Source organism: Pseudoalteromonas sp. SG41-2, from assembly GCF_014164535.1.
Classification (GTDB): Bacteria; Pseudomonadota; Gammaproteobacteria; order Enterobacterales; family Alteromonadaceae; genus Pseudoalteromonas; species Pseudoalteromonas rhizosphaerae.
Genome location: NZ_JACJFK010000004.1, coordinates 101,415 through 159,085, shown reverse-complemented (window position 1 = coordinate 159,085; position 57,671 = coordinate 101,415). Strand labels below are relative to the sequence as shown.

The following is a 57,671-nucleotide window of genomic DNA, read 5'->3' as shown; positions in this document are numbered from 1 at the left end:
ATCACTGTGACCATGGAGTGACGTTTTCCAGCTATCGTGAATATAGTTATATGAAATGGTAATGTTTTCAGCACCCGATTTAGAATCGATTAAACCATCATAATAATCTTGATCAACATTTAACGATGAATAGAGTTCGTTATGATCAATCCAGATATTCGCGGTAGGTTTATTTTCATCACCTTCAATCGAAATACCATCTTTACCGCCGGTAAGTACTTCATGGATTTTTAAGTTTTGGATAATGATGTTATTAGCACGACGAATAGCAATGCCGATACCACTTAGCTCACCACGATCTGCCACACCAATGATTGAGATATTATCCATATCTTTAATTTCGATAGAAGAATTATCGCCGCCACTGTTTGCATCAGTAATGACACCGTCGACATAAATAGTCACTGGAACACCTGATGATTTTGCTTGTGCTAAAGCCGATTTAAGCGCTGTGCCATTATCTACGGTCACGACTGTTCCACCTTCGCCACCGGTTAGGTTAAAATTATAACCAGCAAAACCCAGACTATTATTCACCGGTGTTATTGCAATTGGCTCATCTGGCAAGATTGGGATTGCTAGTGGTTCTGGTGTCCAACCTTGGCCATCATTAAAGCTTGCAAAAATAGCATTACGCTCAAGTAAGTTAACCACGTCGCTGTCTTGCATAATGTAACCGCCAACACGGGCACTTAAATCAAGGGCATTACCTGCTAAATCCATGCTGCCATACTCGCGCCAGCCACTGGTAGCCGTTGCAATTTCTGGATTTGGTGCAGGTTGACTGTTAACACCTTGCACAGCCCAACCTGAGGTTGCAATGTGGGTATCAAACTTATTATTGATAAGCGTTATGTTATCGAAATATGTGTCACTGCCACCACTGCGTGCAATATAGGTTGAATTATCTAACACATCATTGCCAATTGGTCCTGGGCCATGAGTAAAACTACTGTTTAAAAAGATAAAGCCAGGATCTGTTTGCACAGGTACGCGTGCTTGTAATACATAGCCTCCAGAGGTGTCTTTCGTTGGGTCATTGTCTTTAGAGTCACCTATAGTGCGTATTTCACTGCTTTCAAATAATGCGGTAACTGGGTAGCCCCAAATAAAGTCAACATTACCAGCAACTAAGCTGTTGTAGAACCAGCTATAACCTTTCAGTAATAGGGTATCTTGTTCGCTAATAAAGCTGGCATTATTAGCCACTAAACGACCATTACTATTAAAGTAAATTGTTTCAGCTTGGTTTGAATCAACCTTGTTACGCAAATGCGTGTTTTTCAATGTTAGGTTGTTGATCACTAACATATCCGCACCTTCAACTAAGAATACACCACGACCGCCACCCGGTGTGCCAGAACCTACAGGCGCACTGCCACCTGAGCCACCATTGAGTGTTTCGAAGTTTTCGTACTGAATAATAGTATTGTCTTGGCTTTGCCCTTGTATAGTTACGTTATTTTTATTACGTAAGAATAGCAGTTCATTATATACACCATCTTTGACTGAAATGGTGGTTTGCTCATCTTTAGCAAGATTTGCCATTGCAAAGTTAAGTGCACCTTGCACGGTTCTAAAGTCAGCTACACCGTCATCATCAACCAATAGTTGATTGCTTGCCGGCGTTGTCACTTTAGTGGTGAACGTCCATTGGCTATTATCACCGAGGCCAATAAAATCAGTACCGTTGAGTTGTGCGCCTAATACCACATCATCACCAATGACAACACGATAAGTATGGCCATATTCAAGCACATTATTATGCGGTTTAATGGTTAAGGTATTGCCTTCAATTGTGAGCGGGTAGTAGTACACAGAGCGGACTTTATCCTGGCCGGTGTAGCCTATCACATCGACATTTTTACCCACTTTGAGGGTATCAACTAGGGTGTTGTCGTTTTGCTTATAAATACGAACTTCACCTAAACTACCAAAGGTAGGGGCGTTATCAAAAGTAAGCGATAATTGGGTATCAACAAATTGGTTATCGCTAGCAATCGCTGGCATTACTTTAGCTGTTAAATCACCATAGTCAGCAGTTGGCATAACAAAGCCTTCTGCAACAGAGACTTTAATAGTACGGGTAATACTTGGGTCTGAATCCGATACAAATGTGATCGTTGCATCGCCTGCAGCAATCGGTGTAAGGGTGATCGTATTTGCATCGATTGTAACGCTCACCACTGCTTCATTGCTTGAAGTGACCGTGTAGGTGTCGGCTGTGATACCGTCGTTTTTAATCGCTGTAACGTTGATCAACAATGGATCCATACTGGTACTTGTGTCCCAATTAGGCTCTTTGTAATCAAGGGTTAACTGAATTGGCTTGATACTAGGGTCGCCCACTTTTACATCATCAATTTCAAACGAACGATTATTCGTAAACACACCAATTAAGCCACGCGCTGTATAGCTGGTATCAGTCGCAGAGCCCATTTTCTCACCATCTAAGTATACGGTAAGTTGATCATCAATCATCTCAAATCGAGTGGTGTACCAAACGCCGTCTTCTGTAGCGCCTTTTTCACCGAGTAAGATTGGTGATTTTGTTTGCACTGGACGCGCAATCGACCCTTCGCTACTAACGGCAACCTCCACTTGCGTACTGCTTGATGAGTTTTGCACATTTAAGCCACCGGCGTACCAATTACCGGAATTTAAATAGCGTGCCATCAAAAAGATCTGCTTATTGGCCGTGGTAGAGTTCTGGCGCGGGCGAATTTTCGCTTCAACAAAGTAGTTACCTGTCGAAGGCACGTTTGCCATAGCTTCTTCAGTGGCTAAAATTAGCTCGCCCCCAGCACCGCCTGCGGTGTATCGCATCATGTTATTACCCATGATATCAAGTACATCAAACTCACCCATTGGGGCTTCAGTGTTATCTGGCTTGGCTAAAATTTGCCAATTATTTAAATCACCATTGGCAAAGTCATCACAAAAATACAGTTCAGGTGCATCCGTGCAGCTAAATACAGATGGATCTTTAACATACTCAACTCTGAGGTTATTGATAACCACAGTGCCGCCTGTTTCGGTACGTAACTGTAAAAATGAGTTTTTAGTCGCAAGCTTTCCGGGTACTGTTAAAGTTTGACCAGCAGTAAGCGAGTTGATCAATTCATTATAAAAACGTGAGTCATTACCATGGATTGATTTAGAACTGCTTGATGAGTTGTTATCCACATAAATTTGGAATTTATTATCACCTTCAGGGTCACTTATACTGACAATATCCATCACCACTTGATAAGGACGAGACAAATCCAGCGCTCCACTGGTGGTGGTATCCGTTGCTGCTGTTTCAATACCTGGGGTGGTGTTACCTAATGTGAAACGACCTCCATTGAGTTCTAATCCAGTATCAATCACAGTGACTGAGCCGCCTGTTTTGCTAAACATGGGGATTTCATCGCCGTTTGCATCAATAATTTTTTGATGATCAACAGAGAAAATATCCGCAGTAAGTGCGGTAAAGTCAGTGGTAATTGGTAATTCTACTGTTGGGATCTCACCTTCCACAGGAGGATCAATCGGTGGTTCAACCGGTGGTTCAACATCTGGTACGTCGGTTGCCACTGTTTCAATGGTTAAGTTATCAATGACAATCATTGCCGCTGAATCAGTGCGTATTTGGAAATATGAATTTTTAATCTCAGGATTTAAAATACCGCGGGCATCGACATGAGTCAGATCAGGGCCAGTATTTACATCTTCGCCTGGAATGTAGGTATATGAAAACCGTTGACCTGCAGGGGTGTTGGTTTCGTTTATGTCTTTACCATAAAACTTTGAAGCACCACCATGCACTGAATTACTTTGACTGGCAGTATTATTATCAACATAAAGCGATAATCCACCAGCACTATTATGAGAAACAACATCAAAGCTAATGGTAAACCCTTCGCTTAAATTATAAATCCCCACACCTGAGCTATCAGTCGCTGTTGACTCTTTGCCGGGCAGGGTATTACCGATGGTAATACGGTCGCCTTCAAGAATTAGTTGGCCTGCTACATCGTCAATTTTTGCACTACCGCCACTTTTAAAATATAACGGGCCGCTGCCTTGCTCATCCGATAAGCTTTTATAGCTCGATGAGAAAAATGTTTCAGTGTCAGTATCAAACTCTTCAATTAAGGCTAAACCAGCTTGCTGAGCTAAATCGTTGAGTTTGATTAACTCTTCTTGAGCTTGTTGTTCGGAGAACACTAAAATATTGTTTTTAGCATCATCATTACTATCACAAGTAAGCACCAGTGTTGCCAATGCACTTGGATCGCTGGTGGCACAAACACTATAGGTATTATTAACCGTATTATGGGAACGAGAAATTATATACTCTGTGGTAGCTGATTCGCCTTCACCTGAGGTCAGTGCAAGTACGCGATTACCAAATAAAAACGAATAATTTCCTGTTACTGTTTCGCTACCATCCACTACTTGGCTGAATGTGCCACTAAGGTTTGCTTCATCAACGGGTGTTAATATCAACTGTGCAATACTTGCCTCACTGCCTTGTACTAATGGGTTATACAATGTTCCGCTAAAATCGGCAGTATTAAATGCTAAAGGTTGGGTGCTGTTGTATTGCTTAAAAATAAAATCAACAAAGTGCACAATCGCTTGATCAGCTGGAATTAAGGTATTATTAGCTGAGCCTGCATCAGCGAGCCACGCATTAACGTTTGCCTCAAACTCATCGCTACTAAAATAGTCCGTAATCGTTTGTCCTTCGGCTAAAGTCATAACGGCTGCTTGTGCTGCTTGCTCGCTGATGGTGATGCCATTGCTAGGATCACCATCAACATCTAGTGACTGTAATAAACGCAAACTATTAATAACAGCAGGATGAAACACGGTATCTGTCGAAAATAAAGCAAGTGGAGTTAATACATTGGCGGCAGAGACCGTAGGGAAGGTAAGTGCACCAATTGAGAAATCGATAGCTTCACCTCTAAAGTAATCGAATTGTCCATTTGCGTTTGTTACACCATTGCTTATTGATGGGCTGTTGTAGGTTAAACCAGCAACAGGGCTGTCAACAAATACCCCTTGCATTGGTGGTAACGGGGCTTCTTTGACATTGATAGAACTATCTTCACCGCAGCCTGCTAAGATCGCGGTGATCAGCAAACACGATGGTATTTTTATTGTATTATTCATGCATCCCTCCAAGGATGAAAGCGCGTCATTAACGCGTTAATTGTGTGTGAAATTAACGTTTTTCATTATTAGTAGCTGTTAATAAAATTTATAATTCATACCTAACTGGAACGTACGACCATAATCTTCACGTTGATAGAGGATTTCACCACCGGATAAATCATTACCTTTGAAATAACGTAAATCTGCTTCATCGGTTAAGTTAATCGCGTCAAAATACACGCTGAGGCTTTTCGTAAAATCATATTTCACTTTCATATCAAAGGTTAAGATATCGTCTTGGTATATATCAGCCCATGACTTACAGGTATGTGGGTCTGATACAGAAGCTGATACTGGACAAGAGCCAACCTCTTCAAGGATATCTGAGCGGTAATTACTAATTAGGCGTAACGAGAAAGTCTCATCTTCCCAACCAACAGCAATGTTACCGGTGATATCTGCTTGGCCTGGTAGCTGCATTTTGTCTTGACGAATAGTGGCGTCGAGTTCGGCTTCACTTTTTACAAAGGTCATATTACTTTGCCAAAATAAGCCATTTTCGAAGAACTGATTGTAACTAAGCTCAATCCCGTAGACTGTGGCTTTATCACCATTGAGGGTGATATCAACCTGATTTAGAGCAAGATCTTGAGGAATTGCAAAATCAGATACTTGGTTTACAGGTAAAGTAAGCGGGAGCTCATCTATGCTCATTTGAATACCGGTGACATCGACGATGAAGTTATCAATATTTTTGTAAAATACTGCAGCTTCCATAAATAACTCTTTTGATGGATACCAGCCAAACGAAGCGTCAAAGTTATCCGAAGTCATTGCCACCAAATTTGGGTTACCTACTTGTAACGCATTGTCTGGCCCTAAAATATAGCCTTGTAAATCAATTGCGCTTTGTCCATCTGGTGAGTTGTAGCATTCATTAGTCGTTGGATCACATAAACTAATATCACTATCAAAACGCGCATAACCACGGGCTTGCTTAAACGAAGGGCGGGTATAACTAGTCCACAGTGATGTACGAACCAACATTTCAGGATTTGGTTCGTAGCGTATATGCATACTTGGGAAAAATTCACTGTAGGTAATGGATGCCTCAGGTAAAGGTACCGAAATATCTAAGGTGTGATCACCGCCAAAATTCCAATCATCATTTGATAATGACATATAACCGGTTGATGAAAATTCGGTATGTGCATAGCGTACACCGGTAATAACACTGACCTGCTCTGATAGCTGCAGCTCAGTCATAATATAAGCTGCGTAGGTATCTTCGTATAAGGTATAGTCTTCTTTGGTGCTGTCAATTGACACCTCGCCACCGGTGGCACTGTCGCGCGTAATTTTAGTTGAGTCAACTATGTACTCAAGGTCTTCGTTGCTAACAAAAGGATAGGTAAATAAGCCACCCTCAGGAACCGCAAAGTTATAATCAGTAACATTTGAGTTGCCGACTGTAATACAGGTTTCATCCGTTCCACAATCGAGAGGATTTATTGCATAGCTCCAGCGATCTTTATCACGGAAGTGTTCGCGTTCGTTATAAGTGCCACCAATTTTAATGAAATTCAGGTACTCAAAATCAAAGTCTTTTTGTAAGTTTAGCTTGATACTGGTGACTTCGTCTGTTCGGACACTGTCTTCCATAAATAAGTTGTCGTATTCCATATTTGATAAATCGCTGATATCACCATCGGCTTCACCGGCAAAAACATCATTATCTGGATCTAACGCAAAACCACCTAGGGCAGCAGCTTCTTCAGGAGTTAGCACTTTCGCAACAATATTATTTTTACTACCTTGACCGTAGACAATATTTTCGCGCTCACGAAATTGCACGCGGCGATCACCCACTGATTTATCATCTGTTTTAGAATACGCGTATTCATAATCTACACGTAAAGTATCGGTAATATAGTTTTCACCACCGATGCTGTAATTGGTTGTAGTCGTTTCACCTTCTTGAATGAAAAATTGGTTGTAAATATCGATATCAGACAGCGCAAACTCTTTTGTATCAGTATTTACATAGATAATTTCATCTGCTTGGTCGCCGTTATAAAAGTTATAAAACTCTCTTTGTGCGACGTCATTATCGGTGTAATTTGAGTAGTTACCTCGTATGTAATAAAAACTGTCTGCGGTTGGCTTAAACTCAACATTTAAAGTTGCGGTGGTACGTGTTCGATCAGCAATTTCACGGCGGTTTTCGAGTTGCGCGGGGATCAAAATTTCTGGGGCGACACTGAGTTCTTCTTCGCTTAGACCAATTCCCCCTTGTAAAAAGTTTAATTCGCGGGTGCTATGATGGCGTACTTCATCTACTTGGGTTTTTCTGTCTTCATAGGATAGAGCAAAACCAACCCCTATTTTCTCATCTAAAAATAGTTGTGTACCATCAATGCTAAATTTAGGCGATTGCTCTTCGCGTAATTCACTGTATGAATTTTGTAGCTTCATTTTTAATGTGTTTTTACCACGATCATAGGCAGAGATGGCTTTTACGTTGACTGCACCACCAATTGAATTGAGGTTCATATCTGGGGTAAGGGTTTTAAATACTTCAATGGCTCCTAATGAATCACTGGTGATGCCATCAAGGCCAATTTTACGGTCATCACCTGCGCCAGACAGTTCTGCACCATTCATGCTCACTGATACGAATTTAGGGCCTAAACCACGCACGGCAATGTATTTTCCTTCACCTTCACTGCGTTCAAGTGTCACACCTGGAATTCGACGAAGTGATTCTGCAACATTTTGGTCAACAAAGTTTCCCATGTCATCCGTGGCAATCACTGAGCTAAATGCTTTTGCATCGCGCTCCATAGCACGTGCTTTTAAATCTGCTTGATAAACGCCTGTTACAGCAATGATTTCAATATCATCTTCAGCTTCTACGTTTTTTTTATCTGCTGTTATTTCGGCGTTTGTTGTTGGTTTGTCACTTTCTACCTTTGGCTGTACAGGATCAGCTGTTTGCGCATAAAGTGGCATAGCTACCATTAATGCTGCTGCGATCGTGCTTAATCTCATGCTCTTCATCTTTGTTCCTTTTCCAGGCTTTTAATTGTGTGTGCAAGATATGGGATTCCCGTTGATTCAAATTCCAACTTGCCACCGGTGGCAGAATGGAATAACATGAAGTTAACACTGTATTAATGAAACTGTCAATTTACATATTGACAATTTTTTATTTTAACCAGCATTAAAAACGAAATAGCCAAGGAACATTATGCAAGTTCTGAAGAATAATAATTTAAACTATCTCAATATCGTATTACTAAGCATCATTATTGTGTTAACGGTTTTTGTTTCGACTAATTTATACGCTTCACAAGTTAACACACCATTGGCTTTTCCAACGGCAAAAGGGTTTGGTAAGTACGCAACTGGGGGCATTAATGGCACGCTTTATAGAGTCACTACATTAGAAGATAATTTAGATAAACCGCAACCAGGCAGCCTTCGCTATGCAATTGTGCAAAAGCATCCTCGCACTGTCGTATTTGCGGTATCGGGTGTGATCAAATTGGCAGGGGAACTTAAAATCTCACATGGAAATATAACCATCGCAGGGCAAAGTTCGCCAGGTGGGATTGCCATTGTTGGTGCACCTGTGACGGTTTCATCCGCAGATAATGTGATTATTCGCTACTTACGCTTTCGCTTAGGTACATTTGGTTATGCTGATGATTCATTAACGGTGCGTAACAGTGAGAATGTCATTATTGATCATTGTTCATTGAGTTGGTCAGTGGATGAAACCGCGAGCTTTTATAATAACCGTAACTTTACGTTACAAGATTCAATTATTTCACATAGTTTAAGCCATTCAATTCACCCTAAAGGCGATCATGGCTATGGTGGCATTTGGGGCGGGGCAAATGCGAGCTTTATTAATAATATAATTGCCAATCATGCCAGTAGAACGCCTAGGCTCAATGGTCATAGACTTAAATCACCGTATGCACAAGATGAAGAGTTTGTTGAGCTTATCAATAATATTATTTTTAACTGGGGACATAATAATGTTTATGGATCAGAAAATGGTCGTTTTAACTTGATCAACAATTATTATAAACCAGGTAAAGCAAGTAAGATCATGCAGTTTGCTGATATTTGGTATTCCCCAGAGATCAAAGAAAATCAGGCATATATTATGGGAAATGTACTTGAGAATAACCCACAACTGACTGAGCATAATTATTTAGGTGTAAATTATCGCAAAGCAGTCAAAGCAAAACGCACTATCAGTGATGAAAATAGCCAGTGGTTAAGTGATAAACCAATCATTACATCACCCATGCAAACAACCATGGTTTATGTTAGTGCAAAGCAAGCATTTAGTGATGCCATTAAAGGGCAACATATAGGAGCAAGTCGTAATGCACATGGCTATTTCCATGACAGTATTGATACGCTTGTTTATCAACAGCTCGCTGATAGTGTCGCGATAAAGAAAAATGGTTTGATTGATCATGAGTTTGAGCTAATTGGTAATTGGGATGCATATAAACAGGAATTTACAGGGGTTCCTGCAATCGTTGATGCTAATGAAGATGGTGTTGCGGATGATTGGTTCAAACAGCATCAGCTGCAATTAAAAAATGCAACTACAGCGCAGGTTTTGCAGCAGTACTTAAATTCGCTTAGCGACTAACAAAGAAAGCCTTGATGACTTAAAATAACCATTAACTCATCAAGGCTTTAATTTTAACAACAATAATGATCAACGAGTTTTAGCAAATTGTGCTGTTAAAAAGTCATCAATAACACTGGTTGTAGGCGTTAACCACGGCTGGAATAACCAAAATGAATGCGGCGCATCATCAAACTGGTAAACTTCACTGGGTATATGCAACTGTTGCAACTTTTGTATTGCGCTGTCTCTACCTGCACGAAAGCGTGGCACTGAGCTATTAATGAAAAGTGTTGCAGGCGCTTTTTTATCAATATAGAAAATAGGCGATGCGTCGTGCCAACGCTGTGGGATAGTTTCATACCTACCCCCCAACCACTTGCTGGCTGATGTGACGGCCTTGGCTGGGTTGTTTTCAAAAGGCAGTGCTTCAGGGGACGTGAAGTCACTTAAGCCATCTATATTGATCAGCGCTTGGACCTTAAATCGCTTGGAGTTAGTGTCGCTGCTATCAACAATTCCGCCTCTGTAGGCTAACAGCGCGGCTAATTGGCCACCTGCAGAGCCGCCCGATAAAGCAATCTTAGTGCTGTCTATATTATACTGAGCAGCATTATTTTTAAGCCAATGAAACGCATCAACTAAATCCTCAACTGCTGCAGGATAAGGCGCTTCCTTGCTGAGACGGTAACTGGGCGCGGCAACAACATAACCACGTTCTACCAGCGCAATTGCAAGTGCTGTCATTAATGCGGGGGTACCTGATTGCCAGCCACCACCGTGGATCAACATAATCAAAGGCGCCGTTTGTGTTTGCTGTGTTTGCTGATAAATATCTAAAGTCTGTGCACTGGTTTTAGTTTGTTTGTAAACCAGTGCTTTATGAGCGATTACAGAGTCAGGAAGTGTCGTTGCGGGCACCTGCATGTGTGGATAGTGTTTGATTAGTTTTTTATAAGTATTTTCAACGGTGTAATCAGCTGCTATGCATGGCTGAACACAGAGCAATAATACGGCAAAAAAGTTCAACGTTTGATGTTTTAGCATATTCATTTAATCCAAAGTGTCGTAACGGGCATAGTCAAAATCGGCATAGCTGCTAGCGCCGGGAGTTTGCGACAGGCTAAATAAGCCTAACTTAGCACCTACCCAGCGGCCTTTTTTAGCTTGGAAGTGTTCACCAATAATTTGAAACTCAGCACTTGCAGCGGTTCTATAACTAAAAATGGCTGTGGCGCCTGGTTGTAGAACGACTTTTAGTTCAAGATAGGGTTGTGTCAGTGGTTGTTGCTCTACGATACTTTCTGTACAGCCTTTTCTCGCATTAAAACAGTGCACATAGACTAGCTGTTGTTCGCCAGTAGAAGATGTTTTGATACCAATCCATGCATAGTCTTCACCAAATAAAATTAGTCCTGAGGAACTAGCAGAGGTTGTTTGGTTGACCTGCAATGTGGTTGTAAAAGCAAACTGTTCTGCAGGGATCTTTTGCAGTAACAATGAAGGCGTTGACCATAAATTAGTATTGTTTTGTGCTGTAATTTGCTGCGAGTGTAAGCGTAAAAAGCCGGGGTTGTCTGTCAGTGAATACCAGCTGTTACTTGGATTTGCATTCCATTGCCATAATAAGCTTAGCTCAGCGCTGTTGAATTCATCATTGTTCACTATGCTGGTGGGTTGTGGGTTAATTTTGCTTCTAGGTTTAGTGTGCTGTAAAACCGGTTGCCCAGTTCCATTACCATTTTTATCTATGCCTATGATTGGCCAATCATTGTCCCAGCGCAGAGGTTGTAAATGGGTGATTCGACCATACGCTTGTTTGCTTTGAAAGTGAATAAACCAGTCCTCATCAAATTGGGTGTGAACCCACGCACCTTGATGAGGACCGTTGATCACTGAATTACCTTGCGCCATTACTACTTTGGCTTCATAGGGACCGGTAATTTTTTTTGCTCTAAATACCGATTGCCAACCTAAATCTACCCCACCTGCAGGCGCAAAAATATAGTAGTAACCGTTACGTTTATAAAATTTAGGACCTTCAATGGTGCGATATCCAGGGTGATTTTTACCATCGACAATGTGTGTAAATTTATCACTGACCCAACTTGCGTCATCTTTCATTTCACGCAGCGTTAGTACATTATTAAAGCCAGCACGACTTTTTGCCCATGCATGTATTAAGTAGGTTTTACCATTGTCGTCCCATAAAGGTGCCGGGTCGATTAATCCTTTACCCGCTAAAATAAGCTGTGGGGTTGACCAAGTTCCAGCAGGATCATCTGTTGTGGTTACATAAATACCAAAATCAGGATCAGGGTAAAAAATCCAAAATTTATTATCATGAAAACGGATTGTTGGTGCCCATACGCCGTTGCCATGTTGTACTTTTGCAAAGTGGGCTTGTGGCAGCTGTATTGGCAGCGCATAATTTATTAACTGCCAATTGACTAAATCGGTAGAGTGTAAAATAGGCAAGCCAGGTGCAGAGTTGAAGCTAGATGCTGTCATGTAATAATCGCCATTAACAGCTACTACATCCGGGTCGGAATAATCGGCATGCAAGATTGGGTTTTTATATTCGCCATTACCTAGATCTGCTTGCCACGGGCTTTGAGTGTGTGTTGACGATAGTAATTGCGACTCTTTTGCATAACCTAGGCTGCTACTTAAGCAAACGAGAAAAAGTGCTAAATAGAAATAGTATTTGTTGCTTAGCATCGGTTATTTCTCCATTTCTAAACTAGCAAGAATAAAAGGGCCGACTGCTTTAGGATCGTTCGCGCGTACATTTTCACTGATGTAATAAGCAAAGCTGCCATCTCGATATGGTTTACCGCCAAGTCCTGCTACTTCACATACTTGTTGGATTGATAAGGTGTTATCTGCTTCACGTTTGATAAAGTTGCTAACTACAGCATTAAAGGTATTTTTTGCAATCACTTGGTAGCTATCAGACAAGTAACCTTGATTAACAGCTCTTGCAATCGCATAGCTGAGCATAGCACTGCCAGAGGATTCTAAATAATTACCGTCTAATTCACCTTTATCTGTAACTTGATACCATACAGCGGAGTCAGAACGCAGCTTTAACATGTTATCTATCAATGTATTAAAGCGCTGTGATAGCCACGCTTTTTTAGGGTGATCATTCGGTAGTTGATCTAATACATCAACCATTGCCATGGCGTACCAACCGATAGAGCGCGACCAATGATTAGGTGATTGTCCGGTTTTTTTATCAGCCCAACGCTGTTGTTTAGATTCATCCCAGCCATGTACAGGTAGAGAGGTGTCACTGCGATAAGTATGTTGTTCAATTAATTCAAACTGTTTTATAACATCATCATACTGATCGACTGTCCCAAAGCGGCGGATATATTCGGCATAAAAGGGCGCTGCCATATATAAACCATCAAGCCACATTTGCGAGGTATAGCGTTTTTTATGCCAAAAGCCACCATCAATTGTGCGAGGTTGTAATTTGAACTGTGCATATAAAGTATCGAGGGCAAGACGATATTTACGATCTTTTGTTTCATCAAACATAAAAAACAGTAACTTGCCGGCATTGAGCATATCGAGATTATATTTGCTCATTACGTAGGTTTTAATACTGCCATCTTCCATTACTAACGCGTCTACATATTCTTTAATGTAATTGAAATAGCGTTGTTCTGGTTGATGCTGATAGAGCTTGGCAAATGACAGTAACACTAAGCCATGGGTGTAATCCCAGCGCGGTTCAGTGCGCCAATCAATGGTGTAGGCCTGTGGATTACGGATCATCTCAGAGTTAGCCATTTGCACGGCATAGCTCAGTGAGTTGTTATTATTTTGCGCAGACACATTCATTATTGAGCAGAATAAGCAGCAGAGCAAAAATGAAAAAATATTTTTATTTACGCTGTTTTTATTGATTTTGATTATACGCATCATAAATCCTTATGAGCTTAGTGTGCTGATGTTGTTGAAGGGAAGTGAGTTTTGGCCGGTAAGCAAAATGCGATGGACTTTGCTTTCCGGCTGAATAATCTATGGCTGTTTAGTTGTTACCAGCTAGAAGCTTAGCTACTTCAAGGCTTGCTAGAATGAAGGGACCATTTCCTTTAGGATCATTTTTGCTGACCGGCTCGCTCATATAATAGTGATAACTACCATCACGACCAAAGCCAAGGCCTGCAACATAGCATTGGTTTGTCATACTTACCGTGCCATCGCTATGTACTAATGTAAATTGGTTAAGTAAACCTTGATACGCTGCAAGGGCAGTGTCTTGATAATCAGCATCGATATAGCCATTATTAAGTGCTTTGGCATAAAAGTAAGCAAACATGGCTGTTGAAGTTGATTCTTGGTAGTTACCTAAAGCCGTTGGTTTGTCTAAAACTTGCCACCATGTGCCGGTATCAGTATCTTGAACTTTGGCAATATCCGTGGCCAACTCTTTTACCATGGCGAGTAAGGTATCGCGTTGCTCTGTGTTTTTTGCTGGGATGTAATCGAGTACATCAACCACTGACATAGCGAGCCACCCCATACCACGGCCCCAAAATTCTGCAGAAACACCCGTTTGTTTATTTGCCCATGCTTGCTGTTTAGATTCATCCCAACCGTGATAGTACAACCCTGTTTTTGGATCGCGTAGTGCTTCACGAGTGAGCTTAAATTCGTTTACAACCTCGGCGAAGGTTTCTTGTTGCTGATGGCCCGTTTCAAATAAGCTACCGTACTGGGCTAAAAACGGCATACCCATATAAACGCCATCTAGCCACACTTGATGTTGATATTTGTTTTTGTGCCAAAATGCGCCTTGTGATGTACGTGGCTGTAACTGTAATTGTGCACGTAAAGCTTTTGCGGCAGATAAATATTGTTGCTGCTGGGTATCTTGGTATAGCTGGATAAGATTACGCCCAGGCGGAATGTTATCAATGTTAAAATTGCTTTGTTTATAGGCGGTGATTTTGCCTTGTTGATCAATAAAGCTACCAGTAACTTGGGCAATCACATTCTTATAAGTTTGATCATCAGTTGCCATCCCTAATTGGTAGTAAGCATATGGCTGTAAGCCGATAATGTCGTATTCAAACTTTGGGCTGCGCTTACGGTTCACATCCCAGCCATTGGCATGATAGCCTAGTGCTTTTCTTTTCAGCTCTGAATCGGCAAGGGCGCGGGCCCATTCAAGGGCTATTTTATCATTAAGCGGTTGCGTCGTTTTTTTTGCTGTAACTGTGGTATGCAAAGTAATGCGTGGTTTAATTGTCAATCTTTCAGCTTGTTGATCAAGGTACTCAATAAAGCTTTCTTTATCGTTGATACCACTTTCAGGTTGCCAAACAGAGGCAAAATAGTAATCAGTATGCTGTGTACTTTGTCCTTTAGGTTTGAGTACTGCAAGGTAGTTATTTTTGTCTTGGCGCACGTCAATGACATCACCTTTTTTAAAGAAAACCGCCATACCTAAAGCTGATTTATCTAAGCTTTGATTCCCCCAACTGGCAATATAGCTATAGCCATAATTACTCATTGCATCCAGATCACCTTGAATAAACTCAGTATCTGGGTGTTTGACCACACCGGCTACTAAATTAGGCAAATCTTTATCAGTGTTCAGTTCTACATGTGCCAAACGTGAGCCGCCGTGCATACTAATATTGGCTATTAAATCTTGCTGTTGATAGCTGTTTTGCCAGCCTTGATACTCAATTTGTATACTGGCGCGTAAATCGCCATTTTCAATAATCCGCGCTGTACGTTTGCTAACATCAGATACATGTTCCAGCTCATCATTATTACCCATCAAACCAAATCCGCCAGCACCTAAAGACTTACCCACTTTAAGGATATCCATGCCCCAGTCTTGTTTGTCATGATACGAAGAATAACCATCAAGGCCGACAGTATGTAGCACAGGTTGTGTTGTTAATTTGCCGAAAATATCAAAACCATTACGCCAATCTAGATAAAAGCGGTAACCGACTTTATCCGACTCAATACCTGGGCCTTCATAACGGATCCAATTTGAATGATCGGTGTAATAATCTGGTGGTGTTAACTCATCAACATTTTTAAATTCACCGCCTACATACTCTTTTTTACCTGTGCCAACTTGGTGTTTTGGCGGACGAGAATGAGGCTGCCATTGACCACCTTGTTTATGGGCAAGATCAGCTTGAACACGTTTTGTTTGTGCTGTGATTGATGGGCTACTTTGCTGTGTAATGGTGACTTCAATCGGTTTATCATTTAAATCGACAATAAAATACACACCATCAAGTTCACCGTCTGAATCAATATCTACTGCTTGGCTTGGTAATACTTGCTGCGCTGTTTTTACAGTTAAAGCAGCAGTTTGGCTAAGACCTAAATCGTAATAGCTAAGATAGATAGGCTCGTCAGGGCGTTTAAACGAAGATGGATTAACAATGTCCACTTTAGCAACTAATGCGCTTCCAAGGGAGTTAGTTTCGCTCGCTTGCAGTGGTGTTTTAAGATCTGCATGTTCTTGGCATGCAATCAATAATAGGCTAGAGCTTAGAGCTGTTCCCATCAAAATGCGCTTTGATAACAGTGATGTTTTTAAAGTCATTGTGTGTCCTCAATGGTTGAGCCACTTAAATTAAGTGGCTCTATTATTGTTATTTATCGAGATTGTATGCTTTTTTCACTAGCCCATAGGTTAGTTGATAAGCCAGAGTCTGGGCAGTACTTTCGCTAATTTGATGATTTGCTACAAGCTCTGCTAAATAGCGACAATCAACGCGGCGTGCAACATCATGACGAGCTGGAATTGATAAAAATGCGCGGGTGTCATCATTAAAGCCAACCGTGTTATAAAAACCAGCTGTTTCAGTTGTTTGCTGTCTAAAACGAAGCATACCGGCGGGGCTGTCATGGAACCACCAAGCAGGACCTAACTTGAGGCTAGGGTAGTGACCCGCTAGTGGCGCAAGCTCTCGACTATAGGTCGTTTCATCTAATGTAAATAGGATGATTTTAAGATCCGGGTGATTTCCGTATTTACTCAATAGTGGTTTGAGTGCATTAACGTATTCAGTTTGGCTTGGAATATCACAGCCTTTATCACGGCCAAATTGATCAAATAACGCTTGGTTATGATTACGATGCGCGCCAGGGTGAATTTGCATCACTAAACCATCTTTAATGCTCATACCGGCAAGCTCAGTGAGCATTTGGCCACGGAATAATTCTTGCTCTTGCTCTGTTGAATGGCCTGTTCGACATTTTTCAAATAATGCTTCACATTCTGCGGTAGGTAAGTCAGCAGTTAATGCAGTAGGGTGGCCATGATCGGTTGCTGTTGCACGTCCTTCAATACGAAAGTAATCACGACGTATTTGAATTGCCGCTAAATAACCTTGCCAAGTCGTTGTATCTTGGTCGGTTATCTCACCAAGTTTAATTACGTTGTCGATAAAATCTTCACGGCTAGCATCAACCACATCATCAGGTCTAAAGGTGGTGATCACACGTTTTTCCATTGCAGAGCCTGCAATTGCGCGGTGGTGCGGGAGCTGATCAAGTGCACCTTCTGTTGTGGCAATTAGTTCAATATTAAAGCGGTCCATCAGTGCATGAGGCTTGAACTCGGGTGTTGCTAACGCAGCTGTAATTTTTTGATAATAGTGCTGACCATTTTCCGAGCAAAGTTTTTCAGTAAACCCAAACACATCACTAAATACCGCATCTAACCAATAGCCACTTGGCGTTCCGGCATACAGGTGATAGTTATCAGCAAAGATTTGCCATACTTTTTCAGGATCAGCTGCTTTTGAACGAGCCATATCGCCTTGCAGCCCATGCTCAGGTACTCCTAAATCAGTCATTGGGATACCTTGACTGTAGAGCATTCTAAACACGTAGTGATCGGGTTTTATAAATAGCTCAGTAGCATTGCCAAAGTTTTCATTTTCATTAAACCAACGTGGATCAGTGTGACCGTGCGGACTAACTATCGGTAAGTCTTTAATTGATTCATATAACTTTCTAGCGATAGCAACGACGCTAGGATCGCTTGAAAATAAACGATCTGGGTGCAATTCTAAAGGTTCGATATTGCTCGGCATTGAAGATTCCTTAACTGTTCTGCTTGTTTATTGCCACCGGTGGCATGTAAAGGTAAATTACACTGACAACGTATGGCAGTCAATATGTTAATTAGTTGTTGTTTAGTACCTGAAGGCAGGCTTGCGTGATTTTGTCATAGTCTTTACTTTGTACCCATTGTGGTTGTGCAACCCAGGTTCCACCCACAGCCATCACATTATTAAGTGCTAAATAGTCTTTAAAGTTTTGTTCATTAATGCCACCTGTTGGGCAAAAGCGAATATCAGCAAATACGCTGCTGACTGCTTTTAAAAACTGCTCGCCACCACACAAAGAGGCAGGAAATAATTTTTGCTCAGTAAAGCCATATTCTTTAGCAAGTAAAATATCGGCGGTGTTTGAAACACCCGGCACAACGGGCACAGAAGATTGACTAAGGGCATCGAGTAATCGTGGTGATACCGCAGGAGTAACAATAAAATCACTGCCGGCGGCAAGACTTTTTGCAAGTAATGCTTGATCAGTAATCGTGCCGGCACCAACGCATAAATCGGGTAGTGCTTTTTTAATCGCGATTAATGCGTCAAGGGAAGCTGGCGTTCGCAGCACAACTTCCACTAAATGAATGCCAGCCTTGTGCATTGCAGTGGCAATAGCCACACCTTCTTCACTACTGTTTGCTTGGATGATAGGCAATATAGGTTGGTTGCCTAATAATGTTGAAAACACGGTCATACAATTTTCCTATTAATACTTATTATTTTTGTAATTGAGCCATAGTTAACGGCTGTTTGTTTAAAGTGACATTGGTTAAGCTCATGTTATTCACATTAGCAACAATAGAATCATCACCCACTTGGTCAAAATGACAGTCGATAAAATGGATATCGTTCATTGGTGCGCGTGCAAAGCCATTGAGGTAAAAAGCCTTACTCAACACATTTTTACAATGTAGGTTTTCAATTTGAATATCACGAACTGTTGGGTCGAACTGTCCCGCATCGCCTTCTTCATAAAAAAAGTTGATCACAACAGCATTTTTAACCGTGCCAACTTCGATGTTACGTATGCGAATATGCTCGATCAAACCGCCACGTACTGAGTTAGTTTTGATACGAATAGCGCGCTCTAGGTGGGGGCTGTCCATGGTGCAGTTTTGCACAAAGACATTATTTACACCGCCAGATATCTCACTGCCGATCACAACACCACCATGGCCTTCTTTCATATGGCAGTTTTCAATAACAATGTTTTGCGATGCTACCCCAACACGGCGACCATCAGCATTTCGGCCCGATTTGATCGCGATACAATCATCACCGGTATCAAAGACACAGTTTTTAATGTGCACGTGGTCACAACTTTCTGGATCACAGCCGTCTGAATTAGGACCATGGCTTGAAAAATTGACGTTATCAACCGTAACACTTTGGCATAAAACCGGGTTCACTAACCAAAAAGGTGAGTTTTTAATTGTTACGCCTTCGATTAAAATATTTTTACATTTATACGGTTGAATAAAAGGAGGGCGTAAATAGGCACCAGTACTGTATATACGTTGGCTGACAGGCACACCAGCTTCGGCATCAACCATTAACTGATCACGTGCTTCACGCTGGTGCAATACTTTACCTTGGCTATCTTTAATTAAATCCCAATGACCTTCCTTGTGTGGTCCCTTCCAAGGCCACCATGTTTGGTTATCACCATTTCCTTGCAGTGTTCCTTTACCTGTGATGGCAATGTTTTCTTGTTCATAAGCATAAATCAGTGGTGAGTAGCCCATCATTTCTAAGCCTTCCCAGCGAGTAAATACCTCTGGTAAGTAATGATTAGGATCAGTGCTGAAACTTAATATTGCCTTATCAGCCAAGTGTAAATTTACGTTAGAAAGTAAATGAATGGCACCGGTCAAGTAGGTACCATCCGGAATATAGACCTGACCACCTCCTTGTGCGTGGCAGGCTTCAATGGCGCTTTTAATTGCTTGCGTACAATCATATTGTCCATTTTCTTTTGCACCAAAGTCTTTAATATTAAATTGTTTAGCAGGGAAGGTCGGTACTACAATCGCTGATTTGATTAGTGCAGCCATTTGCCAATCGTCTGCGCTAATAGGCGCTTCAAAAACATTGAGCAAAGGCGCTGACTGACAGCCCATTAAAGTTGCTGTTACCAAAGTGCTAGAAGCTAATGCTTTGAGAAAATAGCGTCGTTGATTATTCATCTTGTATCCTGCTGCTGTAATTGGAATTATTATAATAAGCTAACATTAGCAGTTATTGCCACCGGTGGCAATGGTGTTTTATTACTAAGTTTAAGTTTTAAAAGACTTATTTTTTGAAAAAGTTATTTAAAATTAGTAACTAATAAAATAATCGACAGTAAAAACCATCGATTATGCACGGGGAGAGTATTTTATTGCAGACATAGCCCAGTAGACGAGGCTATGTGTTGATTAAGTTTAGAAAGTGCCCCTTACACCCACTAAGAATTGGCGACCCGATGACAGGTTTTCGTAAGGGCGTGGCGTGTAAATATCATTCCACATATCTTGTTTTTCATCTGTTAAATTAACGGCTTCAAATGAAACACTCATTTTCTCTGTTAACTTGTAGCGGGCAGAGAAATTAAGCTTCGCCTTTGCATCATAACCACGCACAAAGGTTGATTCATCTTTATATTCGTCTAAATATTGTTTGTTATAGCCGCTTCGGTAGTTATAAGAAAAACGAGCCGACCAATCGTCTACTTGATAGTACAAGGTTATGTTGTATGTGTTCTTTGATGTTTCTTCTTCTACTAAGTTAAGTTGCGTGCCGTAAAATGGGTCTTCTATATCACGTGTATAATCAATATAGGTGTAGTTAGTTTGTAAACCTAAGGCATTAAATGGTTCAGGTAAGAAGGTAAAAGGCTGTTGATAAATAAATTCTGCGCCCCACATGCCTTCAGCATCGGTATTGACAAGTTGCGATACTTGCCAAGTCACAGTGCTAGGATCTGTGTCGCCAAGGTCGATACCAAGTCTATCAAGTTCGGCTTGTGATAAAACCTGCTCAGAGCTTGCTTTTGTTAAACCCGAAATATTTTTATAAAACAGTGATGTTGCAAGCAGTGACTCTTCAGCAAAATACCATTCCAAACCTAGATCGTATTGTTTCGCTTTATAAGGCTTGAGTGACGGGCCTGCACCCATCTTAATTGTCGCTGATGGATCATCAATACTCGGCGTATTAATACTGATTGAAGAACGCAAATCAGATAGTTTTGGGCGAGTAATTGCGTGTGAATAACTAAAGCGACCGACTAAGTCCTCAGTGATATCGTAAGCAAGGTTTAATGATGGCAGCCATTCATCTCCTTCACTCACAGACTCACGCCAACCATAACCTGCAGCATAGTTTGCACCGTCGCCACGTCCCGCAGTGAAACCATCTTTGTAAATATGATCTAAATTTACGATACGACTGGTGTTTTTGTTATCAACATAACGCACACCAACATTACCACGTAGCTCTTTATCAAATATGTAGTTTCTGAAATCTAACTGGACAAATGCTGTAGCAACTTCTTCTTTAATATAATAAGTGCGTCTAAAATCTTCTTTGGCTTGAAAAAAGTCTGCCCCAGCAAAGGCGTTGTACATGGCATTATAATCAGGTGCTAACCAAGTACTACTGTTAAGCGTTGATGAACCAGGAATTGAAGCGTTGTTACCAAAACTTACACCTTGTTTATCTAAAGTGGTATTGAACAAGCTGCCATCAATTTGGGCTGCATCTAGCGATATAACACGCTCTTCTGCTATTGCGCCTGATGTTTTGTTTGTTTCTTTATTGATGTCTTTCCAGTTATTTAAATTATAGTGTTGTTCTGTTTCAAAACTACGCTGACCCACACCAAACTTAACCGTATATTCATCGTTAATCTCGTATGTAAAATCAACTCTAATAGTTTTGTTTTCACTTTCAATTGTTTGCGAGCGATTACGTACTAAACCAGCGGTGTAATTACTTGGATCTGTCATCACCGACGCTATTTCATCTTTACTATAATTCCCGCCAGGTGGCTGACCTGCTGCAAATGCAAATGATGGCATATTAGTGTTTAATTCACCGCTACCAATCGCTTGTCCGCCTGGGTTATTAATTAATGATAATGGGTCTATATTACTATCAAAACTATAGGCCACGGTAGATTGATTACTATCTAGGGCAAAGGTGGTCATATTCGGAATGTCTAAATCTGATTTACCCTGGCCTATCAGGAAGTTCATTTTAAAACGATCGTTAATAAACCAATTTCCAGTAAAGCTAACTTGGTCAAATGCTGATTCAGATGTATCTTTGCGTGTTTCTGAACGGATAATGGCGTTTGAATATGCACCTGCGACTATGGTGTTGTTGGCATCGACATAAATGTTTTCAGGGACGATATCTTTTTGATCTCGTAATAATACTTCGTAGTGATATTCTTCAGAATCATTATCCAAGCTTGCATGCAACACATCTAAGTTGAATGAGAGATCATCAGTAGGCGCATATTGAAAAGCAATTGTTGCACCAAGACGTTTTTGTTGTTTTGAATACAATGAATAGCGAGGAATACGCGGTAAATATAATCCATCTAAATTTTCATTGGTGTAATTCCCGTTTGGCATTAGTAATGTTTTCGGTGCTACGGTAAGATAATTTGAGCCGCCTTGACCAACAGGTAAACCATCTTCGACAAAACTGGGATTGTTTACAGTCCAACGTCCAGTTGAAGAACCTTCACTTTGTACTGTGCCATCAGAGTATGCAATAGAGGCAAGTACACCAAACTTATTATCCCAGTTATTACTGAGCATAAAAGAAGCACGAGGCGATACATCCTCATCAACATCACTATAACGAGCATTGACATTGTAAGCGCCTTTAAAGCCATCATATTGAAATGGACGCGCCGTTTGTAAGTTTACATTCCCTGAAATGCCGCCGTCTTCAAGTTCAGCAGAAACGGTTTTATTAATATCTATTTGGGTAAACAGTTCAGATGCGAATACGTTAAAATCAAAAGCACGAGAGGTATTAGAACCACCAGCCGCATCAGTAGCAGCACCAGCAGATGCTGATTCCATGCCATTAATTGTGGTTTTAACGTAACGAGAACCTAAACCGCGAATGGTAATTTGACGACCTTCACCCGCATCCTCCTCAATAGAGATACCAGGTACGCGTGAAAGAGAATCTGCCACATTTAAGTCAGGAAATTTACCAATATCTTCTGCAATGATGGTTTCACGGGTGCCTACGGCTTCACGCTTAGACATTAAAGCGGCATTGATACTACCGCGAAAACCTTTTACTTCGATCACTTCAAGTTGATCATCAGCAACAGCTTCATCTTGAGGGGCTGCATATGCTAAGCCACTGGTCAATGCGCCACTGAGTATTAAATTGGTCATTAACTTACTAAGTTTAAAATTGTGTGTGCTGGTTGTCATAGTGGTTCCACGTTCTACTTATTGTTATTAAGTTAACATGACTTAAAAGAGAGTGTTTGTCATGTCCTTGTTCTGATTTTTATTGCACCTAACCTCATAATCCATAATGGGAAAAACAACGAGAAAGCAAGTAGCAAAGTGTTTTAAGAAATGGCTTGCTACCGGTGGCACAAAATGAAAAATATAGCGTTATTGATGCGAAGTCAAATGAAAAACATAACATTATTCATCATTAATTTACATTTAGAACAGCATACGAATACCATTCAAGTGCAACATTATCTATAAGTACTATGATTTAACTGATTATTTGCCACCGGTGGCATTGTATTTTAATTATAAATAATGGATGCGCTACTTTAGTCGTATAAAAACAATATAAGAATATTTTTGTTAGTATGTGAGTAATTTTTGATTATCAATTAACAAAGGCAATTAACATTGAGTTGTTGGTATTGTGCGTAAAAAAACAGCTTAATTAAAATGTTAATTAAGCTGTTTTCCTTAGGGGAGTTTAAAATTTAAATACTGTTTTACAAGTTGTAGCGTATTCCTAAAAAGAACTGTCGGCCGGTATGATTATATTCACGCGGTAAATCTAAACTGCCATCACCTGTTGTATATAGGCGTTCATACTCATCGGTAAGGTTAATAGCTTCAAATGTTACAGTGACATTTTCATTAATATTATAAAAAGCAGATAGGTCAAAATGTGTTGGACCAGATGTCGCTTCTTCGGCATTACCATTGTTACCCGTGTAATCTGTGATGTAATTGTCGCGTTTATTTACTGAGGCACGAGCGCCATAGTTTTCTTCTTCATAATACAGGGTAAAGTTATAAGAATTTTTAGAAAGGCCGGTAATTTCACCTGCAGAGACATACGTATAGTTAGACACTAACCCCATATTTTTTAACAACCCAGGTAGGAATGAAAAAGGTTGCTGATAAATAAGTTCAAGGCCTTTGATCACAGTACCTTGTCCATTTACAGGGACGAAATGTGTGTAAGGGGTAGTTCTAGGATCGAGCGCACTTGATGGATCATATTGCGGATCATTATCAATAAAGGGTAAATAAGCAGGATCGACGAGTTTTTCTTCACTATCACTTTTTATAAAAGAGCCAATGTCTTTGTAAAACGCTGTTGCTGCTAATAGCGACTCTTCTGCAAAGTACCATTCAACACCAACGTCTGTATTGGTAGAGGTGAAAGGGTCTAAGAATGGGTTACCCGCACTAACAGTGCCGTTTAAATAAGAAAACGATGGATTACCAGGATTGAGTGAACTCAAACTCGGGCGGGTCATGGTTTGAGATAAACCCAGCCTTACAATCACATCATCGGTTGCATCAAGGGCTAAATTTAGCACCGGTAAAACATTGTCATAGCTATTGTCGATTGATACCGCATCAGTTTGAATAAAACCTGTTGATGTGGTTTCAGTTTTTACATAGCGAACACCTGCATTGGTGCGTAGTAGCATATCGGAAATTTCATATTCAAAATTAGTTTCCACATAGGCAGCCATTGTTTCTTCTTCAACTTTCCAGCTTTGTGCACTGCGTGGCACCCACTCTTTAACTAAAAGCTGTGAATTTATTGCATCAAAATCAGCCACTATAAAGGGTGATAACGTGCCGTCATAACCGGTGCCAAAATCATCGTAGGGCATTAACTGAGAAAATCCAGCTGCAGAATCTTGATCAGGAAAACCGTTTATTTGTGATTCATCGTAACTAACCGTTCTGTCGTTATAGGCTATACCGCCTTTGATATTCATCATATCCATCTCGTATGATAAATCAATTTTAGCGGTGTCATTTTCGCGCAGTACATCGGTTGCACGTAAGCGCCCATCGGCTAAATCAAAAGAGTTGGCATCTAGAGTATCGTAATCGTAATTCATCACAGCGGTATTATTGCTGGTGCCAAAATCCATCGATACTCTATGAGGTGTGTTATTAGTCATGTTATAACGATACTGCTCAGAGCGAGCATCCGATTCAGCAGTGCCCACCATAGCGTCTAATCGAAGGTAATCAGATAAATGATATTTAGCTGAGAATACGTATTGTTGAAATTTTGTTTTTGAAATCTGCTGACGGCTTTCTACTCGAGATTTAACGCCGTTAAATGTCGCTGCTTGGATCTGTTTGCCATTGTCAGCCACGGTAATCGATTCAGGGGTAATTTCGCTGAATGTGTTTCTAAACATCTCGAAAAAGTTGTACATAGTACGATCATTATCGAGGGTTGAATGTAATGTATCTAGCGTAAGGACCAGATCATCGTTAGGAGCATATTGTAATGAACCGGTAAAGCCTAAACGGTCTTGTTCATTACCAAAAAAATCAGGGCGAGGCAGACGTGGCGTATATAAGCAGTTCACAGCATCGACTGTTTGACCTTCGAACTCACACTCCCCAGTATTGGGTGTGCCAATAACTTCTGTACTAGAGGTGTCAGCATAAATACCGCCACCATCGAGTACGGGGGTGGCCCAGCGCACAGTCCCAAAGCCTTCTTGGCGCACGGTGCGTTCAGATTTTGCGACAGAGAATAAAGCCCCGATTGTATCATCAGCAAATGTGTTGCTGATCATAAATACCATCCGTGGGTCGACTTCTTCAGTGAGGTCGTTATAACCGGCTTGCGCAGACGCTGCAACATGAAAGCCTGTTGTGTCAAACGGACGTGCAGAATACATATCAACAGTCCCGGCTATACCACCTTCTTCAGTTGCGGCCGTGGGCGTTTTTTGGATATCAACACGATTAAATAGTTCGGATGCAAATATATTAAAGTCAAATGCACGGCCACCATTTACGCCGCCACCAGAGTCGGTGCCATCGGTACTAGCAGGTACTTCCATACCGTTTAAGGTAGTACGTGTAAATGCAGGACCTAAACCACGTAAGGTAATTTGCCGTCCTTCACCACCTTCACGAGAAATAGCTACCCCAGGAATACGTTGTAATGATTCGGCGATATTCAGATCAGGGAATTTACCAATATCTTCAGCCGCGATAGATTCAGTGGTATTTACTTCAAAACGTTTAGTTGCTAACGATTTATTTAATGATGATCTAAATCCAGTTACTTGAATTAACTCAATGTCATTTTGGGCTTTAGTATCTGTTTGTGGCTGTTCATCGGCTGCGATTGCATACGATGTTGTGCCCAGTAGTAAGGCACTAACAATGCAGTTAAGTGGCTTGAGAACGAACTTATTTGCAGTCTTCATTGTGTGTTCCTTTTTTATGCTGTTGATTTGAGCTTTTATTTTTATTACTTTATTTAGCCAGTCAAATATAAGTCTATGATTAAATGTCATAAAACTATGATTTGAATCGATAGCAATATCAGCTAAATACAAATGCTACCGGTGGCATAGGAGTCAAGCTATATCTAAAAAAGCATATTGTCAAACCTAATAAATTACATTTTTTATGTTTTATTTACATTTATTTGGCAGTAAATGCACATTAAGTCTTGGTTTAATTTTATTCAGCACCATGATTTAACTTGTTATTTGCCACCGGTGGCAGTTGATGGTATGTTTATAACGACAACCACAATTAAGTAAAATTATTTTTTCACTCAATTACAAAAGATAATTTTATAAAGAGCTAAACTGATTTTTTAAAAACAATAAAGAGCGAGTAGAATGGGAAAATTAATAGCAGCAATATTTATCATGGTGAGTTTTTCAAGTATGTCAGCAACTACTAAAGTTCAGCTTTTTATGGCAGGGGATTCAACCATGTCAATTAAAGAAGTGAAGGATTACCCTGAAACAGGTTGGGGAATGCCCTTTAGTATCTTTTTTAATGACAGCATCGACGTTAAAAATCGTGCTAAAAATGGTCGTAGTACACGCACCTTTATCAGTGAAGGCTTGTGGGCGGGCATTATAAATGAACTTAATAAAGATGATTTTGTGATCATTCAATTTGGTCATAACGATCAGTCAAAACAGAAAGTAGACCGCTACACTACACCAGAGCAATATAAGCAAAACCTAGTTAATTTTATTGCTGAAGTAAGAGCAAAGCAGGCACAGCCATTACTGATGACCCCGGTAACGCGTCGTTATTTTGATGAAAAAGGTCAGATCAAGGACACCCATCCTATTTACGCTGATATAGTAAGAGATGTAGCTAAACAGACAGGGGTCGATTTTATTGACATGGAACGGGTGACCCAACAGTATTTTCAAAAGCTTGGTGGGATCAACTCACGCCTACGTTTTATGCATATAGCACCTAACTTACATCCAAATTACCCTATGGGCGTAGAAGACAATACCCATTTCAATGAACTTGGTGCTCGAGAAGTTGCTCAATTAGTATTAATAGAAATGAAAAAAATAAATCACCCACTCGTTAAACAATTACGCATACCTGATCCAAAACATTTAAAATAAAAATAATATTTATAAATCATATTGTTATGTTTGATACAGCTAATAACGTGTGTAGTTTATTTAGTGTATTGTAATTGCATTGAATGAGTTTAAGTGCATTTAATGCAATAATCACTCTGCACTTAGCTTAATCGACAGGATCAATTGAGTAGTTAAAATCAATGATTGAATTAACCACCCAGCAGACCCATTAATGTAATGATGGTTAAATTATTTTGACTATCTTTATCACTTATTAAAGGCAATGAGGAGTACGCATGTCTGGGTTATCTGCAATACCGTTTTCTTTACTTGAGCTTAGCCCAATGAAAGAAGATGCCACCGTCTCAAGTACTCTTGCAAATAGTGTCGCTTATGCACAAAAAGCTGATGAACTCGGTTTTAACCGATTTTGGATGGCTGAACATCATAATATGCCGGGAATTGTCTGCGCGGCAACCTCTGTATTAATTGGCCACATAGCAGGGCAAACTAAAACTATACGAGTAGGTGCTGGTGGCGTTATGTTACCAAATCACCCGCCACTGATTGTTGCAGAGCAATACGGCACGTTAGAGAGTTTATACCCTGGGCGTATTGATTTAGGTTTAGGTCGCGCACCAGGTAGCGATCATATAACCAGTCGTGCTCTGCGCCGAGATGAACGACGCGCTGAAAACTTTGCCGATGAAGTCACTGAACTGCAAACTTTATTGGGCCCTTACGATGGTAGTCACCCTGTTCGCGCTATTCCTGGCGAGAATACCAATGTACCTATTTGGTTACTTGGTTCCAGTTTATATAGTGCGCAACTAGCAGCTAAAAAAGGCCTCCCTTATGTGTTTGCTGGCCACTTTGCACCGCGTTTTGTTTATGATGCAATCGCTTTATACCGCCGTGAATTTCAACCTTCTGATGTGTTAGACAAACCTTATGTAATGCTTGGCTTACCGATTGTTGCAGCAGATAGCGATGAACATGCACAGTTTTTAGCAACCACGTCAAAACAGCGTATCTTAGCACTGTTACGTGGTGATCCTTTATGGCTAAAAGCTCCCGTTAAAAGCATGGCTGGATTATGGAATGAGCAAGAGCAGGCTCAAGTTGAAAACTTTTTAGGATTATCTGTGGTAGGGAGTCCTGTGACCATTGCTCATAAGCTAAATATGATAGTCAAAGAGCTTGGTGTCGATGAATTCATTTTTACCAATGATCTTTACCAAAGTAGCGACCGTCATCACGCGTTGGAGATTTTACGGTCAATAAAAGCATAACCACTGAAAATTAAGCTAAGGTACACTTAACTCCCGTTACAATACAGAAACTAGCTAATACACAAAGTTTACTAGTTTCTGAACTCTACTTAAAAGTGCAAAACACAGCACTAATCTTATTTAAGCTTGCGTTCTGTTTTTATAATCAATTCGATTTATATAATCAATTTTAACGTTTGATTTAAACACATTAAAATGAAGGTATAAACCAGTAAATTAATTACAAAGGAAGGCATATTTTGAAACCTCAAGACCCCAAAATCACAAATACTTTCGATAAAACAGCATTGATCGCGGAAGGTGGTGGGCAACGAGGGATCTTCACCGCAGGTGTACTCGATGCATGGCTTGAACATGAATATGACCCATTCGATTTATTTATTGGTACTTCAGCAGGTTCACAAAACCTTACTAGCTATTTAGCTCGCCAAAAAGGGTATGCCAAACGCTTAATAAGAGGGCTTTCGCGTCACAAACGATTTTTTCAATTAGGCCGTGGTTTAGTAGGTAAACATATAGTCGATTTAGACTGGTACTTTGATAAAACTACCGAAGTTAACAGAGCACTTGATTTTAAAACTGCAAAAGCCAGTTTGGGTGAACGGGAGTTACTTATTACCGCCACTAATGCCCGTGATCGAAAACCTTATTTTTTATCACCAACCGGTGAAGGCCAGCAATGGCGAGATCTTTTAAAAGCGTCAAGTGCACTGCCATTTTTATATAAACAAGGTGTAAAACTCACGCCATGGTTAAATGCATTAGCTGCTAATGAAATAGATAAAACCGACGTACACGCTGAGTCAGACTTTTACCTAGATGGTGGCCTTGCTGCGCCACTACCAGTGCGCGAGGCCTACAATCGTGGTGCACGTAAAATTGTGGTGATCCGCACAGTTGATCAAGACTTTCAAGCGCAGTCGGCATGGGTAAACAAGTTAAAAGCGTTTGTTTGTGCATCAGGATATTGCCCAAAAACCTTAGATTACTTATTACAACACGAACAAGCGTATGAGGATGAGTTAGCATTTATTGCCAATCCTCCTAAAGATGTAGAAATAATACAAATTTTTGCAAACCAAAAGCTTTCGAGCAAATTACTTGGTAGTTCAACCAATGATCTACGTCGTGATTATAAATTAGGTTTATTGGCAGGTAATAACTATTTTACTGAGCAATACCCAGCAAACAATACCCATCCTGTTGCTGTAGCTAACTAATTAGTATTGATAAATTTATTCCGATCAGTTGTATGTGAGTTGGATAAGTATCCGGTGTTGTTAGTTTGTAATTAATAAGCGAGTCATAAATGGCTCGCATTAACGATCCGAGGCCTGCATTTATAATTACTGATCGCTGCGCCAATTAAAACAAATGCCAATGCAATTAAAACTGACCATGAAAAATGTATTTGTTGAGCCATAACCAGTAACACGGTAGAAAGTAACGGTGTTAAAAAACTCAAAGAGGCAAGTAACGTTTTATTACCTCTTTTTAAAGCGATGTCCCATAAGTAAAATGCGCCACCGACAGGTCCTAACCCTAACAAAAAAATACCTACAGTCTGCGTTAATGAAAAACGTGTGACTGTTTGTTCAAAATATATATGTGCCAATAAGGCCAAAATAGCTACATAAAGAGAAAGCCAACCAATATCATCAACGTGATTATCAAAGCGAGTCATGAACAATGAATAACTCGACCATAATAGCGCACAACTCGCAGCAAATAGGTAGCCTAAAAAGTACTGGCTATTGATAGTAAAACCACTGCCATCACTAATTAAAAACACGATCCCTATAAAACCAACCAGCCCGCCTATAATCGCATTTATTTTGTTTTCAGACCGCGCGACAAAAACACCCAATAACAATGGCCATAAATATACAATCAGGCTAATTTCGATCAATGGTGCATATTTAAGTGCCATAAAATAACAAAAATGAAAACCAAATAAACCAACTATGCCAATAATTGTTTGCGCCTTACCAAGTGTAGGCAGAGTTAACAAAGGCTGCTTGGTAACAAGCCGTTTAATAAACAGCAATAAGAACGACACAAAGAAGCACATAAATAGTAATTGAAAAGCCGGTAATGCTTTAGTTAAATTACCTAACAATGCTAATGCGCCCCATAAAAAAATAGCTAATACGCCGAAAATTGTAGACATAGCAAACATTTAATTAAAAATTAATTGATAAAGGTAGTTTATCAATTTTACTATCTAACACTGTGCTTAAAAGGCGATATTGTTGACGCTAAAGCTGCTTTTTTAAGTCTCGTGGGGATTGTTTGAAGTAGCAAGTGAAGGCGCGACTAAAAGCTGATGGGTCGTTATAACCAACCTGTTCACCAATTACTGCTATAGGTAAATCAGAGTAACAAAGTAAGGAACGCGCATGTTCCATTCTTAATTGCGTGTGATGTTTAACCGGGCTGGTGTGCATACATTGCTTAAAAACCGCTTTGAATTGAGTAACACTTAAACATGCAACCGCAGCCATATCATTCAATGTATAGTCTATCGATAAATCTTTTTTTATTAATAACAAAACGTTATTTATCCGCGGATCAATAGTCGCATTGGTAGTTTGTTGCCTGAGTAACACCAAAAATAAATTAAAACATAACGCTGCTTCATCTATGTTAGTTACACCTTGCAACTGCTTTTGGGTAAAACTTAGATAGCTCATTAATTTATCGTCAATACTAAAACAGGGGGCATTCATCGTCGTTAAGTTATTAGGGAGCTCTAATAAATCGGCCACTATAAAACGCGCATTTTCATCTGATTTAAACGCATGTAGAGTATTTTTAGGGATCACAACACATTGACCAACACCAACAGGCGCCGCGAAATTATTCATTTCAAGTTCTATATAGCCACTAAGTGGTAAAACAAGTTGGTGATAGTGATGCTGGTGGCTGTGGATTTTTCGTGTGTAGTATCGAATCGATAAGCTATTCATCTATTAAATTTAATAATTGCTATGACAAACAATCATGAAGGGAATTGTAGGGTGTTGTAAATAACTTTTTGTTATTTTAATACACTCAATACTTGCTAATTTATATCAGCAAGATAAAGTATTGTTAACTAAATATTCTTAAATTCAGCATATGTATTCTATTGCAGGTTGAAAAATAATAACAAGGGCAAACATGTTTGATTTAATCGTAGGCAGTATAAATAACCTGCTTTGGGGTGAAGGACAAATACTGATCTACATTTTACTGTTTACAGGTATTTGGTTTTCAGTACGCTTAAAACTGATTCAAATTTTAAAATTTAAACACATGTTAAGCCTTCTCAAAGGCAGTAGCAAATGCAATAAAAACGACATTAGTTCGTTTCAAGCACTGTGCACAGGATTAAGTGCGCGGGTTGGAACTGGTAATTTAGCCGGTGTTGCTGTTGCGATATCATTAGGTGGCAGTGGCGCCATATTTTGGATGTGGGTGATTGCCATACTGGGCATGGCGACTGGTTTTGCAGAAAGCGTACTTGGCCAAGTGTATAAAGTACGCGATAGCCAAGGCGAATTTAGAGGTGGCCCCGCTTATTATATTCAACAAGGAATAGGCAGTCGTAGTCTCGCTATCGCGTTTGCGTTGTGTTTGTTCTTAGGTTATGGCTTTACTTTTAGCGCGATGCAAACCAACACCATTACTGATGCGCTTAATTTCGCTTTTGAAATTCCAACCTTATATTCAGGCATAGTCATAACCCTACTTGCAGGCTCTATTATACTCGGTGGCTTTAAAGCTATTGCCCGCTTTGCTGAGCGAGTAGTGCCGGTGATGGGCATTGTATTTGTACTGGCAGCTGTGATTATTACCTTGATTAACTTCACCCAAGTGCCTGCTATGTTGAAGGATATATTCTTATCTGCTTTTGGGCTGCAAGAAGCCGGTGCAGGCGCAATGGGCGCGGCAATCAAAAACGGTATTCAACGTGGTTTATATTCTAATGAGGCCGGTGCAGGTAGTGTGCCGCATGCATCAGCAAGTGCGTCGCCTATTCCAAATCACCCAGTAACGCAAGGGTATATTCAAATGCTCGGGGTGTTTTTTGATACTATAGTGTTGTGTAGTTGTACCGCTGTGATTATCTTATTGGCTGATATTGATATCAGTGGTGAGATGGCAGGCATTCGCTTAACACAAGCGGCAATGACCGCACATTTAGCACAAGGGGGCGTGTACTTTGTAGCAGCAGCCATTACTTTATTTGCCTTTACCTCGGTAGTGGCTAATTACGCTTACGCCGAAAGTAACCTACATTTATTTAAGCTCGATAATAAAGTAGGGCGCGGCATTTACACATTTTTATATCTATCAATGATGATGTGGGGGGCGTCTGCCACATTAAAAGAAGTATGGGATTTAGCCGATATTGCCTTAGGGTTAATGACAGTGGTTAACGTTATCGCTATTATACTGTTAACGCCGACTATTTTGTCTGTCACCAGCGATTACCACGCACAAAGAGACAAAGGTTTAGAGCCCGAATTTAAAGTAAAAGATGTAAAAGTACAGGGCAAATGCGAAGACGGCATTTGGGACTAATTCAGCATACTTAACTATAAAAAGCGGTTTTATGGCAACATGAAGCTGCTTTTTTCTTTGCATAAGTATTCACTTTTAGTGTTGTAAAAATAACTAAAGCAACCAAAATAAAAGGCACAATTTTTTAGATGATCGAGATTCACGCAGGGAAAACAGCGGCTAAAATTATTAACGAACAGGGCTTTAAACCTGAACTTTTCACCTCTTTTTTAGGTGCAAGTGGCGGTCCTAAATGGTTTACATTATTTGGCTTAGATAGATATATTTTTGGCGAATTTTTTAAAAACCGTACCCAACCACTTAATTTAATCGGCTCATCTGCTGGCGCTTTTCGCTCTGCATGTTTTTCACAAAACGATCCCGTTGCAGCCATTGAACGCTTAGCAAAATCGTATTCGCAAACCCGATATTCTAGTAATAAACCCACTCCTAATGAAATTACCACTAAAGCCCGCGCACTACTCGAAGATGTGTTTGGCGATAACGGTGTCACCGAAATTATAAATAACCCCGTATTTAAAGCGCATTTTATCGTCGCAAAATCTAACGGGTTAATTGCCAGTGAACATAAATTAATACAGCTTTTGGGTTTATCAAAAAGTTATCTGTTTAATCGCGTTAATCGTAAATTATTAGGCGGGCAATATGAGCGTTTTATTTTTGGCGCACCGAATAGTAATTTAAGTATTACTGACAGCTACAATTTTAAAACTCAAAATATCGCACTCACACAAACAAATTTAAAAGATGCCTTACTGGCATCCGGATCAATACCGCTAGTAATGCAAGGTATAAAAAATATTGCCGGCGCGCCTACAGGTATGTATCGCGATGGTGGTATTGTTGATTACCACTTTGATTTTAAAATTAACAATCCTGGACTTATTCTATATCCACATTTCAATTCAGATCCAAAAGCAGGGTGGTTTGATAAAAGCTTAAAACGTAAAGTCGCCGCTGAAAATTACGATAACGTGGTTATGATCACACCCTCTAAAAAATTCATCGCCAGCTTACCTTACGGAAAAATCCCCGACAGAAACGACTTTACAGATCTCGATGCGGATACCCGGATTAAATATTGGAACACCGTGTTTAGTGAAACTGAAAAATTAGCCGATGATTTTGATAAAAAACTCAATAGTGAAAATGTTGAGCTGAAAATAATTGAATGATCTAATCTATCAAGTAATGTAGCTTTATGGCTGATAGTTAACAACGCAAAAATTACGGTACGTAATATAAAGAAAAGGGCGAAAGCCCTCTTTTATTAGTAATTAAGTTAACTGTCAGGTGTGACAGTTTGACTTTTTGTGATACATAGGGACAAGCCTTAATTAAGTTTTATTTACTTCAATAGCTATTCCAACGATAAACATTAAAAGAGCAATAATTATATAAATAATAAGAGGGCCTTGATTACCATTCTTAGACTCTGCTGCTATATGTGCATGAAAGGCTTTTCTACTTTGCCTTCTAGTATGCTGAGTAGAGCGGTTAGGCTCTTTAGATTCAATTGTTCCTGTAGTAACATACTCTTTGGCAATTGAAAGTGTAGGTAAAGGCCCAAAATCATTATTACCATCTTCTTGGAGAACATACCAACTAGAGCCACTTTTGACTATAAACCTACCGTCTGAAACGGAATATTTACCTGATTCTATTCGCGTTACTTTATTCATTAACTCACCTTTTATATTTAAGTTAATTTTGTCCTTTAGGATCTCTTACTAGTAATTCTAAGTAATTGGCCATGTCGCTCTTAATGAGATTTATCTTATATTTTGTTATGCGATTTTAGTATTTTATACATAATTTAGGACTCTCTTAATGACCATATATATCTGTGTGATAATTATACATCAGAAAGATTAGTGTTTCCTCAAGGCGTGTTTATAATGTTGTCATGATAATGGGCCAGTTGGAGGTAGCCCAGATACATAATTGAGATTTGGTTTGGCCGACGCGTTTGAAAATTATAGCCATTAACTAATAACCTATAAATTACGTTATGTTAAATTATCTGAAATAAATTAAAGTGGGCGTAATCATACGAACTAGCCCACTTTTAGAAGGGTTTTGAGGTCTTAATTTAGCTCAGAATCTACCCAGAATTTAGTGCCTTTTAGTACGGCTTGTAATGCAAGGCCATTTTCGGTTAATGAATAAACAGTTACTTGATCTGCAATGGCTTCGGCAACAAGTGCACCGCCTTTATCTTGGTATTTTGCCGCTGCATCGGCATTGCCACCGAAGGCCCAACCATTTTCAATAAAACGATTTAACGCAGCTTGATTATGAAAAACCATTACAACGTTAAAGTCTTTAACACCTAAACCAAGTCCTAAACCAGCTTCACCCATATTCATATAAGTGGATTTACCCGTCAAATTATTTTTAACCACACCATAGCCGCCACCAAAGCTGGCTAAAACAACATTGACATTAGCATTATCAAATACTGCATAACCAGCGGCATTTTTAATTTGCTCTTTAACATCTGGTTTTTCTTTGTATAATTTACTGAGTGTATCTGCTCGCATATTTTGCACTAGATTACGCTTTTCAGTTGGAGAAGCACTACCTGTTGTAGCACAACCAGACAGGACTAATGTAAGTGCAACTAAACTTAAAACTATTAACTTTTTCATATGCCTTCCTTAAACCAGCAACATTGCCTTGTTATTATCTGATTAGCTTAACAATATAATCATTCACTAAGTCCAATACTAGACAGTATCGGACTTTAAAGTTAAACTGTAACTACTTTATTTTATTAGAAATAACTATATTATGCTTGTTGCTTTGGTCGATACATTAAAACAATTACGGTATCAAATTGCCCATCTTGAAGATGATACAATGCAATCAGAATACCCAGAACTTGCCACCTTTATACAGCAAGTTGGCTTGACTGTCGCTGAATCTAAGCAAGAATTAGTATTTTTGTATCAATTTTTATATGTTTATGGTCGAAAATCAGAAGCGACCTATAATCGTTTTCGGAACGAACTCGAACGCTTTTACCTATGGTCTTGGTTAGTCGCAGAAAAATCAGTATTTGAATTAAAACGTGAAGACATAGAAGCCTATGTCGATTTTATGGTCGAACCCGATAAAAGCTGGGCGATGACTTCAGTGCAATGGCGCTATAAAGATGAGCAAGGGATCCGTAGATTAAACGAAAATTGGCGCCCTTTTATGCTCAAAGAATCTATTGCTAGCCAACAAACATTAGCGGCCATGTTTACTGCTTTAAATGTATTTTACAAGTTTGCTATTTTAGAAGAAAAAACCTTTGCTAACTTTGTACCGGTTGTAAAAAAGAATAGCCCTTATTTAGTTGTGCAATCACAAATAAAAATTCCTGATACCTTGAGTGATATTCAATGGGAATATGTATTTGGTGTCACACGTGATAAGTGTGAGCAACAACCTGATCTTGAAAGAAATTTATTTACCTTAGCGTGTTTAAAAGGTCTTTATTTACGGATCTCTGAACTATCAGAGCGACCACAATGGTCGCCTGTTATGTCTCATTTTTGGCAAGATAATGATGGCTTTTGGTTTTTAAGAATTATGGGCAAAGGAAATAAATTACGCGATGTCACACTCAGTGAAGATTTTGTAACTTATTTAAAACGTTATAGGTTGTACCGAGGTTTACCAGCCCTGCCCCGCGTTGATGAATCTGATCCATTGGTGCATAAAATTCGTGGTCAAGGCGGAATGACCGTTCGACAAATTCGTCGCTTAGTTCAACAAAGTTTTGATTTAGCCAAACAATCTTTACTTGATGATGGCTTTACTGATGATGCCGAGCAACTAGAATCGGCAACAGCGCATTGGCTCAGACATACTGGTGCTACGCATGATGCACAAACTCGCCCTTTAAAACATTTATCAGAAGATTTAGGACATGCAAAAATTGCCACCACCGATCAAATATATATTCAGACAAATATCAAAGAACGAGCAAAATCTGGACTTAAAAGGAAAATCTAAATGGAATATGTTGTATTAGCTGCAGTGGGTTTAGCCTTTTTAATTTATTCATTATCTATGCATCAATTAGAGCGAGCTGAAATTACCGGACCTATGTTTTTTGTTATTATCGGTGCGTTGATCGGGTTTATGCTACCAAGTAAAACGGCATATTTAACCAGAGACTTAGATCACTTATTACCTTTAATAGAATTAACACTGAGCATATTTTTATTTACTGATGCGGCAAAAACCAAACTGATGGTTTTAAAACACAGTTTTCAATACCCTAGCCTATTACTTTTTATTGCTTTACCACTTACCTTGTTTGCTGGAATTATTATTGCGAGTTTAATGTTTACCCAGCTGACACTTATTCAAGCTGCACTAGTTGCAATAATATTAACGCCGACGGATGCAGCGCTGAGTAAAGGATTATTAAATAGCAGCGCGGTGCCTGAAAAAATTCGTGAAGGGATCAATACTGAAAGTGGTTTAAACGATGGTTTATGTGTGCCAATATTTTTAGTCTTGATGTTGTTAGCAAAAGAGCCTGCATCTACATTTTCGGTTTTTGATACAGTCATAGTTTTTGCGCGTGAATTAGGTGTGGCTATTCTGGTTGCAGTTGCTGCAATGGGATTGATCATTCCCGCGATTAAATTTGCCATGCAACGTCATTATTTTTCAAATAATAGTAGCCCATTTTTAGTGGTTGGTATGGCAATGGCCATTTTTTCAATCGCACAAAGTTTGCATAGCAGTGGTTTTATTGCGGTGTTTGTTGCTGGATTAATTTTTGATAGATTTACCGATCAGGCTTTGCGCTTAAAACTCGTTGAAGATAGTGAACACATCGCGGACTTTACTGGTTTGTTGATCTGGTGTTTATTTGGTTTTGTGTGCAGCTATTTAGTTTTGCCAGAATTATCATGGCCACTTGCTGTATTTGCACTACTGAGTACAACGCTTATTCGAATTATCCCTGTGATGTTGTCATTGCAATTTACTAAATTAAAAATGAAAGAACGTTTTACTTTTGCTTGGTTTGGCCCGAGAGGCTTAGCCTCTATTGTATTTACTTTAATGGTGATCGATAGCGGCATCGAAAATAAATACCTTATAGCTACGATTGCTATGACAACTATTTTATTTAGTGTTTTTATTCATGGTATGAGCACCAAGCCTATTGCTGATAGTTATTTAAAATAAAAAATCACGCTATAAATAATGCCGCATTCCTTTTTAAAAGCGTGCGGCATTTTTATATTAAATGTTATTGCTTAGCTTATCTGCTAGTAGTTCTATTGGGTGTTTTGGTTTGAATTTTTCATAGCGTTTAACTTGGCTACGACAAGAAAAACCGGTTGCTAATAATTGCTCAGGTTTATTTTTCTCTACAACACCTTGCCAACTCATTTCATATAATGCTCGAGAGTTTTTCTGGTTTTGCGCTTCATGGCCATATGTACCTGCCATACCGCAACACCCTGTTGCTGTTGTATTAAGTTTTAGGCCTAAGTCAGTAAAAATTGTTTGCCATACATTCGCCGCTTTTGGTAATGCGGTTGTTTCAGTACAATGACTTAATAACGTAAATGTTATATTGCTATCAACTTTGTTAGCTAATGATTTAAAAGATTGTGTTGCTAACCATTCATGAGCAAGTAGCACTTCAAATTCACCACGTTCATCAGCTAAAATAGAATTATATTCATCCCGATAACACATTACTAATGATGCATCTAAACCTACAAGTGGTGCATTTATTTCAGATAATGAATTTAAAAATGTTGCTGCATTTTTTGCTGTGATCTTAAATTCATTTAAAAAACCTTTAACGTGTTGCGGTTTTCCATTTGGCTTAAACGGTAACAGTATTGCCTTCTTGCCTAGTGCGGAAATTATTTTTATAAAACTTTCTACCAGCTCAGCTTCATAAAAACTGGTAAACGGATCTTGCACAATTAGTACATACTCACTTTGTTGCTCGGGAGATAAGCCTGAAAGTTGTGCAAAATTAAATTCGTGTGTTTTATTAATCCGTTTTGTTAAACGTGGTGAACTGAGTACGGGTGTATCAACATAGCCAACAGATTTTTTTATTAATGAGCTGACTAATTTAGTTTTTACAATTGGGTTTATTACATTTGAAAATTTGGCCATTAATGGTGCACTGGCTTCAATATTACCGACTAGATAATCTTTGAGTGGGCGCGCGTAGTAACTGTGATAATAATTTAAAAAACGTGATCTAAAAGTCGGTACATCAACTTTTATTGGGCACGCTGTGGTACATGCTTTACACGCTAAACACTCATCCATTGAGGCTTTAACTTCATGAGAAAAATCATATACGCCTTTCTTTTTATCGCGGCTATGTTGAAAACGTTCCCACCAGGTGATCACTTCACCTTTGTTAAGTTCTTTTTCAACCTCAATTAAATCAATCTCTTTTGCCTCTTGTAATCGTAACCATTCGCGCATTAAACTTGCGCGACCTTTAGGTGAATTACGACGATCACCGGTTACTTTATATGATGGGCACATAGGAGAGTTTTCATCATAGTTAAAGCAAATACCATTACCATTGCATGTCATTGCATTATTAAAACTAGTTTTAACATCAACCGAAATTTGTCTGTCGAACCACGCACGCTTTTGACCGTCAACACTAACTAGTGAGTCCTTACTTTCAATCGGAGTACATATTTTTCCGGGATTAATCCTATTGTTAGGATCAAAAGCTGATTTTATAAGTCGTAATTGCTTAAATAAATGCTCACCAAAAAACTCAGGGCCATATTCACTTCTATACCCTTTGCCGTGCTCGCCCCACATTAAACCACCGTATTTAGCTGTGAGTTTAACAACTTCATCAGAGATCACTCGCAGTAATTTTTCTTGTTCGGGATCACACATATCAAGTGCCGGTCGTACATGTAAAACCCCTGCATCAACATGACCAAACATGCCATATTGTAAATTATGGCTATCGAGCAAAGCTCTAAATTCAACAATATAATCTGCAAGATTCTCAGGTGGTACGGCGGTGTCTTCAGCAAACGCCAAAGGTTTTTGTGCGCCTTTAACATTACCTAACAAGCCAACTGATTTCTTACGCATGGCATAAATTTTTAAAATATCAGCCTTACTGCTGGTAAGTTGATAACCAATTACGCCATTTTTTTGTTGTGCAACGCAATCATCGAGTAATGCACATAGCGATTCAACTTTGTCTTTTATGTCATCAGGCGATACAGCATTAAACTCAACCATGTTAAGCCCTTGCATATCCTTATTTGGCACATCGGTTATTAAGTCCGATACTGAATGCCAAATTATATCTTCACGTGCAAGATTTAAAACTTTGCTGTCAACGGTTTCAACTGAGGTAGCACGAGCATCGACCAAAAACGGTGAATGCCGCAGTGCCGAATCAAAGCTATCATACTTGATGTTGATTAAGGTTTTGAATTCAGCAATAGGTGTGATGTTTAATTTAGCCTCAGTAACAATACCAAGCGAACCTTCTGAGCCTGTTATTAGCCTACTCATATCAAAGGTTTGTAAGTCATCACTTAGCACATGTTCTAAGTCATATCCGGTTAAAAAGCGATTTAAACGTGGAAACTTGGCTAAAATTGCATCACGCTCAGACAAACAAATATCAAGCACTGTTGCGTACAGTTTACCGATTGTAGTGTTTTGTTCAGCAATTAGTTTGGCTTTATCAATGTCTATTGGTGTCGTTGACATTTGTGTGCCATCGACTAAATAAGTGGTAAGTCCTAAAACATGATCGCTAGTTTTACCATACACCAGTGAGCCTTGTCCTGATGCATCGGTATTAACCATTCCGCCGATTGTTGCGCGATTACTCGTTGATAAATCAGGTGCAAAGAAAAATCCATAAGGGCGTAAAAAATCATTTAGTTGATCTTTAATCACGCCCGTTTGCACTCTAACCCAACCTTCTTCAGGATTAATTTCGAGGATTTCTCGCATATAACGTGATAAATCGACTACGATCCCGGGAGTTAATGATTGACCGTTGGTGCCTGTACCACCGCCGCGAGGTCCAAAAGTCAGCGATAGATAAGGGTCTTGTGCAGCAGTTTGCAGGGCAATTTGAATATCTTTTTCAGTTTTAGGAAAAATAACACTTTGCGGTAACTGCTGGTAAATACTGTTATCAGTTGATGCAGTTATACGAGTGGCATAACTTGCATCAGTGTCGCCAGTAAACCCTTGTTTAATTATAGTTTTTAAGTAACTTGCGACTAAATCGGTCGCGGCATCTTGTTGGCTAATAGTTGCTATCATGACGGTAGTAAATTAAGGCATTTGTTCGATTATATCATGCTAAAGAGCAATAGAAATTGAAGATTTTACAGTTTGTAACACTCTTTTTATCATAAAAAGACTGTGATTACTTATACTCATAGTAGATGCTTAATTGCGAGGGAATTGAAATGAAAAAATGTGTATTAGTTTTAGCCGGTAGTTTATTTATGTTGCTGGGATTATTTTTTGCTATTGTACCAGGCCCTTCTTTGATCTTTTTTATTGCAGGGCTTATGTGTTTCTCTTTTTATTACCCTAAAGCACGCCATTATTTAGCAATTTGCCAAAAAGCGCTGACAAAATCCTGCGCGTTCTTAGATAAGAAGTTAGCCCGATAAAAGTTATAAATAGGCTATAACATATTGAGTAAACAAAAATGCCAGCAATAACGCTGGCATTTTTTATACTTTACGATTATTTTGCTAATTTTTTAGCAAGGTATAACCAAGTTTCAAGTACTGTATCTGGGTTTAGTGAAACAGAATCAATTCCCTGCTCTACTAACCACGCAGCAAAGTCTTCATGATCTGATGGACCTTGACCACAAATACCAACATACTTTCCTTTTGCTTTGGCAGTTTGAATTGCCATAGAAAGTAGTTTTTTGATTGCAGGGTTACGCTCATCAAATAAATGGGCAATTAATCCTGAGTCACGGTCTAAACCAAGTGTAAGTTGCGTTAAATCGTTTGAACCGATTGAAAAGCCATCAAAATGTTCTAAAAATTCATCAGCAAGTAATGCATTTGATGGAAGTTCACACATCATGATTACTTTTAAGCCATTTTCGCCACGTTTAAGACCATGCTCTTCAAGTAATTCAATAACACGTTTACCTTCTTCAAGGGTACGTACAAATGGGATCATGATTTCAATGTTGGCCATATCCATGTCGTTACGAACACGTTTGATTGCTTCACACTCTAGTGCGAAACAGTCACGGAAATCTTCCGAAATATAACGTGCTGCGCCACGGAAACCAATCATTGGGTTTTCTTCTTCAGGCTCGTATTGTTGTCCGCCAACTAAGTTGGCATATTCATTTGATTTAAAATCAGACATACGAACAATTACACGCTCTGGTGCAAATGCACAGCCTAAGGTCGAAATACCTTCAACTAATTTAGCAATATAGAATTCAACCGGTGATTCGTAACCGGCAATCATCTGTGTGATTTCAGCTTTTAACTCATCTGTTTGAGCATCAAAATTTAGCAATGCTTTAGGATGCACACCAATCATACGGTTGATAATAAATTCAACGCGAGCAAGACCAACACCTGAGTGTGGTAAGCGTGCAAAATCAAATGCACGATCTGGGTTACCAACGTTCATCATGATTTTCATTGGTAGTTCAGGCATTTTATCGACACGTGAAGTGAGGATTTCAAAATCTAAAATACCTTCATAAATAAAGCCAGTGTCGCCTTCAGCACACGATACGGTTACTTCTTGGCCTGCTTTAATTAGGTCAGTTGCATTGCCACAGCCTACAACTGCTGGAATACCTAACTCACGGGCAATGATTGCCGCGTGACATGTACGACCACCACGATTAGTTACAATCGCTGCAGCACGTTTCATGATAGGTTCCCAATCTGGATCAGTCATGTCGGTTACTAAAATGTCACCTTGTTGAACTTGATCCATTTCTTTAATCGAATCAAGTACACGAACAACACCTGAGCCAATTTTATGACCGATGGCACGTCCTTCAACGACAACAGCACTGCTGCCATTTAGTTGAAAACGCTCCATAACATTCGTATCTTCGTTTGAACGAACTGTTTCAGGGCGAGCTTGTACAATGTATAGCTTGCCGTCATTACCGTCTTTTGCCCACTCGATATCCATCGCGCGGCCATAATGTTTTTCGATGATCACAGCTTGCTTTGCAAGCTCTTGAACTTCGGCATCGGTAATTGAGAATTTATTTGAAAGGGCTGCATCTACATCTACGATTTCTACTTGTTTACCATGCGCTTGATCGGCAGAGTAAATCATTTGAATCGCTTTTGAGCCAATATTACGGCGCACTACAGATGGCTTACCTTTAGCAAGTGTTGGTTTATGAACATAAAATTCATCAGGGTTTACTGCGCCCTGTACAACCATTTCACCTAGACCATAACTTGAGGTGATAAACACGACATCTTCGAAACCTGATTCAGTATCAATACTGAACATAACGCCAGACGATGACTTATCAGAACGTACCATGCGTTGAATACCCGCAGATAATGCTACGCCGCGATGATCATAACCCTGGTGAACACGGTATGAAATGGCACGGTCATTGAAAAGCGATGCGAACACATGCTTGATGGCGACCATTACTGAGTCGATACCACGTACATTTAGGAAGGTTTCTTGCTGACCTGCGAATGATGCATCAGGCATATCTTCAGCTGTTGCTGATGAACGTACTGCGAATGAAACATCGTCTGCTGCATTGCCGTGGAGTTGGCTGTATGCGTCGCGAATGGCTTGGTCTAAATTAGGTTGGAATGGGGTGTCGATAATCCACTGACGAATATCAGCGCCGACTTTTGCTAGTGTATTTACATCTTCCACGTCCAGTGTGTCTAAAATGTCGTGGATCTTTGCATTTAGTCCTGATTGCTCAAGAAACTCATTAAATGCGTCTGCGGTAGTAGCAAAACCACCTGGGACTTGTACACCAGCGTTTGCTAGGTTAGAAATCATTTCGCCGAGTGAGGCATTTTTGCCGCCAACACGAGGAACATCTTGCATACCAAGCTCTTGATACCAGAGAACGTATTCTTGCACGGATCTTTCTCCAAAAAAACAAATTGTAGTAATAACTGTGAGAGTTAAGAAAGAAAACCTTCTAAAAAGGTCACCTTCATTCTACACTGGCAATAGACCTTACGTAAACCGTAGGGTGGCTATTTTAACTATTAAACGTAATAAAAAGGTTAATATGAGAACTGCATTTTATATTTCTGACGGTACTGCTATTACTTCTGAAGTATTTGGCCACGCCACTTTGTCATTATTTCCCGTTGAATTTAATCATAAAACTATCCCTTTTGTTGAAACTGAAAAAAAAGCGAACGAAATAAAAGCATTGATCAATGCAACGGCACAACGCGAAGGCGAAAAACCTTTGGTTTTTTTTACTTTTGTTAATCACAATTTAAGTGAAATTATTCGCTCATCGAACGCCGTTACTTATGATTTCTTAACTACATTTAGTGAGAAAATTGAGCAAGAACTGAAAGTAGCGCCGGTGCCTAAAATTCATCGTACTCACTCAATGCATGAAAAAAGTTATGACTTCAGAATTGATGCCGTGAACTATGCGCTTACGAATGATGACGGCGCTAATATAAGTAACTATGCTGAAGCCGATATAATTTTGGTCGGCGTAAGCCGAAGTGGTAAAACGCCAACTAGTTTATATTTAGCGCTACAGTATGGTATTAAAGCAGCTAACTACCCTATCACTGAAGAAGATTTAGATTCGGGTAACTTACCACAGTGCTTAGTAGCCTATAAGCATAAGCTGTTTGGTTTAACGATTGATCCAGTCAGGTTGGCTGATATTCGCCAACGCCGTATGGCTAATTCAAAATACGCTTCACTTAAGCAATGTCGAATCGAAGTACGCGAAGTTGAAATGCTGTATAAAAAACATAAGCTGGCGTATTTAAATTCGACCCATCATTCTGTAGAAGAAATTTCCGCTAAGATCATTTCTGATACTAACCTTGAGCGACGAAAGTACTAACTTCAATATTTTTAATTTTAGTTACACTAGGTATAAAAATGATATCGGACATTAAAAAAGCCGCATCTGCGGCTTTTGATTTTTTGGACTAACTCTACTTACGTGCGTCTTTTAATAAATCTGCAACTAAGAAGCCAAGTTCTAATACCTGATCAGCATTTAAACGTGGGTCACACTGTGTGCGATAACGCTGTGCTAGATCGTCATCAGATAATCCGTAAGCACCACCAGTACACTCTGTAACATGTTGGCCAGTCATTTCTAAATGAACACCACCTGCATACGAGCCCTCAGCTTTATGAACTGCGAAGAACTGGCTGATCTCACGCAAAATATTGTCAAAGCTTCGGGTTTTATACCCTGATGTCGCTTTTTCAGTATTCCCGTGCATTGGATCAGAACTCCAAATTACTTTACGGCCTTCTTGTTGAACGCGACGTACTAAGGCCGGCAACTTTTCAGGAAGTACATCAGCACCCATACGTGTAATTAATGTTAAGCGCCCTGGGATGTTATCTGGATTAAGCGCATCAATTAAACGAATTAAGTCGTCAGGATCCATTCCTGGGCCAACTTTTACCCCAATTGGATTTTTAATACCTTTAAAGAATTCGATATGTGCATGATCAAGTTGGCGAGTACGTTCACCAATCCAAACAAAATGTGCTGAGCAGTCATACCAATCGCCAGATAGATGATCACGGCGAGTAAGCGCTTCTTCATACCCCAGTAATAACGCTTCATGAGAGGTGTATAAATCAGTCTCTTTAAGGCTTGGTGCAATTGTTGAGTTAATACCGCACACTTCCATAAACTCAAGCGCATCTTGAATCTTATCCGCAAGTTGTTGGTATTTTTCTTTAAGTGGGTTTGCTGCAACAAAACCCATGTTCCAGCGATTTACCTGATGTAAATCTGCAAGTCCACCTTGTGCAAATGCGCGTAATAAATTTAATGTTGCTGCACTGTGATGATAAGCCGTCATTAAGCGTTGTGGATCGGGAATACGCGCTTGTTCAGTAAACTCAAAATTATTTACGATATCACCACGGTATGAAGGTAAAGATACCCCATCAATGGTTTCTAAATCTGCTGAGCGTGGTTTAGCATATTGCCCTGCCATGCGCGCAATCTTAACTACAGGGCATTTACCGCCATAAGTTAGTACGACTGCCATCTGTAATATTGTTTTAAATGTGTCACGAATATTAGCGGCATTAAAGTCACTAAATGATTCAGCACAATCACCACCTTGAAGTAAGAAGGCACGGCCTTCACAAACGTCTTCTAGTTGTTTAAATAAACTACGGGTCTCTTCTGCGAAGACCAGTGGCGGTGCACTCTTTAATTGGCCTTCAACAGTTTTCAGCGCTTCTTGATCTGGATACTGTGGCTGCTGAAGTATTGGGAGCTCTCTCCAGCTATTTGGGTTCCACGACTGCATATTAATTTCCTCATTCCTACATTTACCTGATAGATGAAAATTAACGTATGCAGTGCCCCTGTTCAAGGACTATATTCGCTAATTATCAATTATTTAGTTATGAGATAAATATTATTGATGATTTGCACTGTTCTGCCACCTTTTTATTTTTTAAAATATGCACAGGGTATTGTTTAACTTATTAATATAAAACATAAAATTAAATAATACAGCGAGACCTTAGTAAATAAAATAAGTGCCTACTCTACAACTGATAATAAGAACACATCATACTTAAATTGCAATGCTATGTAACCTTAACTTTACAGATGAAATTAGATTATTTTTTATATCAAATGGCTGAAGTTTAAAATATGTGCTAGGGGTGCTGAGTAATAAAGAGGTATACCTAAATTAAATGAAATTCAGTTCGTCTGATGTTGCTTGTAACTACCTTGTTTGATTCATGTTGGCACGTATCTCAAATTACTGATAGTTGTCAATTCTAGCCTGAATGACACTGCAATTAAATTAAGGCAATAGTATGTAATTGTAAAATTCGAGCGCTGGTTTGACTCCAACTCCTATACATCTTATTGGCCTATTTCTCAGCGTTCATACAACATTTTTATAATGCCTGGCTTAAACTAGATAGGTTTAGCAGCTTGTTATCACTGTAGTTCAGCTCTTTAACTATATCGACGATTACTTAAGCTTCATGGTTATAAAGTCTGTAAGCGCAGTTTATTTTCGTGCTCACAGCCATAAACTTACTCACTGCAACTGCACGACTGATAATTTGTAAGCTGTTTCAAATTAGATAATCCCCTGAAGCAAAATTGAAATAGTGTGCCTATGAGTAATTTATAGAATTGGTCACATCAATAAGCTCCCGTAAATTATTGCATTGATATACCAGTATCCATTGGCAACTGAAAACTACAATAGAGTTAGTCCTCACCCTTCAACTACACAACTTATACTTGAGGTAAATACTTCTATCGGATCGGAGATTATGCAATTGCAGCAACATGATGTACTTAATCATCAGCTCAAAGGCAATAATTAAACATACTTATTTAGAGATGATCGAACTTTTAAGTTAGAAAAACTATCAACCTATCCGTTATAAGGTCCTTACCAAGGACAAAGAACACATCATACTTCATTTGATTTAAAGTATATACTTAACATCAAGTAAAGTTAAACGATAAATAAACAGGTGATTGTGCGCTGCTTTGTTTTTAGTTTAACTGCGGCTATGGTAGACTATTATCATCTATATTGTATGATGTGTTCTTATGGTAACTAAAGTACAAATTCGCAGTCAGTTCGATTTACTTAGTGATTTAACTAATCACTTTATTGATGATTTAATGCAATGCGATTATTCAAAGGCTGATTATTATCAATTGCCTGATATTGATAGTAACGATGAAAAGATAGTCCCTCAATCGATCAATGTTACGAAAATTACAGGTGCTACGGGCCAAAAGTTGATTTTAAATTCATTTAACGATATCTATAAAAAATCAGGCTTAAGTAGTCGTGTTTTAAAACGTCACCCTGGGTTACTGGTAATAAAAAATGCGGATCAAAAACAACTTGTTGCTCGAATTCAACAATTAAATAAAGCTAAAGCTGCATTTAAAGAATGTATTCTAGCCATTGATAATAATGATGCTCGCTTTGAAGCGGTTCATAATGCGATACCAAATTTAATAACACTCGCCGCGTACCGTAAAATTCATTTTGAAGTAAACTCCCCTTTTTCAGTTCGTTTTACCTGGATGCACAAACACGCGACTAAAACACTGACAAAAAAGATGGCACTAGCCATGCTCGAAAAATCAGCCAGTTATTCCAATCCTAGAATGATAGATCAACTCAGTTGGCAAACACTCGTTGCTCAAGAACAATTACGTGTCGCTAGTTTAGGAGATAAAGATAAGTTACGAATAAGACGCCCCACCCGCGTTAGCCCACAAGTAAATGTGAGATACACCGCGCAAAATCGTTATCATGTTAGTGCCGCACTACCTTTTATTTTGATAAACCCTGAACCGGATGTAAAACTAGGTACGTTATCAGATTATCAAAAACCACAAAGCCATCCGCGTAAACGAGAGTATGATTTTCTTGTTGATAGATTATATTTGGAACAAGTTGATAAATAATTATGTTAAAAAGGCCGCTATATAGCGGCCTTAGTCAGAATAAGCTTAAGCGGTAAGTTAATCTTTGACTATTTCTTCAATTTTATCTTCGTCGATTAAAACTGCATTTTCAACTATGCGTTTACCACCTTGAATTTCAATACGTTTGTTATGCTTATTCAAAGTAAGTATTTCATCACAAAACTGATCTGAAGGATGCATCTCGTATGTATAATCTACAATGTTACCAGTTTTATCATCTTTAACATTCGTAATGCTATATTCTGAAATAGCACCTTTTTCGATAAGATCTTTCATCGTAGTGGTCATATCACGACGCAATGCTTTTAATTTATTTTCAGTGATATCGTCAGTTGAATAGATTGAGCCATATTTTTCCATGATAGATAACAATCTAAAATGATATGTTTTTCCTGGTGCCGCATAGCGCCAAAGATGATAAAGACGCAACATCATCCAGCGAGATAATCCGCGCTTTAATTCTTGCGCACTATTGAAATAGTAACCTTTGTATTCGAGGTTATCGATCATGTTATGGACAAACGCATTCAAGCACGCAACACATTTAACATTACCGCCCTGCCCTTTTTTACCACTAAAGTGCAAAGAAGAAAGAAAGTTCATATTTGATTCGTAAAATGAATCATCAATATTGGTATTTTTAGTATCTGTCGCTGAATACTTAAACGATAGCTTAGAACCTTGCAGTGCTTCTAATGCTTCTTTGATTTGTGGGTAAGGCATTGATTGCCCAACAGCTTTAAGTTCTTGCGCTAATTCGTTCATCGAAAAAACCACGGCATATTGAATACCGGACTTAAAATTGATTTTAACAATTTTACCTTTAGAAGCTAAACGGATTAATGCACGTTCTACTTTTTCTTCACGATCTGATGGCCAAACTAAATATTCAACATCTTCACCGTCTTTACGGGTACTTACTACCGCTGGAGTAATTTTAATTTCACCATCATACAAAATGCCATCCACTTTTTCGGATATTTTTCGAGTAATAATGGTTTTTTTAGGTGCTTCTTCGAGTGGTAATTTTTTATGGCCTGAGCGAACAAAACGTCCCCACAAATCATAATGATTAAAAGTATTCGAATAGGCCCTTAGTCCATGCGCTGCATTTTCTAATGAAACCCGCACATCTTTATTGTCTGTAAATAATGCGAGGCTTTCGTTATCTATTGCACTTTCCACCCCGTGGATCTGACCCCGTAATGTATCGGGTAAGTTATCTACCGAGATGTTGACCTTTCGGTTCATTGTTCTTATTTCCAATTTTATTGCGACAGCTAATAACAACACATTAAACAGAAAAAGTTAAATGTTTAAGTTAGTACAAAACTGATCTGGGATTAAAATATATGTTCAGATCACTATTTTACTAAGTAACCTTAATGATCTTGATTTTCAGATCAGTTTTTTACTAACACTACGGTTATAAGTCTAAATTTTACTAACTCACGCGTATTTTTGTCCGTGTATTTTTGTTTTTTAACCAAAAATACACGACATAAATCTAATTTTTACTAATGCCTGTGGATAATCATCGAATCAGTTAGCATAGATCTGATCTATACCTACTACAGATCAGATCTATACTAATTGAACAGCCTATTTATCCCGATTGTAAGTGGATAAGTTCTTAATTATCTTAGTAAAAAACTGATCTCAACAGCGGTTTTTGTGCGTAAACCTGTGTTCAAACTGTGCATAACTTAAGTATCTGATTCAGAGTTAGTAAAATTACGATCTGTCAGTTACTAAAGATCTGATCTTAACCAAGTATAAACCTGATCCACTTTTTTTACTATTATTTATATATATCAGAAACTTAGATGTCTATTTTATGCCCTTAACCTTTACTACCTTATATATTTAACCACCTTTAAACTTCTTTATTTATACTAAGCAATTTTAAAATTACAAATTAATTCTAAATGTCTTGTTATTAAAAGCCATGTCGTCATAAATAGTTGTTTACAGTCAATTGAATGGACATTATACTTAATACCTAACTTTGAGGAATAAAGTATGTCAATTCATAATAATGCGCTATCCACCTATCGGCTTTTAAAAGCAACTGCAGAAGTCGCAGAAAAATCATTAGCAGGACGTATTCAGCATTATCGTGCCCACTTAAAATCTGAAGAAAAAGAGCTTCGAACTTACACTCAAAAAGCAGCAGCAGATCTGTTAGGCTGTAACAATCGTACCTTAAAACGCCGCCATGACAATGGTGATTTTGATGAGCTAAACATCAAACGCGGTGCAAACGGCCATTACGCTTACACTTTGGTAAATATATTTGCTATGGCAGATATAATGGATATTCAGCCAGATCACCGCAATGTTGACGATAAATTACAAGTTATTGTTATCAACTCTCTAAAAGGCGGCTGTGGTAAAACAACCAGTATGGTAAATATTGCTGCAGCCCTAGCTACGACTAATATTAAACGTTACCGTATTGGTATTATTGATTTAGATCCGCAAGGGTCATCATCAAGTTTTTTCCCACCCAGTGAACCTGAACCGATCACGGTCGGTGATTTAATGCGAGATTGCATTGATTTAGATCCAGATGAAACTTGGCAGCAACTTGTTACAAATGCTTTTTTGCCTACGCATATCCCAAATATACGCATTTTGCCTTCTGGTATGGATGACTTTTACTTTGAACATGAAACTGCAACGTTGCTAAAAGATAGTTCAAGTTATGAAAAAACCCGTCATTACCATAAACTATTAGAAAAAGTTATTGATCCGGTCAAGGATCAATTCGATATCATTTTAATTGATACAGCTCCATCTCTTAACTTCATGTTTTATAATGCTTTAATGGCATCTACGGCAATGCTGATACCGGTACATCCTGAAGCCGTTGATTTCGATGCTAATAACAAATATTTAAAACGTTTAGGCGAGATCTATCATACCGTTGCATCTTTAGGTCATGAAGGCTGGGACTTTATGCAATTTTTAGTAACTAATTACGTAAAAGGCAATCATTCACAGCGTGACATCGTTAAAGATGTACGCAGTGCATTTGGTCGTCAGGTAATGAGTTACCCAATTAACCACAGCTCGGCAATTACAGCGAGCTCTTCGTCATTCAATACTATTTTTGATCAAAAAACATCTGACAGTTTAGCAAGTAGAGAATCACTGATCAGAGCTCAAGAAAATATAAAAGATGTTGTTGATGAATTAGAAATGCTGATCCGTTCAAACTGGCAATCAACACAATCTCAATTGAATGAAACTAAGTAAGGTAGTTAACAAAAAATGGCTAAAAAACGTAAAAATGACACCAGCTTAGATCCTTTTGCTACTTCAATTGGTAATAGTAATCTTGATGAATTACTAGAACAAGCAAACGCAGGCGATGTGATCAAAATGCCTGCACCAAGTGATCCTAATCGTCAGATCACACTTGTTTGCAAAGTGATCCCGCATGCTGAAATAGAAAGTACCACCAAGGTGTACGCAAAAAATCGTCGTGTTCAAGTGTTACTCAATGAAAAGTCTGTCGCTGATATACTCCCTGCAATAGCCGAGGATGGTCGTAACCAACACCCCGCCCTATGTTGGGACAAAGGTGATAAAACACTGGTATTAGCCGGCTCACGTCGTCGTATGGCATGTATAATTGGCAATGCTGACTACATGGTTCTTAGTTCGAGTGATTTTACAGATTTAGATGCTAAGATTTTAGCGGTATCGTCAGACCAATATATTGCGCCGAGCCTCTGGGAACTTGGCCAAGCATATCAACAAACAAAAGATGAATTAGTTGCACAGGGAAAAAAAGGCTCTTATCGTGAAGTAGCCGCCATTGAAGGTGTATCGCATACAGCTATTGCTGATGCAATTAAAGCCTTTGAGAAGCTTCCTGCTGCCGTACTTGCCCTTTATCCAACAGCGAATCATGTTGGCCGTGAAGTAGCTAAAAAACTGATTGCAGCAAAAGAACGTGATGAGCATAGTTTTAATCAGCAAGTAAATCATTTGACACACGATAATAGCTTAGAAGATATAATTGGTGATGATAAGCGTGCAATGACGATCACTAAATTACTTACCGCTGAGCCACCGTCAGCTCAACGTCGAGAAGCACTACTAGAAAATAATTATATCAGCTTGCAACGTAATTTAAAAAGTGGTGATTTATCAATCAAAATTGATAATAAAGTGATGACTGACAAGCGCTTAGAACAGCTAACTAAGTTATTAAATGCATTTAACTAGTTAATAAAAATCTGATCTGAAGGCTTTTTTTGTTAGTAAAATTCTGATCCCAAACTGTGTTTTGTTAGTAAAATAATGATCTAAAATATCAATAAACCTTACTATTGAGCTCATAGATCATTTTTTTACTAACTGATTAGCTATATTTTTCACTCTTACCGCTATTTTTTTATACCTTAGTAAAAATGTGATCTGTAAACGCGCTTAATAATTAACAATATGTTTATAACTTGTGGGTTTGTTGTTGGTTAATTGTGTTTAACTATTAAATTCAGCTGTTTTTGTATTGAGATCATTTTTTTACTAACTTATCAGCTCCAACCAGTCTTTTTAATCATTTTAATGCTTTAGCTCGACGCCGATAAATCATATACTGGTAAAATTATTTTTATTTTTTACTGCCCTGAGCAATATGTCTGCTAACTTATCTAAGAATGACCTACTCGCTATTTTTGAAGAGATCAAGCAAGAGCAAGCGACTCAATTTCCTTTATCTGAGCGATTTATAAAACAGCTGTTTAAGCCTCCTGTGCTCAGTAAAGCAAAAGAGTACGTAGCAAATGGTCAAATTAATTGGTTAGAGCATAATCATGATTTCTCTGTCATTGATGCCTCGGTGTTTGGAAATCAAGGCAGTACTTTTACCCAACATATAGAGATAAAGAAGTTAGCCAATGGTTTTACAGTTGATCGACACTGTTCATGTAATGCCAAAACTAACTGTCGCCACTTGGCTGCTGTATTGTTAAAGCTGAAGATTGATCATTCAGGTGATTACGGCCAAGACTATATAATTAATGATTGGTTTGAAGAGCTAACAACACTTAAGCAAAACCAGTCAGCACAAGCTAAAAATGTACTTTTATTTGTGCTTGATGTAGAAAACAATCGGGTTATTTTAACACCAAAAATTGCCGCTTTCTCTGCAGAACATCAGTATACCCTCGGTAGAAACCTTACTGATCAGCAGCTTAATAGTTTTGTAACACCATCCGATTTACTCGAAACTGATTTTCGTTTATACAGTTGGATCCGTTCTCAAAATGCACTTGGTAATTTAGAGCTTAGAGGGCAATGGGGATTTAACGCATTGCAGCAGTTGATTGCTTCTCAGCGTTTGTTTTTTGGGCGCTCTCGTCAGTCGATTAAAGCAGATAGTGCTGAAGATCTGAGTTTTTCGTGGTCACACAAAAAAGATCTTATTCAATTAAATGTAAGTTTAACGGGTAAACAATCTTGGTTCTTACTTAAAACCACACCACCGACTTATCTTGATACAGAGTCACTACGCATAGGCCGTTTACGTACGCCACTAAGTGGTGAAGAAGTTGCTCATATCAAAGCGATCCCAGCCATTCATACTGCTAATTTTGATCGTGTCTATAAGCAATTAGCTGCAAATTTTGGTGACGGTGTAATACCTCATTACCAATCATCTGAACGTAAAAAAATAAAACGGGTAGCAGATACTTGTGCTGTTGTGGATGTTAGTAATAGCAATAACCAATTAAAGCTTACGCTTACCTTTAACTATCAAGATGGTAATTACGCTCCAAACTCAGCACCAGCAAATATTCTCAATGCATCGCTTGAAAATACCGTTATCACAGAGCTCACAAATTTAGGCTTTGAACTATGTAAAGGGGCTTTACAAAATGAGTTTGTTTTCAATAAACAATCAGTTATTCATCAGCATTGGTTTAAATACGAGGTTTTGCCTAAACTTCGTCAGCGTGGTTGGAAGGTAACTGATAAAAAACTAGTGATAAAAAAATCAATCACTAATGTCAGCTTGGATGTTAAACGTGGTAAAGGTCATCAAATTGTTAGTAAAATAATGATCTCAAACGCTAAAGCTGCCACCGTATTAGCAAACGATAATTCAGAATTTCAATCACTTAATCGTCAAAGCGAACTTTTTTATTATTATGCAAATGGTAAACAGTTTGGAGTAATAACAAAACCAGCTTTTGATACGCTTACTGATTTTAAAGATCGTTTTGAGTTTATAAAAACACGCGATGAATTACTTATACCTTTATCATTTTTAGTACATTTAATGAAGATGAGCTGTTTTGCGGTTAACTTAGTCGACGACAGCTTAGAGTCTTATTTAGCTGAGCTAGATGCACCAGCTACTGCTACTACAGTGTTACATGGCTTGAATGCGGGCGTGCGGCTTCGCGAGTATCAACAGCAAGGCGTTCAATGGCTACAGTTCTTAAAACGCCATCAGTTAGGCGGAATCCTCGCCGACGACATGGGATTAGGCAAAACCTTACAAGTTATTGCATTTTTAGCTAACGCACGGCAACGAGAGCAAGCAGGCCCAACGCTAATTGTCTGCCCAACGAGCTTGGTAAGTAATTGGCAAAATGAAATGGCTAAATTCGCCAGTAGTATTAAAGTGACGACCCTATTTGGTAGCGCGCGGATTGAGCAATTACAACATTTAGCTCAGGCAGATTGCATTCTTACTACTTATCCATTACTCAAGCGAGATATCGCTTACTACTCGCCGTTGTATTTTGAGAATATTATTCTTGATGAAGCGCAGTATATAAAGAATGACAGTGCGCAAGTATCTCGTTTAGTTAAGCGTTTAAATGCTCAATTTAACTTATGTTTAAGTGGTACACCGATTGAAAACAATTTATTTGAATTGAAATCATTGTTAGATTTTGCAATGCCTTCCTTGCTTGGTTCACAGGCTCATTTTAAACAGCATTTTCAGACTCCGATTGAGCGTGACGCTGATAGTGATCGTGCTAAAGAGCTTAAATCACTGATCTTGCCTTTTATTTTACGTCGAACTAAAGCTGAAGTAGCACAAGAGCTACCACCGAAAACAGAGTTGATCAAAGAGTTTGAATTCGAAGCACAGCAAAAAGATATTTATCAAAGCATTACTGATTCTCTAGAAGAGAAAATGGTCGACCTGTTTGCTTCCCAAGGCGCGCAAAAGAGCAAATTAGCCTTTTTAGAGGCGTTATTAAAGTTACGACAAATATGTTGTCACCCGCGTTTGATTGACGAACACACCTCAGCTAGAAGTGCAAAACTTGACTGGTTGAGTAGCCATTTACCAGTAATGTTAAGTGAAGGTCGTAATATTATTATTTTTAGCCAATTTACTTCTGCATTAGATATTATTGCGCAGCAGCTAGCATCACTGGAGATCAATTACAGCTTGCTTACGGGGCAAACGCGTCATCGCGATAAAGTGATCGAAGAATTTACCAGTGGTCAAACGTCGGTATTTTTAATTAGTTTAAAAGCTGGCGGTACAGGGCTTAATCTTACTCAGGCGGACACTGTGATCCATTTTGATCCTTGGTGGAATCCAGCAGTAGAAAAACAAGCGACAGATCGTGCTTATCGAATCGGTCAAACAAATCCTGTTTTTGTTTATAAACTGATAATGGCGAATTCAATTGAGCAAAAAGTATTTAAAATGCAACAACATAAGCAAGCGCTTGTTGATGCATTATTTACTGAAAAATCAATGAGTTTTACAAAATTTGATGAACAACAAATGCTTTCTTTGATAAAAAGTTAGCATTATTTCAAATTAGCCTGATTTATTTTGAACTAAATTAGCGTGAGGGCGTCTACTTCTTTGCTTGTTGTTAAATTGCAGTTTACACAAGCATCATTGTTGATTTCCCCCTATTTGGTTACTAGTTTTAGTAATGATTGAGCCAGCCCATTTTGAGCTGGCTTTTTTTATGCCTGCTATTTGGCTCATGCAATATTATTTTATCAATTTTAAATTTATTTTGAACTAAAGTAGTTTGAGGGCGTCTACTCTTTTGCTTGTTGTTGAATTGCAGTTTACGCAAGCATCATGTTGATTTCCCTATTTGGTTACTAATTTTAGTAATGATTGAGCCAGCCCATTTTGAGCTGGCTTTTTTTATGTCTGCTATTTGGCGCATGCAGTATTATTTTCATCAATTTTAAATTTATTTTGAACTAAAGTGGTTTGAGGGCGTCTACTCTTTTGCTTGTTGTTGAATTGCAGTTTACGCAAGCATCATGTTGATTTCCCTATTTGGTTACTAATTTTAGTAATGATTGAGCCAGCCCATTTTGAGCTGGCTTTTTT

General features: G+C 39.0%; 33 protein-coding genes (1 of these 33 only partly in view). 14 read left to right on the top strand and 19 right to left on the bottom strand.

Translation table 11 applies throughout. The features are described from left to right. Positions 1 to 5,166, bottom strand: partial view of a pectinesterase family protein gene (locus H5186_RS04640; RefSeq protein ID WP_182794181.1) — the 5' portion only. 1,005 nt of this gene lie to the left of the window's left edge; 5,166 of the gene's 6,171 nt are visible here — the first part of the coding sequence; it begins with the start codon at positions 5,164 to 5,166; its stop codon lies off the left edge, out of view. Positions 5,167 to 5,244: 78 nt separating this feature from the next. Beyond that, positions 5,245 to 8,208, bottom strand: a complete 2,964-nt coding sequence (locus H5186_RS04635; protein ID WP_182794180.1) for a TonB-dependent receptor — start codon at positions 8,206 to 8,208, stop codon at positions 5,245 to 5,247. A 190-nt stretch (positions 8,209 to 8,398) separates the two neighbouring features. On the opposite strand from H5186_RS04635, the gene H5186_RS04630 reads away from it, so the two are divergent. Further along, the gene (locus H5186_RS04630; RefSeq protein WP_182794179.1) at positions 8,399 to 9,826 is read left to right on the top strand and encodes a polysaccharide lyase family 1 protein; all 1,428 of its coding nucleotides are present in this window, start codon (positions 8,399 to 8,401) and stop codon (positions 9,824 to 9,826) included. A 69-nt stretch (positions 9,827 to 9,895) separates the two neighbouring features. On the opposite strand, the gene H5186_RS04625 is transcribed toward H5186_RS04630, so the two are convergent. The 9 genes from H5186_RS04625 to H5186_RS04585 form a co-directional block, all read right to left on the bottom strand. Beyond that, on the bottom strand, positions 9,896 to 10,852 hold the full coding sequence (locus tag H5186_RS04625) for an alpha/beta hydrolase (RefSeq protein WP_182761030.1): 957 nt from the start codon (positions 10,850 to 10,852) through the stop codon (positions 9,896 to 9,898). 6 nt (positions 10,853 to 10,858) lie between these two features. Then, entirely contained in the window at positions 10,859 to 12,526 is a 1,668-nt protein-coding gene (locus tag H5186_RS04620; protein ID WP_182794178.1) for a glycoside hydrolase 43 family protein, read from the bottom strand. 3 nt (positions 12,527 to 12,529) lie between these two features. Then, positions 12,530 to 13,744 (bottom strand): glycoside hydrolase family 105 protein, encoded by a 1,215-nt coding sequence (locus H5186_RS04615; protein ID WP_259400284.1) that lies wholly within the window; start codon positions 13,742 to 13,744, stop codon positions 12,530 to 12,532. A 106-nt stretch (positions 13,745 to 13,850) separates the two neighbouring features. Next, positions 13,851 to 16,400, bottom strand: a complete 2,550-nt coding sequence (locus H5186_RS04610; RefSeq protein WP_182794177.1) for a glycoside hydrolase family 88 protein — start codon at positions 16,398 to 16,400, stop codon at positions 13,851 to 13,853. A gap of 49 nt (positions 16,401 to 16,449) precedes the next feature. Then, on the bottom strand, positions 16,450 to 17,898 hold the full coding sequence (uxaC, locus tag H5186_RS04605; RefSeq protein ID WP_182761027.1) for a glucuronate isomerase: 1,449 nt from the start codon (positions 17,896 to 17,898) through the stop codon (positions 16,450 to 16,452). A gap of 91 nt (positions 17,899 to 17,989) precedes the next feature. Continuing rightward, positions 17,990 to 18,613, bottom strand: coding sequence for a bifunctional 4-hydroxy-2-oxoglutarate aldolase/2-dehydro-3-deoxy-phosphogluconate aldolase (gene eda, locus H5186_RS04600; RefSeq protein WP_145239081.1), 624 nt, complete (start codon positions 18,611 to 18,613; stop codon positions 17,990 to 17,992). Between the two features lie 22 nt (positions 18,614 to 18,635). Then, positions 18,636 to 20,105, bottom strand: a complete 1,470-nt coding sequence (locus H5186_RS04595; protein WP_182794176.1) for a glycoside hydrolase family 28 protein — start codon at positions 20,103 to 20,105, stop codon at positions 18,636 to 18,638. Positions 20,106 to 20,342: 237 nt separating this feature from the next. Then, positions 20,343 to 23,366 carry a TonB-dependent receptor gene (locus H5186_RS04590; RefSeq protein ID WP_182794175.1) on the bottom strand — a complete coding sequence of 1,008 codons (3,024 nt, stop codon included), beginning with the start codon at positions 23,364 to 23,366 and terminating at the stop codon, positions 20,343 to 20,345. Positions 23,367 to 23,899: 533 nt separating this feature from the next. Next, a complete protein-coding gene (locus H5186_RS04585; RefSeq protein ID WP_182794174.1) occupies positions 23,900 to 26,614 on the bottom strand; it encodes a TonB-dependent receptor in 2,715 nt (904 codons plus the stop codon). Between the two features lie 423 nt (positions 26,615 to 27,037). On the opposite strand from H5186_RS04585, the gene H5186_RS04580 reads away from it, so the two are divergent. From H5186_RS04580 to H5186_RS04570, 3 genes are all read left to right on the top strand, one after another. After that, positions 27,038 to 27,796 carry a rhamnogalacturonan acetylesterase gene (locus H5186_RS04580; RefSeq protein ID WP_182761024.1) on the top strand — a complete coding sequence of 253 codons (759 nt, stop codon included), beginning with the start codon at positions 27,038 to 27,040 and terminating at the stop codon, positions 27,794 to 27,796. 257 nt (positions 27,797 to 28,053) lie between these two features. After that, on the top strand, positions 28,054 to 29,049 hold the full coding sequence (locus H5186_RS04575; RefSeq protein WP_182759763.1) for an LLM class flavin-dependent oxidoreductase: 996 nt from the start codon (positions 28,054 to 28,056) through the stop codon (positions 29,047 to 29,049). A gap of 239 nt (positions 29,050 to 29,288) precedes the next feature. Beyond that, on the top strand, positions 29,289 to 30,269 hold the full coding sequence (locus H5186_RS04570) for a patatin family protein (RefSeq protein WP_145239058.1): 981 nt from the start codon (positions 29,289 to 29,291) through the stop codon (positions 30,267 to 30,269). Positions 30,270 to 30,352: 83 nt separating this feature from the next. Here H5186_RS04570 and H5186_RS04565 read toward each other — a convergent pair whose 3' ends face one another. Together H5186_RS04565 and H5186_RS04560 are read right to left on the bottom strand one after the other, a co-directional pair. Next, entirely contained in the window at positions 30,353 to 31,219 is an 867-nt protein-coding gene (locus H5186_RS04565) for a DMT family transporter (RefSeq protein ID WP_182794173.1), read from the bottom strand. Between the two features lie 88 nt (positions 31,220 to 31,307). Further along, on the bottom strand, positions 31,308 to 32,018 hold the full coding sequence (locus H5186_RS04560; RefSeq protein ID WP_145239052.1) for an AraC family transcriptional regulator: 711 nt from the start codon (positions 32,016 to 32,018) through the stop codon (positions 31,308 to 31,310). 193 nt (positions 32,019 to 32,211) lie between these two features. Here H5186_RS04560 and H5186_RS04555 point away from each other — a divergent pair, with 193 nt between their 5' ends. Next, complete coding sequence (locus H5186_RS04555; protein ID WP_182794172.1) at positions 32,212 to 33,618, top strand: sodium:alanine symporter family protein; 1,407 nt, start codon at positions 32,212 to 32,214, stop codon at positions 33,616 to 33,618. Between the two features lie 128 nt (positions 33,619 to 33,746). Next, complete coding sequence (locus tag H5186_RS04550; protein WP_182794171.1) at positions 33,747 to 34,793, top strand: patatin-like phospholipase family protein; 1,047 nt, start codon at positions 33,747 to 33,749, stop codon at positions 34,791 to 34,793. 162 nt (positions 34,794 to 34,955) lie between these two features. On the opposite strand, the gene H5186_RS04545 is transcribed toward H5186_RS04550, so the two are convergent. After that, complete coding sequence (locus H5186_RS04545) at positions 34,956 to 35,300, bottom strand: hypothetical protein (protein ID WP_149980289.1); 345 nt, start codon at positions 35,298 to 35,300, stop codon at positions 34,956 to 34,958. A gap of 405 nt (positions 35,301 to 35,705) precedes the next feature. Then, positions 35,706 to 36,269 carry a YSC84-related protein gene (locus H5186_RS04540; RefSeq protein ID WP_145239042.1) on the bottom strand — a complete coding sequence of 188 codons (564 nt, stop codon included), beginning with the start codon at positions 36,267 to 36,269 and terminating at the stop codon, positions 35,706 to 35,708. 142 nt (positions 36,270 to 36,411) lie between these two features. Between H5186_RS04540 and H5186_RS04535 the strand changes: the two genes are divergently transcribed. Both H5186_RS04535 and H5186_RS04530 read left to right on the top strand, forming a co-directional pair. After that, complete coding sequence (locus H5186_RS04535) at positions 36,412 to 37,623, top strand: tyrosine-type recombinase/integrase (protein ID WP_149980295.1); 1,212 nt, start codon at positions 36,412 to 36,414, stop codon at positions 37,621 to 37,623. Further along, positions 37,624 to 38,814, top strand: coding sequence for a sodium:proton antiporter (locus H5186_RS04530; protein WP_182794170.1), 1,191 nt, complete (start codon positions 37,624 to 37,626; stop codon positions 38,812 to 38,814). It abuts the gene before it with no gap. Between the two features lie 57 nt (positions 38,815 to 38,871). On the opposite strand, the gene H5186_RS04525 is transcribed toward H5186_RS04530, so the two are convergent. Continuing rightward, complete coding sequence (locus H5186_RS04525) at positions 38,872 to 41,928, bottom strand: FAD-binding and (Fe-S)-binding domain-containing protein (RefSeq protein ID WP_182739314.1); 3,057 nt, start codon at positions 41,926 to 41,928, stop codon at positions 38,872 to 38,874. 149 nt (positions 41,929 to 42,077) lie between these two features. Between H5186_RS04525 and H5186_RS04520 the strand changes: the two genes are divergently transcribed. Next, entirely contained in the window at positions 42,078 to 42,287 is a 210-nt protein-coding gene (locus H5186_RS04520; protein ID WP_182761123.1) for a PGPGW domain-containing protein, read from the top strand. A 76-nt stretch (positions 42,288 to 42,363) separates the two neighbouring features. Here the strand turns inward: H5186_RS04520 and ppsA are convergent, their stop codons facing one another. Next, positions 42,364 to 44,739, bottom strand: a complete 2,376-nt coding sequence (gene ppsA, locus H5186_RS04515) for a phosphoenolpyruvate synthase (protein WP_149980298.1) — start codon at positions 44,737 to 44,739, stop codon at positions 42,364 to 42,366. Positions 44,740 to 44,893: 154 nt separating this feature from the next. Here ppsA and H5186_RS04510 point away from each other — a divergent pair, with 154 nt between their 5' ends. Beyond that, on the top strand, positions 44,894 to 45,703 hold the full coding sequence (locus tag H5186_RS04510) for a pyruvate, water dikinase regulatory protein (RefSeq protein ID WP_145239024.1): 810 nt from the start codon (positions 44,894 to 44,896) through the stop codon (positions 45,701 to 45,703). Positions 45,704 to 45,797: 94 nt separating this feature from the next. Here the strand turns inward: H5186_RS04510 and H5186_RS04505 are convergent, their stop codons facing one another. After that, positions 45,798 to 47,147, bottom strand: a complete 1,350-nt coding sequence (locus tag H5186_RS04505) for a class II 3-deoxy-7-phosphoheptulonate synthase (RefSeq protein ID WP_145239021.1) — start codon at positions 47,145 to 47,147, stop codon at positions 45,798 to 45,800. Positions 47,148 to 48,427: 1,280 nt separating this feature from the next. Between H5186_RS04505 and H5186_RS04500 the strand changes: the two genes are divergently transcribed. Then, a complete protein-coding gene (locus tag H5186_RS04500; RefSeq protein ID WP_182794169.1) occupies positions 48,428 to 49,303 on the top strand; it encodes a DNA replication terminus site-binding protein in 876 nt (291 codons plus the stop codon). Positions 49,304 to 49,360: 57 nt separating this feature from the next. On the opposite strand, the gene H5186_RS04495 is transcribed toward H5186_RS04500, so the two are convergent. Continuing rightward, a complete protein-coding gene (locus H5186_RS04495) occupies positions 49,361 to 50,575 on the bottom strand; it encodes a replication protein A (RefSeq protein ID WP_145239015.1) in 1,215 nt (404 codons plus the stop codon). Positions 50,576 to 51,346: 771 nt separating this feature from the next. Between H5186_RS04495 and H5186_RS04490 the strand changes: the two genes are divergently transcribed. The 3 genes from H5186_RS04490 to H5186_RS04480 all read left to right on the top strand — a co-directional run bounded on the left by H5186_RS04490 (position 51,347) and on the right by H5186_RS04480 (position 57,122). Beyond that, positions 51,347 to 52,585 (top strand): AAA family ATPase, encoded by a 1,239-nt coding sequence (locus H5186_RS04490; protein WP_145239012.1) that lies wholly within the window; start codon positions 51,347 to 51,349, stop codon positions 52,583 to 52,585. Positions 52,586 to 52,600: 15 nt separating this feature from the next. Next, entirely contained in the window at positions 52,601 to 53,563 is a 963-nt protein-coding gene (locus H5186_RS04485) for a transcriptional regulator (RefSeq protein ID WP_182794168.1), read from the top strand. Positions 53,564 to 53,975: 412 nt separating this feature from the next. Beyond that, positions 53,976 to 57,122: a DEAD/DEAH box helicase gene (locus H5186_RS04480; protein WP_182794167.1), complete on the top strand. Its 3,147-nt coding sequence runs from the start codon at positions 53,976 to 53,978 to the stop codon at positions 57,120 to 57,122. Positions 57,123 to 57,671 lie beyond the last annotated feature (549 nt).

Bases quoted from the DNA above. Each gene is read 5' to 3' on its own strand.
- H5186_RS04585 (WP_182794174.1), bottom strand. From the start codon at position 26,614: ATGAAGACTGCAAATAAGTTCGTTCTCAAGCCACTTAACTGCATTGTT.
- H5186_RS04530 (WP_182794170.1), top strand. From the start codon at position 37,624: ATGGAATATGTTGTATTAGCTGCAGTGGGTTTAGCCTTTTTAATTTAT.
- H5186_RS04625 (WP_182761030.1), bottom strand. From the start codon at position 10,852: ATGCTAAAACATCAAACGTTGAACTTTTTTGCCGTATTATTGCTCTGT.
- H5186_RS04505 (WP_145239021.1), bottom strand. From the start codon at position 47,147: ATGCAGTCGTGGAACCCAAATAGCTGGAGAGAGCTCCCAATACTTCAG.
- H5186_RS04540 (WP_145239042.1), bottom strand. From the start codon at position 36,269: ATGAAAAAGTTAATAGTTTTAAGTTTAGTTGCACTTACATTAGTCCTG.
- H5186_RS04630 (WP_182794179.1), top strand. From the start codon at position 8,399: ATGCAAGTTCTGAAGAATAATAATTTAAACTATCTCAATATCGTATTA.
- H5186_RS04610 (WP_182794177.1), bottom strand. From the start codon at position 16,400: ATGACTTTAAAAACATCACTGTTATCAAAGCGCATTTTGATGGGAACA.
- H5186_RS04550 (WP_182794171.1), top strand. From the start codon at position 33,747: ATGATCGAGATTCACGCAGGGAAAACAGCGGCTAAAATTATTAACGAA.
- H5186_RS04545 (WP_149980289.1), bottom strand. From the start codon at position 35,300: ATGAATAAAGTAACGCGAATAGAATCAGGTAAATATTCCGTTTCAGAC.
- H5186_RS04500 (WP_182794169.1), top strand. From the start codon at position 48,428: ATGGTAACTAAAGTACAAATTCGCAGTCAGTTCGATTTACTTAGTGAT.
- H5186_RS04490 (WP_145239012.1), top strand. From the start codon at position 51,347: ATGTCAATTCATAATAATGCGCTATCCACCTATCGGCTTTTAAAAGCA.
- H5186_RS04555 (WP_182794172.1), top strand. From the start codon at position 32,212: ATGTTTGATTTAATCGTAGGCAGTATAAATAACCTGCTTTGGGGTGAA.
- H5186_RS04575 (WP_182759763.1), top strand. From the start codon at position 28,054: ATGTCTGGGTTATCTGCAATACCGTTTTCTTTACTTGAGCTTAGCCCA.
- H5186_RS04535 (WP_149980295.1), top strand. From the start codon at position 36,412: ATGCTTGTTGCTTTGGTCGATACATTAAAACAATTACGGTATCAAATT.
- H5186_RS04480 (WP_182794167.1), top strand. From the start codon at position 53,976: ATGTCTGCTAACTTATCTAAGAATGACCTACTCGCTATTTTTGAAGAG.
- H5186_RS04510 (WP_145239024.1), top strand. From the start codon at position 44,894: ATGAGAACTGCATTTTATATTTCTGACGGTACTGCTATTACTTCTGAA.
- eda (WP_145239081.1), bottom strand. From the start codon at position 18,613: ATGACCGTGTTTTCAACATTATTAGGCAACCAACCTATATTGCCTATC.
- uxaC (WP_182761027.1), bottom strand. From the start codon at position 17,898: ATGCCGAGCAATATCGAACCTTTAGAATTGCACCCAGATCGTTTATTT.
- H5186_RS04520 (WP_182761123.1), top strand. From the start codon at position 42,078: ATGAAAAAATGTGTATTAGTTTTAGCCGGTAGTTTATTTATGTTGCTG.
- H5186_RS04615 (WP_259400284.1), bottom strand. From the start codon at position 13,744: ATGATGCGTATAATCAAAATCAATAAAAACAGCGTAAATAAAAATATT.
- H5186_RS04620 (WP_182794178.1), bottom strand. From the start codon at position 12,526: ATGCTAAGCAACAAATACTATTTCTATTTAGCACTTTTTCTCGTTTGC.
- H5186_RS04580 (WP_182761024.1), top strand. From the start codon at position 27,038: ATGGGAAAATTAATAGCAGCAATATTTATCATGGTGAGTTTTTCAAGT.
- H5186_RS04525 (WP_182739314.1), bottom strand. From the start codon at position 41,928: ATGATAGCAACTATTAGCCAACAAGATGCCGCGACCGATTTAGTCGCA.
- H5186_RS04595 (WP_182794176.1), bottom strand. From the start codon at position 20,105: ATGAATAATCAACGACGCTATTTTCTCAAAGCATTAGCTTCTAGCACT.
- H5186_RS04485 (WP_182794168.1), top strand. From the start codon at position 52,601: ATGGCTAAAAAACGTAAAAATGACACCAGCTTAGATCCTTTTGCTACT.
- H5186_RS04495 (WP_145239015.1), bottom strand. From the start codon at position 50,575: ATGAACCGAAAGGTCAACATCTCGGTAGATAACTTACCCGATACATTA.
- H5186_RS04560 (WP_145239052.1), bottom strand. From the start codon at position 32,018: ATGAATAGCTTATCGATTCGATACTACACACGAAAAATCCACAGCCAC.
- H5186_RS04635 (WP_182794180.1), bottom strand. From the start codon at position 8,208: ATGAAGAGCATGAGATTAAGCACGATCGCAGCAGCATTAATGGTAGCT.
- H5186_RS04565 (WP_182794173.1), bottom strand. From the start codon at position 31,219: ATGTCTACAATTTTCGGCGTATTAGCTATTTTTTTATGGGGCGCATTA.
- H5186_RS04590 (WP_182794175.1), bottom strand. From the start codon at position 23,366: ATGACAACCAGCACACACAATTTTAAACTTAGTAAGTTAATGACCAAT.